The sequence below is a fragment of the Rhizobium sp. UBA1881 genome (genome assembly GCF_002338015.1).
Lineage (GTDB): Bacteria > Pseudomonadota > Alphaproteobacteria > Rhizobiales > Rhizobiaceae > Rhizobium.
On record NZ_DDHH01000041.1, the window covers coordinates 1 to 43,389 of the forward strand.

Sequence of the window (43,389 nt, forward strand, 5' to 3'; positions counted from 1 at the left end):
CGGTTCGCCGGGGCTTTTTTGTTTCTGCCCGCGATTGCGGAAAATCGCAAAGCGGCGCAAGATTGGATTCGACAACGACGATGGCGTCATGTACGCATTGGTTAAACGATTAACCCAATCCGTCGAAAATCATGCCCACAGCCCGACCGGGACCAAATCTGAGCAGGATCGCAACGTCGCTTGGCGTCTCCGTCGCGACGGTGTCGAACGCGCTCTCGGGAAAGGGCCGTGTGTCCGAACAGCTCGCCGAGCGGATCCGCGAACACGCGGCCGAAATGGGCTATGTTCCGAGCCAGGCGGCGCGCGCGCTGCGCACCGGACGCAGCGGCGTCATCGGCCTTGTCCTGCCTGATATCGCCAATCCACTCTTCCCGAAGCTCGCGCAGGCGATCGAATTCGCCGCCACATCGGCCGGCTACGGCGTCCTCATCGCCGACTCCCGCGGCAACATCACCGCACAGACGGAAGCCATCAACCGGCTGGTCGAGCGCGGCGTCGAGGGACTTGTCATCGTCCCGCGCCGCGCGACCCGCATCTCGGCCGCGAGCTGTCCCGTCGCCGTCATCGACACCGCCTCGACACCCGGCAACACGGTCGCCGCCGATCACTGGCAGGGCGGACGCGACATCGCGGACCACCTCGCCGAACTCGGCCACAAGCGCATCCTTGTGATCGGCAACAATCCCGAATCCAACGTCCAGAACGACCGCGTCGGCGGCATCCGCTCCGGATTGCGCCCCGACATGCAGTCCTCCACCCTTTGGGTCGAGCGCCTGGAACGCGAGAACGGCATGGGCTGCACGCTCGGCCTCGCCGAAAAGGTCCGCGAGGGCTACACAGCCTTCGCAGCGCTGTCCGACCTGCAGGCGCTGAGGGCGCTCACCGAACTGCAGCGCGACGGCATCGTCGTTCCCGACATGGCAAGCGTCACCGGCTTCGACGACCTGATCTTCTCCCCCGTCATCACACCGAGCCTGACGACGGTGGCAATGGACATGGCGACGATCGCCGATGTCGCCATCTCCTCGCTCCTGAAAACCATACAGGCAAGCGGCAGCCGCGAAGGCGTGCTCGTCGCTTCCGAAACCGATCGGGTGCCCATGCAGCTGATCGTTCGCCAATCATCGGGTCCCGCCGATCCAGCCAGGATCGACCCAAGCAAAGTGGACCTAGCCTCTCAGAAGGAGAACTCCTGACATGAAGCATGCCCTCATCGCCTCGGCGGCCCTTCTGGCCCTCACGCCCGTCGCCGCAAGCGCTCAGGAAAAGACGCTCACCATCTCCGTCTACGCCTTCGCGCAGGATGACTTCAAATCGATCGTCTACGACCCCTTCGAAGCCAAGTGCGGCTGCAAGCTGGTGGTCGAGACCGGCAACAGCGTCGAGCGCCTGGCGAAAATGGAGGCCAACAAGGCCAACCCCGTTATCGACATGGCCGTCGTCTCCATGGCCGACGCGCTGTCGGCCACTCGCAAGGGCCTGATCGACAAGATCGACACCGCAAAGCTCACCAATTTCGGCAAGCTCTACGACCTCGCCAAGGATCCGAACGGCGATGGCATGAGCGTCGGCTACACTTTCTACGCCACCTCGATCGCCTACCGCTCCGACAAGATGAAGATCGAGAGCTGGGCCGATCTGCTGAAGCCTGAATATGTCGGCCACGTCGCCTTCCCGAATGTCACCACCAACCAGGGCCCGCCGGCACTCTACATGCTCGGCCTGGCGCTCGGCAGCGACAACCCGGACCTGAAAGCGCCGATCGCAGCCGTCGGCGAAAAGAAGGACGACATCGTCACCTTCTACGAGAAGTCCTCGCAGCTCGTGCAGCTGATGCAGCAGGAAGAAATCTGGGCCGCCCCGATCGGTCGCTTCTCCTGGGCAGGTTTCACCAAGCTCGACGTCCCCGTCTCCTGGGCAACCCCCAAGGAAGGCCAGACCGGCGGCATGAACGTCATGGTCATGACCAAGGGCTCGAAGAACCAGGACCTCGCGCTGCAGTTCATGGATTTCTGGCTCTCCACAGAGATCCAGACCAAGCTTGCCGAAAAGCTGGTGGACAGCCCGGCCAACAAGGAGGTGAAGGTCTCCGACGAAGCCGCCAACAACCTCACCTACGGCGAGGACACGGTGAAGAACCTGAAACTCATCCCCTCGGCCGCAGCCCTCGATAACCGCGCCGGCTGGCTGAAGGATTGGAACGACACGGTCGGCCAGTAACGGCCAGTCACCAACAGGACGGCTCCGGCACCGCTGGAGCCGCACCATGCGATTGCTCTGAAAGACGCCTCATGTTTCAAAACCGCACGGAAGCCCTGGCGCTCGCCCTGCCCGCGGCCCTGTTCGCCGCGCTGGTCTTCCTGCTGCCCGTCGTCATCCTTCTCTCGGAAGGATTTCACATCGACGGCAGCTGGACGCTCAGCGCCTATACCGGCTTCTTCTCGCAATCGCTGAACCGCACGGTCTTCCTGCGCACCTTCAAGCTCGGCCTCGAAGTCACCGCCGTCTCCGCCGTCATCGGCTATGCGGCGGCCTTTGCCATCGTCAACCTGCCGCCGAAGGGCAAGGGCCGGATGATCGGCCTCGTGACGCTGCCGCTGATGATCTCGCCGGTTGCCCGCACCTATGCCTGGATCGTCATCCTCGGCCGCACGGGGATCGTGAACCAGGCGATCCAGGGCCTCGGCCTCAGCGACAGCCCGCTGCGCCTGCTCTTCACCGAGACCGCCGTCTTCATCGGCCTGCTGCAGCTATTCCTGCCGCTGATGATCCTGTCCCTTATCAGCGCGCTCGAAAACATGCCGAAGGACGCCATTCCGGCCGCCCGCGTGCTTGGCGCCAACTGGTTCCAGGTATTCTGGAAGGTGATCCTGCCTCTCACCCGCGAAGGCCTCGTCGTCGGCGGCACGCTCGTCTTCACCGGCTCGCTCACCGCCTACATCACCCCCGCCGTCCTCGGCGGCTCAAAAGTGCTGATGCTGGAAACGCTGCTCTACCAGCAGGTCTCCGTCGCCAACGACTTCGTTGCCGCCAGCGTCATCGCCTTCATGCTGATCGTCATGAGCTTCGCCGCCAACATCCTGCTCAAGCGTCTAGCAACAGCGAGGAACAAGCGATGACACCACGCATCCTCTCGCCGCTGGTGCTCGGCCTGCTCTTGATCTTCCTGATCGGCCCCTTCTTCATCATCATCGCCGCCTCGCTCTCTGCCGGCGATACGCTGGCCTTCCCGCCGCAGGGCCTGTCGCTGCGCTGGGTCTTCAAGGTCTTCACCATCGACAGTTTCCGCGACAGTTTCGCCATGTCGATGCTGCTTGCCGTGGGCGGCACGCTGGCGGCTCTTGTCCTCGGCATCCCCGCCGCCTACGCGCTTTCACGCTACAAGCTGCCGGGCGCGGAAACCATCCGCACCATCGTCTCGCTGCCGATCATCGTGCCGGGCATCATCGTCGGCCTGGCGCTGCTGCGCTATCTGGTCGTGCCCTTCGGCTTCAACATCACGCTGGCGCTGTTCTTCGCGCACACCGCACTGGTGTTGCCCTATGCCGTGCGCGTCGTCTCCGCCAGCCTCAACAACCTGCGCTCCGATATCGAGGAAGCCGCGGTGCTGCTCGGCTCGTCGCGCGCAGGCGCCTTCTTTCGCGTGGTGATGCCGAACATCCGCGGCGGCATTCTCGCCGCCTTCATCCTCGGCTTCGTCACCAGCTTCAACCAGGTGCCCGTCTCGCTCTTCCTGTCAGGTCCCGGCGTCCGCACGCTGCCGATCGACATGCTGGGTTACATGGAAACCACCTACGACCCGTCGATCGCTGCGCTCTCTGCGCTGCTCGCCTTCCTGTCCATCGGCATCGTCTTCCTTGCCGAACGCTTCCTGGGGTTCTCTCGCTATGTCTGACACCTATCTGCAACTCGACAAGCTGACGCTTGCCTACGGCGATACGGTCGCGGTGAAGGATCTAGATCTCTCGATCAAGAAGGGTGAGCTCGTAGCACTCCTCGGCCCCTCCGGTTGCGGCAAGACCACGACGATGCGCTCGATCGCCGGCCTGCTCAACCCCGCATCCGGCCGCATCACGCTGGATGGCGCCGATATCACCCGCGTCTCTGCCAACAAGCGCAATGTCGGCCTGGTCTTCCAGTCCTACGCGCTGTTCCCGCATCTGACCGTCTATGAAAACGTCGCCTTCGGCCTGCGCCTCAAGGGCGTCAGCGGCCAGGATCTCGATGCAAAGGTAAGCGCGAGCATCAAGTCCGTCGGCCTCGCCAGTTTCGCATCGCGCAAGCCGGGCGAACTCTCCGGCGGCCAGCAGCAGCGCGTCGCCATCGCGCGCGCCATCGTCACCCAGCCATCGCTGCTTCTTGCCGATGAACCGACGGGCAATCTCGACACCAAGACCAGCATCGAAATCATGGACCTGATGACGCGGTTGAACCGCGAGCAGGGAATCACCATCGTCATGGTCACGCACGAGCCTGACATCGCTGCCTATGCGCAGCGGCTGCTGCGCTTTGTCGATGGAAAGCTGGAAGCGGAAACGGTGCATCAGGGAAGGGCGGGTCATCATGTTTCTTGAGACGGTCAAGCTCGCGCTGCGCGCCATCAGCCGCAACATGCTGCGGTCGTTCCTGACCGTGCTTGGCGTCGTCATCGGCGTCGCCGCCGTCATCGCGCTGGTCACGATCGGCAACGGCACCACCGCGCAGGTTACCTCCGAGTTGTCGCGTCTCGGCACCAACATGCTGTTTGCCCGCCCCGGCCAGTTCGGCCCCGGCCGCGCAAGCTCCGAGGCACGCCGCTTCACCGTGGCTGACGTGGATGCCATCAGCGAGCAGGTCAGCGGGCTGCGGGCCGTGGCGCCGCTCAACCAGACGACCGCGACGGTCATCTATGGCGGGCAGAGCCACTCGACGACGGTGATGGGCACGACCAACGACTATTTCACCGCACAGGACTGGGACATCGCCTCCGGCCGCACCTTCGAGGCAGCCGAAGAGCGCGGCCGTGCTCGCTGCATTCTCGGCGAGACCGTCCGTTCGCAGCTCTTCGGGTCCGCCGATCCGATCGGCCAGCAGGTGCGCGTCGGCAAGGTCTCCTGCGGCGTCATCGGCGTTCTGGCCAAACGCGGGCAATCCGGCATGGGCACCGACCAGGACGATGTCGTCATCGTGCCGATCAAGGTCTACCAGCGCCGCATCGGCGGCAAGGCCAACGCCAATGTCTCGATGATCCTCATCTCGGCGCGCGATGGCGTTGCCACATCGAAGGTCCAGTCGGACACGGAAAACCTGCTGCGCGAACGCCGCAAGATCATTCCCGGCCGCGAAGACGATTTCAACGTCAACGACATGACCCAGATAGCAGCCGCGATGACGGGAACGACGACACTGCTCACCAGCCTGCTTGGCGCGGTGGCCGCGATCAGTCTGCTCGTGGGCGGCATAGGCATCATGAACATCATGCTGGTCTCGGTTACCGAGCGCACACGTGAAATCGGTATCCGTCTGGCGATTGGCGCGCTGGAGCGACAGGTGTTGATGCAGTTCCTTGTCGAGGCGGTGGCGCTGTCGATATTCGGTGGCATGAGCGGCATTCTGCTGGGGCTGGGCCTCGGCTTCGGCGCCGTATCGCTACTCAAGGTGCCGTTCGTGGTAAGCCCGACGATGATCATCGTCGCCTTCGCCTTTTCCGCCGCGATCGGCATGATCTTCGGCTATTTCCCGGCAAGGCGGGCCGCCCAGCTCAATCCGATCGATGCGCTGCGGCACGAGTAAGCCGCTGTAAAATAACGGCTCTCGCTGCCGCCTAATATATCATGGCAACCTGCCATTGAATCCGTTAACGCGGGGCTTATGATATATCAGGTCGAATCACGGATCCGCGATGCCGAACTCCTCACAGAGCCATCTTGCCTATCTGGCGCTGGAACATGCCATCGTGACCTTGGCGTTGACGCCTGGTGCGCTCGTCAATGAAAAGCAGCTGATCGATCTCTCCGGACACGGCCGCACGCCAGTGCGCGAGGCGATCCAGAAGCTGGCATGGCAGGGATTGATCGTGGTGAAGCCGCGCGTCGGCCTGCAGATCGCCGAGATCAAGCCGACCGACCACGCCCATGTCATGCAGGTTCGCCGCGAGCTCGAGCCGATCGCAGCCGCACTCGTTGCCGAACAGGCGACCGACGGGCAGCGCAACCAACTGGTGGAATGCGCGCGTGCCATGAACGATTGCGCCGTCAGCGGCGATCTCGCGGGATTCTTCGCGGCCGACAAGGCATTCGACGAAATTCTCGAAGAGTCTTGTCCCAATGCCTTCATCACTTCGGCGCTCGGCCCGGTGCAGACCCATTCGCGTCGCCTCTGGTATTCGAAGGCAAGCCCCGAGCGGATGGATCGCTCGATTTCGCTGCACGTTGCCGTGATCCGCGCGATCCAGCAGGGCAAGGCGACTGAAGCACGCAAGGCGATGACGACGCTGATCGATTATCTCGGCCAGAAATGAAAACGGCCCCGTTTCCGGAGCCGCTGTTATAGGCATTTGAGAGAGGCAATCAGCCGACGAAGGCGCGTTCGATGACGAACTGCGCCGGCTTGCTGTTGGCGCCTTCCTCGAGGCCAGCCTTCTCAAGCAGTTCCTTGGTGTCCTTCAGCATCGCCGAAGAGCCGCAGATCATACCGCGGTCGATCTCGGGATCGAGCTTGGGAACGCCGAGATCGGTGAACAGCTTGCCTGAGGAGATCAGGTCGGTGATGCGACCGCGATACTCGAAGTCCTCGCGCGTTACCGTTGCGTAGTGCAGCAGCTTGTCACCGACCACTTCTTGCAGAAGCTCGTCGTTCTGGATTTCGTGAACCAGGTCGAAGCCGTATTTCAGCTCGGCTATGTTGCGCGTGGTGTGGGTGAGGATGACCTGGTCGAACTTTTCGTAGGTCTCCGGATCGCGGATCAGGCTGGCGAATGGCGCGATGCCGGTGCCGGTCGAAAACATGTAGAGACGACGGCCGGGCGTCAGCGCGTCGAGCACCAGCGTGCCCGTCGGCTTCTTGCGCATCAGCACCTGGTCGCCGGGCTTGATGGCCTGCAGATGCGAGGTGAGCGGACCATCGGGAACCTTGATGGAGAAGAATTCGAGTTCTTCGGCCCAGGCGGGGCTGGCGATCGAGTAGGCGCGGAAGATCGGTTTGCCGTCTACCATGAGGCCGATCATCGCGAATTCGCCAGAGCGGAAGCGGAAACCTTCAGGACGCGTCATCGTGAAGCGGAACAGGTTGTCCGTATAGTGCGTGACGCTGAGAACGGTTTCGGCGAATACGCCGGCAGGGATTGGGGCTGCGAATTCTTCGGTCTTTGCAGGGGCGTTCATTGCGGTATCGGATCCCGTAGTTCGTCGATCATCAATTCGATGCGAGCGAGATATTACAAATAGGCGGCGGATTAAAGGTATTCCATTCCCTCTGTGGCGAGTTGCATGAAATATGCATGTTATCGTCAGGTTTGGGAAACCCGATGTGCATCATTCGCTTTTGCTCTGGCGAAGCCCGACAAAGGATGCATATTAGGCCGAAATCGCGCCTCGGGGGTGCGGATTGCTTATGGCAACTCGGGGAAACATGAAGATTTTCAATTACAAGCGCGTACCCTACGCGGAAATGCGGGCATTTTCCGTCCATATTTTGACGGCCTCCGGTTCCTTTCTTGCTTTCCTCGGCGTCGTGGCCGCCGCCGAGCATCGTTTCGTCGACATGTTCTGGTGGCTGGGGCTGGCGCTTCTGGTCGATGGTATCGATGGACCGATCGCGCGCAAGGTCAAGGTCAAGGAAGTCCTGCCGAACTGGTCGGGCGATACGCTCGACAATATCATCGATTACGTCACCTACGTGCTACTGCCGGCATTCGCGCTCTATCAGAGCGGCATGATCGGCGAGCCCTGGTCGTTCGTGGCCGCCGGCATGATCGTCGTGTCGAGCGCCATCTATTATGCCGACATGGGCATGAAGACCGAAGAGTATTTCTTCTCAGGATTCCCCGTTGTCTGGAACATGATCGTCTTCACGCTGTTCGTCATGGATGCCAGCGCCACGACCGCGCTCGCCGTCGTCACTGTCTCGGTGATCCTGACCTTCCTGCCGATCAACTTCCTGCATCCGGTCCGCGTCCAGCGCCTGCGTCCGTTCAATCTCGGCATCTTCTTCCTGTGGTCGGCACTCGGCATCTATGCGCTGCTGATGCATTTCGTCGTGCCGCAATGGGCGCTCGTTCTTTTCGTTCTGAGCGGTATCTATCTCTATTGCATCGGTGCGGTGCTGCAGTTCCTGCCGGCGCTTGGACGTCGTGCATAGGAGAATTGGCATAGGAGAATTGGAATGACGAAGACACAGGCCGTCGTGCTGAACGGGACCGGCGGTCCCGAAGTTCTCGATTATGTCGATATCGACCTGCCGCCGCCCGGCGCCGGCGAAGTGCAGATACGGCACGCCGCGATCGGCCTGAATTTCATCGACGTCTATTTCCGCACCGGCCTCTACAAGGCGCCGTATATGCCCTTCGTTCCGGGCAAGGAAGCCGCCGGCACGGTGACTGCGGTCGGCCCCGGCGTCTCGGATTTCAAGGTCGGCGACCGCGTCGCCTATGCTGGCTCCGACGGCGCCTACAGCATCGAGCGCAACATCGAGACCAGGCATCTGGTAACCGTGCCCGATGGCATAGGGCTCGATACAGCCGCGGCGATGATGCTGAAGGGCATGACGGCGCAGTATCTGCTGAACCGCACCTTCAAGGTCGGCCCTGACACCACGCTGCTCTTCCACGCCGCCGCCGGCGGTGTCGGCCTGATCGCCGGCCAGTGGGCCAAGGCGCTCGGCGCGACTGTCATCGGCACGGTCGGATCGGACGCCAAGGCTGAACTGGCACGCGAACATGGCTACGACCGCGTCATCAACTACAACAGCGAGGATTTCGTCGCGCGCGTCTCGGAGATCACAGGCGGCAAGGGCGTCGATGTCGTCTACGATTCCATCGGTCGCGACACCTTCCCGCAATCGCTCGACTGCCTCAAGCGCTTGGGCATGTTCGTGTCCTTTGGCCAGTCATCCGGCCCAATAGAGGATTTCACCCTGGCGTTGCTGGCGCAGAAGGGCTCGCTCTTTGCGACCCGTCCGACGCTTTTCACCTACATCGCCACCCGCGATGAGCTAACTGATTGTGCAAACGCATTATTTGATGTTGTTTTGAGCAACAAAGTGCGTATCAATGTCAATCAGACCTATCCGTTGCGCGAGGTTGGGCGAGCCCACACGGAACTGGAAGCTAGAAAAACGACCGGAACGACGCTGCTGATCCCAGAATGATCCTGAAGGGGCAGGTCGGCAGTGGGAAATGAGGGGAAAGTGTCGTCATCGACTGTGCCGGCATCAGGCGCGTTATTGTCGGTCCAGAAGCTGACAAAGCTATTCGGCAGCTTTGCTGCCTGTAACCACATAGACCTCGATATCGCTCCCGGCGAAATCCATGCATTGCTCGGCGAAAACGGCGCGGGAAAATCCACGCTGGTGAAGATGCTGTTCGGCGTCTTGGAGCCGAGCGAGGGCGAGATCGTCTGGGAAGGCCGTCCGGTCGCGATCAACTCGCCCGGTGCTGCGCGCAAGCTTGGCATCGGCATGGTGTTCCAGCATTTCTCGCTGTTCGAAGCGCTCACCGTTGCCGAAAACATCGCGCTCTCTCTCGATGACAGCATCCCGATCGGCAAGATTGCCGAGGAGGCGAGGGCGCTGTCGCAGGCCTATGGCCTTCCGCTCGACCCACACGCCCATGTGGCCGATCTCTCCGTCGGCGAGCGCCAGCGCATCGAGATCGTCCGCGTGCTGTTGCAAAACCCGAAGCTGATCATTCTCGACGAGCCGACCTCGGTGCTGACGCCGCAGGAAGCGGACAAGCTGTTCGAGACATTGTTCAAACTCAAGGCCGAGGGCCGCTCGGTGCTCTATATCAGCCACCGCCTGGAAGAGGTGCAGCGCATCTGCGACCGCGCCACGGTGCTACGCCACGGCAAGGTGACCGGCGCCTGCGTGCCGGCAGATGAAACGCCGGCCTCGCTTGCGCGCATGATGGTCGGCAACGACGTCGCATCCGTCACGCACCCCGATCGCGGCGCCAAGGGTCCGGTCCAGCTTGCCGTCTCAGGCCTCTCCGTCGCCCCGCGCACCCCCTTCGCCATGCCGCTGAAGGACGTGTCGATGACCGTCTGTTCCGGCCAGATCCTTGCGATCGCAGGCGTTGCCGGAAACGGGCAGGGCGAGTTGTTCGATGCGCTCTCGGGCGAATATCCGGTGTCAAAGCCGGAAGCGGTCGTCATCCGCAACAAGCCTGTCGGAAACCAAGGGATCACCGCCCGCCGCCTGCTCGGAGCCGGCTTCGTGCCCGAGGAGCGCCACGGCCACGCCGCCGTGTCGGCGATGAAGCTCTCCGACAACCTCGTGCTTGCCCGCAGCAAATCCGACCGCAAGGCCTTCCTTTCAGGCGGTTTCCTCAAGATCATCCGCCGTAGCGCCGTGAAGAACGCGACGAAGCGCATTTCCGAGGAAATGGACGTGCGCAAGAGCGGCGAGGATCCGGCAGCCGGCTCGCTCTCGGGTGGAAACCTGCAGAAATTCATCGTCGGCCGCGAGCTCGACCGCCAGCCGGCCGTCCTCGTCGTCAATCAGCCGACCTGGGGCGTGGACGCGGGCGCGGCAAGCCGCATCCGCCAGGCGCTCGTCGACCTCGCCCGCAACGGTTCGGCTGTCGTCGTCATTAGCCAGGATCTGGACGAAATCTTCGAGGTCGCAACCGAGATCGCCGTCATTTCCGAGGGACGCCTGTCGTCGCCATTCCCTGCGGGCGAGCTGACGCGCGAGAAGATCGGCCTGCTGATGGGCGGCCTGCATGAAAGCAAGACCGCGCCGGAGACCACGCATGCGCATTGAACTCGAAAAGCGCCCGCAGGCGTCGAAGCTCTACGGCCTCGTCTCGCCGCTGCTGGCGCTGATTTTGACGCTGGTTGCCGGCGCGATCATGTTCGAGATCTTGGGCAAGGATCCGATCGAGGCGCTCGACGCCTTCTTCCTGGAGCCACTGCTCGAAGTCTGGTCGCTGCACGAACTGGCGATCAAGGCCGCACCTTTGATCATGATCGCCGTCGGCCTCGCCGTCTGTTATCGCTCGAACAACTGGAACATCGGCGCCGAGGGCCAGTTCACCATGGGCGCGATCACCGGCTCGATCCTGCCCATCCTGTTCACCGAATGGCACTCGCCCCTCGTGTTGCCACTGATGCTGATTATGGGTGCGCTCGGCGGAGCGCTGTTCGCCGGCATCCCGGCGCTGCTCAAGGCGCATTTCAACACCAATGAAATCCTGACCAGCCTGATGCTGGTCTATATTGCCCAGCTCTTTCTCGATTGGCTGATCCGCGGCGCTTGGCGCAATCCCGCCGGCTTCAATTTCCCTGAGAGCGTCTCCTTTCCGCCCGAAGCGGTGCTGCCGGCGATCTGGGAAGAGTCCGGCCGCGCCCACTGGGCCTTCATCTTCGCGATCATCGCCGCGATCCTCGTCTGGTTCATGCTGAAATACACGCTGAAGGGCTTCGAGATCGTCGTCCTCGGCCAGTCGGAACGGGCAGGGCGCTTCGCCGGTTTCTCATCGAAGAAGATGATCTGGTTCAGCTTCCTGTTCTCCGGCGCGCTGGCCGGTCTCGCCGGCATCTCGGAAGTCTCGGGCTCGATCGGCCACCTGCAGCCGGCGATCTCACCGGGCTACGGCTTCACCGCGATCATCGTCGCCTTCCTCGGACGCCTCAACCCGCTCGGCATCATTGCTTCCGGCCTGGTGCTGGCGCTGACCTATCTGGGTGGCGAGGCCGCGCAGCTGTCGATCGGCGTCTCCGATAAGGTTACCCGCGTTTTCCAGGGGCTGCTGTTGTTCTTCGTCCTGTCCTGCGACACGCTGATCGCCTACAAGATCCGCATCGTCTGGTCGCGTGTCCGGGGAGGCGTCGCATGAGCATTTTCGAAGCCATCCTTCTGACAGTCATCACCGCCTCGACGCCGCTCGTCATCGCCGCACTCGGCGAACTGGTGACAGAACGCTCGGGCGTGCTGAACCTCGGCGTCGAGGGAATGATGATCATGGGTGCCGTCGCGGCCTTCGCCGGGGCGCAGATGTCTGGCTCGCCCTATATCGGCCTTCTCGCCGGCATCGCGATGGGCGCTATCTTCTCGCTACTCTTCGCCTTCCTGACGCTGACGCTGGTTGCGAACCAGGTGGCAACAGGTCTTGCGCTCACCATCCTCGGCCTTGGCCTGTCGGGCATGCTTGGCGAGGGCTATGTCAGTGTTCCCGGCGTCCGGCTTGCGCCGATCGTCGTGCCCTACCTCTCCGACCTTCCCTTCGTCGGCTCGGTGCTGTTCAAGCAGGATCTGACCTTCTACCTGTCGCTGGCGCTGCTCTTCGGCGTCAGCTGGTTCCTGTTCCGCAGCCGCGCCGGCCTCAAGCTACGCGCCATCGGCGACAGTCACGGCTCAGCGCATGCGCTCGGCATCAGCGTCATCCGCACCCGGTATCTCGCGGTGATGTTCGGGGGCGCCTGCGCGGGGCTCGCCGGCGCGCAGCTGTCGCTGGTCTATACGCCGCAATGGGTGGAGAACATGTCATCAGGCCGCGGCTGGATCACGCTGGCACTGGTGGTCTTCGCTTCATGGCGTCCGTGGCGGGTCTTCGCCGGCGGTTATCTCTTCGGCGCGGTCACGATCCTGCAGCTGCATGCCCAGGCTTTCGGCATCGGTATTCCGGCGCAGTTCCTGTCGATGCTGCCTTACGCGGCCACTATTGTGGTTCTCGTCATCATTTCTCATAATCGGCGCACGACGCTGATCAACACGCCGGCGTCTCTGGGAAAACCATTCGTCCCGGAACGATAGAACAAGAACAAACGAACTCAGAGATTCCAAACCACAGGGGTTATCATGAAAAGACTAGCATTCGCATTTGCCGCTTCGGCAGCTGCCATTTTGAGCGTCGGCTCGTCCGCACAGGCCGCCGACAAGACCAAGGTCTGCTTCGTCTACGTCGGCTCGCATACCGACGGCGGCTACTCGCAGGCGCACGACCTCGGCCGCCAGCAGATCCAGAAGGAATTCGGCGACAAGATCGACACGCCGTACCTCGAAAACGTTCCCGAAGGCCCGGATGCAGAGCGCGCCATCGAGCGTCTCGCCCGCTCCGGCTGCAAGCTGATCTTCACCACCTCTTTCGGCTTCATGGACGCCACCGTCAAGGTTGCCGCCAAGTTCCCGGATGTGAAGTTCGAGCACGGCACCGGCTACAAGTCCGGCCCGAACCTTGCGACCTACAACTCGCGCTTCTACGAAGGTCGCTACATTCTCGGCCAGATCGCCGCCAAGACCTCGAAGAACCACGGCGCTGCCTACATCGCCTCCTTCCCGATTCCGGAAGTGGTCATGGGCATCAACTCCTTCGAGCAGGGCGCGAAGTCGATCGATCCTGATTTCAAGCTCAAGGTCATCTGGGTGAACACCTGGTTCGACCCGGGCAAGGAAGCCGACGCCGCCAAGGCCATGGTTGACCAGGGCGTCGACGTGCTGACGCAGCACACCGACACGACGGCCCCGATGCAGGTTGCCGAAGAGCGCGGCATCCACGCATTCGGCCAGGCTTCCGACATGATCGCTGCCGGCCCGAAGGCGCAGCTGACGGCCATCGTCGACACCTGGGGTAACTACTACTCCAAGCGCGTTCACGCGCTGCTCGACGGCACCTGGAAGTCCGAGCAGAGCTGGGACGGCCTGAAGGACGGCATCCTCAAGATGGCCGACTACACCAACATGCCTGACGACGTGAAGAAGATGGCGCAGGATACCGAAGCCAAGATCAAGTCGGGCGAGATTCACCCTTTCACCGGCCCGATCAACAAGCAGGACGGCACGCCGTGGCTGAAGGCTGGCGAGAAGGCTGATGATGCCACGCTGCTCGGCATGAACTTCTACGTCGAAGGCGTGGATGACAAGCTGCCGAAGTGAGCATTTCTCACTGTTAGCACATGCGAAAGGGCGCTCGTTTCGGGCGCCCTTTTTTGCTGCGTTGCATACCAGAAAGTGCATTTACAAAAGTAATACTATATGATTTTCCTAGTGCGTGCCGCGGGAGGCGGCTTTTGGAGGAAATCATGAAATTCAAGACAGCACTCATGAGTGCCACGGTTTTTGCTGCCTGCATGTTCGGCTCTGCACAGGCCGCCGAACTGGTTGTCGGCTTCTCGCAGATCGGCTCGGAATCGGGCTGGCGCGCTGCTGAGACGACCGTCACCAAGGAAGAGGCCAAGAAGCGCGGCATCGACCTGAAGTTCGCCGATGCCCAGCAGAAGCAGGAAAACCAGATCAAGGCAATCCGCTCCTTCATCGCCCAGGGCGTCAACGCCATCCTGCTCGCCCCGGTTGTTGAAACCGGCTGGGATGCGGTTTTGAAGGAAGCCAAGGAAGCCAACATCCCGGTCATCCTGCTCGACCGTACGATCAAGGCGCCTGAGGATCTCTACCTGACGGCCGTGACCTCCGACCAGGTTCACGAAGGCAAGGTTGCCGGTGACTGGCTCGTGAAGACCGTTGCCGACAAGAAGTGCAACATCGTCGAGCTCCAGGGCACCACCGGCTCCTCGCCGGCCATCGCTCGCAAGAAGGGCTTCGAGGAAGCCATTGCCGGCAAGTCGAACTTCAAGATCGTTCGCAGCCAGACCGGCGACTTTACCCGCACCAAGGGTAAGGAAGTCATGGAAAGCTTCCTGAAGGCTGAGAACGGCGGCAAGGACATCTGCGCCCTCTACGCCCATAACGACGACATGGCTGTCGGCGGTATCCAGGCGATCAAGGAAGCCGGCCTGAAGCCGGGCAAGGACATCCTCGTCGTCTCGATCGACTCCGTTCCTGATATCTTCAAGGCAATGGAAGCCGGCGAAGCCAACGCGACCGTCGAGTTGACGCCGAACATGGCAGGCCCGGCATTCGACGCGCTCGACGCCTACCTCAAGGACAAGAAGGCTCCGGCCAAGTGGATCCAGACCGAATCGAAGCTCTACACCCAGGCTGACGATCCGAAGAAGGTCTACGAGTCCAAGAAGGGCCTCGGCTACTGATCTGACACATGAACCGCACCGGTCCATCATGGACCGGTGCGGAACTGCCGCGAACGCTGCCAGACATCATGTCGGGTTGCTATCAGGCCATGTCGGTCAATATCAGGAAAAGCCCACTTGATGATTCACAATTTCGAGAACGTCCTTGCCGCATCAGGCATATCGAAATTCTTCCCCGGAGCCGTCGCTCTCGACAAGGTCGATTTCACCCTTCGCAAGGGCGAAGTGCACGCGCTGCTGGGTGAAAACGGCGCCGGAAAATCGACGCTGATCAAGTGCATTACCGGTGCTTATCGCCGCGACGAAGGCAGCCTCACGCTTGATGGCGCCGAGATCGATCCGGCTGATACCCTTGCTGCGCAGCGGCTTGGCATCGGAACCGTGTATCAGGAGGTCAATCTCCTTTCCAATTTGAGCGTTGCAGAAAACCTGTTTCTCGGGCGTCAGCCGAAGCGCTTCGGCATGATCGACGTTTCCGCCATGAACCGCCAGGCGCGCGAGTTGCTGCGACAATATGGCATGGAGATAGACGTCACCGCGCAGCTCGATCGCTTCTCCGTCGCCGTCCAGCAGGTCGTGGCCATCGCTCGCGCCGTCGATCTCTCCGGCAAGGTGCTGATCCTCGACGAACCGACGGCAAGCCTCGACGCGCAGGAAGTGGCGATGCTCTTCGGCATCATGCGTGACCTGAAGAAACGCGGGCTAGGCATTGTTTTTATTACTCACTTCCTTGAGCAGGTCTACGACATCAGCGACCGCATCACGGTGCTGCGCAACGGCAAGCTGGTCGGCACACGCGAGAAGGCCGAGCTGCCGCGCCAGGGCCTGATCTCGATGATGCTTGGCCACGAGTTGGCACATGCCGAAGCCGCCGTGAAGGAACGCAGCGTGGCGGCCGGTCCCGTCAAATACAGTTTCGAGGGATACGGCAAGCGCGGCAAGGTGAAGCCGTTTGACCTGAACGTGCGCGTCGGCGAGGTCGTCGGCGTCGCCGGTCTTCTCGGCTCCGGGCGCACGGAAACGGCCGAGCTTCTCTTCGGTATCGAGAATGCCGATAGCGGCACCGCCAAGATCGACGGCAAGCCGGTGGCGCTTTCCAACCCGCGAGCGGCGATCCGCGCCGGTTTCGGCTTCTGCCCGGAGGATCGCAAGACCGATGGCATCATCGGCGATCTCTCGATCCGCGAAAACATCGCGCTGGCGCTGCAGGCGCGCCGAGGATGGGCGCGGCCGCTGTCTCGCGGCGAGCAGAACACGCTTGCCGACCAGTACATCAAGGCGCTCGACATCCGCACCACCGACCGCGAAAAGCCGATCCGTCTGCTGTCAGGCGGCAATCAGCAGAAGGCGATCCTCGCCCGCTGGCTGGCCACCAATCCCGACTTCCTGATCCTCGACGAGCCGACCCGCGGCATCGATGTCGGCGCCCATGCCGAGATCATAAAGCTGATCGAGGAGCTCTGCGAAAGGGGCATGTCTCTGATCGTTATTTCGTCGGAATTAGAAGAGCTTATCGCCTATAGTTCACGTATTTTGGTATTGCGGGACCGCGAGCATGTGGCGGAGTTGACGGGTGAAAACGTCAGCACGTCGCGCATCGTCCAGGCAATCGCCGCCGTGCAGAAAAAGACGGAGGACGCATGACGTCGTCACAGAAGGCGCTGCTCATCCGCCTGGCACCGCAATTGATCGCGCTAGCAGTCATATTGCTGTTGAACTTCATTATGTTCCCGCAGTTTTTTAATGTCACTATTCAAAACGGCCGGCTCTACGGCAGCTTGATCGACGTCTTGAACCGCGGCGCGCCGGTCGCGCTTCTGGCGATCGGCATGACGCTCGTGATCGCCACCAAGGGCATCGACCTCTCCGTCGGCGCGGTCATCGCCATCTGCGGCGCCGTCGCAGCGTCGTCGATCGTCTCAGGCAACTCGCTCGCCTGGACGCTGGTGCTGACGCTGCTGATCGGTCTGGCATGCGGTGTCTGGAACGGCTTCCTCGTGGCGGTGCTCAACATCCAGCCGATCATCGCCACGCTGGTGCTGATGGTTGCCGGTCGCGGCATCGCGCAGCTGATCACCGAGGGCGTGATCATGACCTTCAACGATGACGGTCTGATCTTCTTCGGCAGCGGCTCCTTCGCCTTCATGCCGATGCCCGTTGTCATCTGGCTGGTGGTCGGCGTTCTCGTCACGCTGCTCGTTCGCCGCACCGCGCTCGGCATGCTCGTCGAGGCAACCGGCATCAATCGCCGCGCAAGCACGCTGTCCGGCGTCCGCACGCCGGTGCTCCTGATGGCTGTCTACATGCTGAGCGGGCTGTGCGCCGCGATCGCCGGCATCATCGTCGCCGCCGACATCAAGGGTGCCGACGCCAACAATGCCGGGCTCTGGCTCGAGCTCGACGCGATCCTCGCGGTCGTCGTCGGCGGCAACTCGCTGCTCGGCGGTCGCTTCAGCATCGTCGGCTCGCTGATCGGCGCGATGATCATCCAGGCAGTCAACACCGGCATCCTGCTCTCGGGCTTCCCGCCGGAGTTCAACCTGATCATCAAGGCGTTGATTGTTCTGGTCATCCTGGTGATCCAGTCGCCGGCCGTGCAATCGGCAGCCGTCTTTATGGGGCGTCGCTCCGGCCCGAGAGGGGAACTGCAGAAATGAATTCGAAATACCTGCCGCTTCTCGCGACAATCGTGATCTTCATCCTCTCCTATGCTGTCTGCGCCATGCAGTATCCGAGCATGCTGTCGACGCGCGTGGTCGGCAACCTCTTGACCGACAACGCCTTCCTCGGCATTGCCGCCGTCGGCATGACCTTCGTGATCATCTCGGGTGGTATCGACCTCTCGATCGGCTCGGTCATCGCCTTCACCGGCGTGTTTCTCGCCGTCATTCTGCAGAACACCGGCATCCATCCGCTGGTCGCCTTCGCGCTGGTGCTTGTCATCACCACCGCTTTCGGGGCGGCGATGGGCGCCGTGATCCATTATCTGCAGATGCCGGCCTTCATCGTTACGCTTGCTGGCATGTTCCTCGCGCGGGGCATGGCCTTCGTGCTCTCCATCGACAGCATCCCGATCGGCCACGATTATTACAACACGCTGTCAGGCCTCTATTACAAGCTGCCGGGCGGCGGCCGACTCACTTTGATCGGCGCCGTGATGCTCCTGGTCTTCGCCGTCGGCATCTTCATCGCCCACCGCACCCGCTTCGGCACCAACGTTTACGCGCTTGGCGGCGGGGCGCACACGGCGCAGTTGATGGGTGTGCCGGTTGGTCGCACCACAATTCAGATTTATGCGCTTTCCGGCTTCCTTGCCGGCCTGTCCGGAATCGTTTTTTCCCTTTATACGTCCGCCGGCTACTCGTTGGCGGCCGTCGGTGTCGAGCTCGATGCCATCGCGGCGGTTGTCATTGGGGGCACTTTGCTGACGGGTGGAGCGGGATTTGTAGCGGGGACCTTTATCGGGCTCCTGATACAAGGGTTGATTCAGACCTACATCACCTTCGATGGAACACTCTCCAGTTGGTGGACGAAGATACTGATCGGCCTGCTGCTTTTTGCATTCATCCTGATGCAGAAGGCCATCCTGTTCCTCTCGAGTTTGAACAAGAGGTATGCCTGACGGGGGTCGTGGCTTGCGCAATAGAATTCTGGACACCGGGAAGACACAACGCCGATCTCGCACCAGCCACGCACAGGTGGTGGACGAACTCGGCCGCTCCATCGTCGCCGGCACCTATCCTGTCGGGAGCATTCTCCCCGGCGATATCGAGCTTGCGCAGCGCTTCAAGGTGTCCCGCACAGTTCTTCGCGAAACGATGAAGACGCTGGCCGCCAAGGGCATGATCGTCGCCAAGGCGCGCGTCGGCACCCGGGTCACCGAAAAGAGCCAGTGGAACATGTTCGACAGCGAGGTGATCGCCTGGCACTTCGATGACGACGTGACCGAGGAGTTCCTGCTGCAGCTTTACGATATCCGGCTGGCCGTCGAACCCTTCGCGGCTGGTCTGGCGGCCGAGCGGGCAACACCTGAGGAGATCGCGCTTTTGACCGATCTCGCCAAGGAGATGGCGGCGCCCGATCATACGACCGAGAGCCTCGCGATGGCCGATCTCGAATTCCACCTCGCCGTCGCTGACGCCGCGCACAATCCTTTCATGCATACGCTCGGAAGCCTGATAGAGGCCGCACTCGTCGGCATGTTCCGCATCAGCACGCCGCCCTCACAGAACGGCTTCTCGAACATCGCCGAAACACACATGCGCATCGTCAAGGCGATCGCGGCGGGCGATGTGCCGGCGGCGCGTTCAGCGATGGAGGCGGTCATCGTCGAGGGCCGCGATCATGTGCATGACGCCTATGCCGGAATGACCAGGGTATCGGCCTAATCCTTTTTTGATCTTTGTTCCGTTATCGAGTTGCTGCTATGAGGCGGCAACGCGCCTGTAACGGATTCTTGGGAGCAGACCATGGAACGCACTTGTCTTGCCGTCATTCTCGCCGCGGGTGACAGCACGCGCATGAAATCGTCGAAGTCGAAGGTTCTCCACCCGGTGGCCAACCGCCCGATGATCGCCCATGTCGTCGAAGCCGTGGCGAAGACCGATATCGGCGCCGTGGCACTCGTGGTCGGCCGCGATGCGGATGAGGTCGCCAAGGCTGCTGCTGTCGGCGGTGTCGAGATCGAGGCCTATCTCCAGAAGGAACGCCTCGGCACCGGCCATGCGGTGCTTGCAGCACGCGAAGCCATTGCGCGCGGCTATGACGACGTCATCGTCACCTACGGCGACGTTCCCTTGCAGACGGAAGCGCCGCTGAAGGCCGCACGCCAGGCGCTGGCAGATGGCAGCGATATCGTCGTCATCGGCTTCCACACCGAAAAGCCGACCGGCTACGGCCGTCTGCTGGTCAAGGACGGGGAGCTGATCGCCATCCGCGAAGAGAAGGACGCGACCGACGCCGAGCGCGCCGTCACCTGGTGCAACAGCGGTCTGATGGCCATCAACGGTCGCAAGGCGCTGGAGCTTCTGGCTCTGATCGGCAACAATAATGCCAAGGGCGAGTATTATCTGACCGATCTCGTCGAGATCGCCCGCTCGCAGGGCGGTCGCGTCACTGCGGTCGATGCCCCCGAGGTCGAAATGACCGGCACCAACAACCGCGCCGAGCTCGCCGTCATCGAGCGGCTGTGGCAGGAGCGCCGTCGCCACGAGTTGATGATCTCGGGCGTCACCATGATCGCTCCCGAAACCGTCTTCCTATCCTTTGACACCGTCATCGGCCAGGATGCGTTGATCGAACCGAACGTCGTCTTCGGCCCCGGCGTGGTGATTGATGGCGGCGCCATCATCCATGCCTTCTCGCATATCGAGGGCGCGCATGTCAGCGCCGGTGCCACGGTCGGTCCGTTTGCCCGCCTGCGGCCGGGTGCGGATCTCGCCGAGGGATCGAAAGTCGGCAATTTTTGCGAGCTGAAGAACGGCAAGGTCGGCGAGGGCGCCAAGGTCAACCATCTGACCTATATCGGCGACGCCCGCATTGGCGCCGGCGCCAATATCGGCGCGGGCACGATCACCTGCAATTACGACGGCGTCAACAAGAGCGAAACGATCATCGGCGCAAACGCTTTCGTCGGATCGAACTCCTCGCTCGTGGCACCCGTCAGCATCGGCGACAACGCCTACATCGCCTCAGGCAGCGTCATCACCAATGACGTTCCGGCCGACGCGCTTGCCTTCGGACGCGCGCGCCAGGAGATCAAGCCCGGCCGCGCCAAGATCCTGCGCGAACTGGCGCTTGCGAAGAAGGCCGCCAAGAAGGCGAAGGGCTGATTGTCTTCGTAACGCGCGGTCACCGAAAGTGACCGCCGGGCCGATTGAGTAAAAAGTGAAAATTGTTACGACTGCCTGCAATTGATTGCTGGCTCTGGGGATTTCTTTATGTGTGGTATTGTTGGTATCGTTGGTAACAGCCCTGTGGCGGTGCGTCTGGTCGATGCGCTGAAGCGGCTTGAATATCGCGGTTATGATTCGGCCGGCGTTGCCACCATCCACGATGGCGCCATGGACCGCCGCCGCGCCGAAGGCAAACTCTTCAATCTCGAAAAGCGCCTCGATGCCGAGCCGCTGCCCGGCACGACTGGCATCGCCCACACCCGCTGGGCAACGCATGGCGTCCCCAATGAGACCAACGCCCACCCGCATTTCGTCAAGGGCGTTGCCGTCGTTCACAACGGCATCATCGAGAACTTCTCCGAACTGCGCGACGAACTGACCGCCGAAGGCGCCGTCTTCGAAACGCAGACCGACACCGAAGTCGTGGCCCATCTGGTCGCCAAGTATCTCGGTGAGGGCCTCGAGCCGCGCGCAGCGATGATGAAGATGCTGAACCGCGTCACCGGCGCCTATGCGCTGGCAGTCATGCTGCAGAAGGACCCCGACACGATCATGGCGGCCCGCTCCGGTCCGCCGCTCGCTGTCGGCTACGGCAAGGGCGAGATGTTCCTGGGCTCCGACGCCATCGCGCTGTCGCCCTTTACCAGCGAGATCACCTATCTCGTCGACGGCGACTGGGCGGTTCTGACCAAGGACGGCGCGACCATCCTCGATTTCGACGGCAACGAAGTCTCGCGCCCGCGCCAGATCTCGCAGACGACGGCTTACGTGGTCGACAAGGGTAACCACCGCCACTTCATGGAAAAGGAAATCTACGAGCAGCCGGAGGTCATCTCCCACGCGCTCAGCCAGTATGTGGATTTTGCCAGCAACACGATCAGCGCCAACGCGGCGGCGATCGATTTCAAGTCGGTGACCGGTCTCGCCATCTCCGCCTGCGGCACCGCCTATCTCGCCGGTCTCGTCGGCAAATACTGGTTCGAGCGCTATGCGCGTCTGCCAGTCGAGATCGACGTCGCCTCCGAGTTCCGCTACCGCGAAATGCCGCTGTCGCCGACGCAGGCAGCACTCTTCATCTCGCAGTCGGGCGAGACCGCCGATACGCTGGCTTCGCTGCGTTACTGCAAGGACAACGGCCTGAAAATCGGCGCCGTCGTCAATGTCAAGGAATCGACGATCGCCCGTGAATCGGATGCGATCTTCCCGATCATGGCAGGCCCTGAAATCGGCGTCGCCTCCACCAAGGCCTTCACCTGCCAGCTCGCCGTCCTGGCATCGCTGGCATTGGGCGCCGGCAAGGCGAGGGGCACGATCGGCCCGGATCAGGAAAAGGAGTTGGTGCGCCATCTCGCCGAGATGCCGCGCATCATGAGTCGCGTGCTCAACGCCATCCAGCCGCAGATGGAAACCCTGTCGCGCGAGCTGTCGAAGTGCAAGGACGTGCTCTATCTCGGCCGCGGCACCAGCTATCCGCTCGCCATGGAAGGCGCGCTGAAGCTCAAGGAAATCTCCTATATCCACGCCGAAGGATATGCGGCCGGCGAGTTGAAGCACGGCCCGATCGCGCTGATCGATGAAAACATGCCCGTCATCGTCATCGCGCCCTACGACCGCTTCTTCGAAAAGACCGTGTCGAACATGCAGGAAGTGGCAGCCCGCGGCGGTCGTATCATCTTCATCACCGATGAAGCGGGTGTCGCCCACTCCAAGCTGCCGACCATGGCGACGATCGTTCTTCCCAACGTCGACGAGATCATCGCGCCGATGATCTTCTCGCTGCCGATCCAGCTTCTGGCCTATCACACGGCGGTCTTTATGGGCACCGATGTGGATCAACCGCGCAATCTTGCCAAGTCGGTCACGGTCGAGTGAGTCCGGCCGACCGAGGCTTGTGCGGGGCGGCGAATTCTGGCAGTTTTTGGCACGGAAAGCACGGGGGCACTGATTTCCGATCGCAGCTAAACTCAACGGAGTTCGTCGGCATACGATGACGGAAAAACTGCCCCGATTGTCGGTCGCATCGCGCATCAGAAATAACTTTCTGGCGGGCATTATCATCTGCGCGCCGATCGCCATCACGCTGTGGCTGACATGGTCAGTGGTGCGCTGGGCCGATAGCTGGGTGAAGCCCTATCTTCCGGCGCGCTACGACCCCGACAACTACCTGAATTTCGCCGTTCCGGGCTCCGGCCTGCTGATTGGCCTGATCATCATCACCATCATCGGCTTTCTCGGCAAGAACCTGATCGGCCAGCAGATCGTGATGTTCAGCGAGTCGCTCGTGCGCCGCGTGCCGCTGGTGCGTGTCATCTACAAGAGCGTCAAGCAGATCTTCGAGACGGTGCTGAAGGAGCGCAGCAACTCCTTCAAGAAGGTCGGGCTGATCGAGTATCCGAGCCAGGGCCTCTGGGCGATGGTCTTCATCGCGACGGATGCGAAGGGCGAGATTGCCTCGAAGTTCAACGCCATGGGCCACGACATGGTCAGCGTCTTCCTGCCGCCGACCCCGGTGCCGACGGCTGGTTTCCTGATTTTCGTGCCACGCGAGAAGATCGTGCTGCTCGACATGTCGCCGGAAGACGCCGCGAAGCTTCTGATCTCGGGTGGTCTCGTGACGCCGGAAGAACTGGCCTCGCAGATCGCCGCGCCTGAGCCAGCACGTAAGCCGCTGCCGGCACCGGTCGAGATGTAATTCAGCCGGCTCAGCCGCCGTCCTTCTCCCACTTCTTCACCAATCGGTCGCGCTTCAGCTTCGACAGTCGCTGCAGCCAGAAAATCCCGCCGAGCTGGTCGATCTCATGCTGGATGCAGATGGCAAGAAAGCCCTCCGCGTCCTCCTCGTGCGTGTGTCCATCGACATCCTGATAGCGAAACCGGATCGCGTTCGGACGGATCACCTCGTCGGTCGATCCAGGCATCGAGACGCTGCCCTCGGTATTGCGGCTGGTGTCCTGGGATGCGCTGATGATCTCGGGATTGACGTAAACCCGCACCCCATCCTCGCGGCTAAGCTCAATGACGGTCACGCGCTCGAACACGCCGATATGCGCAGCGGTGATCCCAACGCCTGGGGCCGCACGCATCGTGTCGAGCAGATCGGCGACAAGCGTGCGCAGGGTGTCGTCGAAGGCTGTCACCGGTGCGCAAGGCGTTTTCAGGCCGGGGTGAGGGAAGCGTAGAATGGCGCGGACGGTCACGAAAACCTCTCCTGATTTCAGATGCGCCGAAACTATCTTCCGACTGGCGAATTGTCATCCGTATGAACGGTTTAACGCTGGACGTTCCCATGTCTTTCGGCTAGCACGGGTTGAATTCCGGCGTATCGAAGCGTTCTAAACTTCGAAAGAGATGCGAGGGCGGCAAAGATGACGAACGACGCAGAAGAGCTCGTCCGCACGCGTCCGGAGGACAGCGAAGCCGACCTCTACGACGAGAACGGAAACGTCCGCAGCGACTTCCTGGCTCTTGTCGGTGCGGCCATCGCCGATCGCGATACGATCTTCCTCAGACAGCACGTCGCGCGCCTCCACGAATCGGAATTGGGCGATCTGCTGGAATCGATCCAGCCCGATCAGCGCCTGGCGCTCGTTCGCCTGCTCGGCGACCAGTTCGACATGACGGCGCTGACGGAGGTCGACGAGGCGATCCGCCGCGAGATCGTCGACCAGATGCCGAACGAGCAGATCGCAGCCGCGATCGGCGAGCTCGATTCGGACGACGCCGTCTACATTCTGGAAGATCTCGACCAGGAAGACCGCGACGAGATCCTGGCGCAGCTGCCGTTCACCGAGCGCGTTCGCCTGCGCCGGGCGCTTGATTATCCCGAGAGCTCCGCCGGCCGCCGCATGCAGACGGAGTTCGTCGCCGTGCCGCCGTTTTGGACGGTCGGCCAGACGATCGACTACATGCGCGACGAGGAGAACCTGCCGGATTCCTTCTCGCAGATCTTCGTCATCGACCCGACGTTCAAGCTGCTCGGCGCCATCGATCTCGACAAGATCCTGCGCACCAAGCGGCAGAACAAGATCGAAACGATCATGCGCGAGACCAACCACCCGATCCCGGCCGAAATGGACCAGGAAGAGGCGGCGCAGCTCTTCGAGCAATACGACCTTCTCTCCGCCGCCGTCGTTGATGAGAACGACCGGTTGGTCGGTGTGCTCACCATCGACGACGTCGTCGACGTCATCCACGAAGAGGCCGATGAAGACATCAAGCGCCTCGGCGGTGTCGGCGATGAAGAGCTGTCGGACAACGTCTTCTCGACGGTGAAGTCCCGCTTCCTGTGGCTGGTGATCAATCTCGGCACAGCACTTCTATCGGCCAGCGTCATCGGCCTGTTCGATGGCTCGATCGAAAAGATGATCGCGCTCGCCGTGCTGATGCCGATCGTCGCCTCCATGGGCGGCAATGCCGGTACGCAGACGATGACCGTGACCGTGCGCGCTCTCGCGACCGGCGATCTCGATATATACAATGCCGGCCGCGTCATCCGAAGGGAAGTGGCGGTCGGCCTTGCCAATGGCGCCATGTTCTCGGTGATCATGGGCACCATCGCGGCCACTTGGTTTCATGACTACCAGCTTGGCTTCGTCATCGGCTCGGCGATGATCATCAATCTCTTCGCAGCCGCCGTCGCCGGCATTCTTTTGCCGTTGTTGCTCGATAAGGTCGGCGCCGATCCCGCCATCGCCTCGTCGGTTTTCGTGACCACGGTCACCGATTGCACCGGCTTCTTCGCTTTTCTGGGGATCGCCACCTGGTGGTTTGGCATATAGGCAACTCGCAACCGGGTTGCACAAATTGACTATTACGTAAAAGTCAATATTATGGGTTCCTGAATATCGAGGGATCCATGCCGGTTAGCAAATATTACAGCATCACGGAGTTGACGCGCGAATTCGGAGTTTCGACGCGCACGCTTCGCTTTTATGAAGACGAAGGCCTCATTCATCCGGAGCGTCGTGGCCGCACGCGGCTGTTTCGCCCGACCGATCGGCGTCTGATCCAGGAGATCCTGCGCGGTCGCCGCATCGGCTTCACCATCGCCGAAATTCGCGAGATCATTCAGGTCTACAAGGAGCCGCCGGGCGAGCTCGGACAGCTGAAGCTGTTGATGAAGCGCGTCGACGAGAAGCGCGAGGACCTGCGCCAGAAGCGCAAGGATATCGACGACACTCTGGCCGAACTCGACAATATCGAAGAATCCTGCCTCGGCCGCCTCGCAGAAATCGGCGTAGGTACGTGATCAGCCCAGGCGCCCCTTATTGGGGCGCTGCGCTGCATTCGCTGGCAAGGCTGAGGATGCGACCATCATCGGCCTTGACCTCGCCGGATTGAAACGGCGTGAACAGCTTCTGCTCCTGAAGTTTATCGAGCGTGCACTGGCAGAAGCTGCGGCACAGCGCTTCGCCTTCCTGCAGGCTGCAGGACGTGTTGCATTGCTGCAGGTAGGTCTGCACGGGATCGGGCTTGGCCGGCGGCACGATGTAAGCGAGCGCGAACGCGATCGAGATCAGCACCGGCTGGTGGATCAGATAGAAGGCGAGGCTGTGTCGGCCTAGCTTGGCGAGCAGGCTTGATCCAGTCCCTAGACCGGCGAGCTTGGCCGGAAGCCCCGTTCTGAGTGCGATGGCAGCACTCGTCAGCCCGAGCAGAAACGGCACCATCCACGGAAACAGCGGAACATAATCGTTGGAGCGCTGCGGCATTTCCGCAAAGCCGATCCAGGCCAGATAACGCGGATCGAAGAACGGCGAGCGCAGGATACCCGGCGATACCCACGTATCGGCGATCCAGCCGGCGACGGCCAACACGGTGACGGCGACGATCGCGGGCAGGGGCAGCCGCAACAGCAGCACGCCGACCACGCTCAGCACGGCGATGCAGTGCAGGATCCCGAAGAAGATCCATTCTCCCGGCATGAAGAAATAAGTAGCCACGGAGATGGCCACCGACGCGGCGGCGATCATCGCGAACCGCTTCCAGAACGAAGTCCAGCGCGTCTCCGGCGTATTGGCAAGCACCAGGCTGACGCCGACGATGAACAGGAAGGTTGAGGCGATGGCGCGGGCATAGAGCTTCAGCCAGCCGGTCTCGGCGGTGCCCGGCGTGAGATAGCCGACGAATTCCATGTCCCAGGTGAAATGATAGGTTGCCATCGCGACCAGCGCCGCGCCACGCAGCGTGTCGAGCAGGCCGATGCGCGGCGGCTTTGGCGCCGCTGCGGTCTCCGTCGCCGGAACAGTCATTCACAATCCCCCAGATGAGTCGTTTCCGTCGGCCGACGGATTGCTGCGGGGAATAGGAGAAAGGTGGAGATTTGATGACGGCTCGCGATCCATGATCGCCAGCCGCGCCTCCGAGAAGAACTGCCGCCGCGTCAGGACGACGATGACGATCGTGGTCGTCGCCATGAAGACGTAAGGGTTGATGAACCAGCCGAGATAGCCGATCGACAGGAAGATCGCCCTGAGCCCCTCGTTAAAGTGGCCGCCGGCGATGATGTTCATGCGGATGACGCGCTCGGCCGCCCGTTCCGCCGCCAGAACGTCGTTTTCGGTGTCGCGCATCATCGGGATGCCGCCGAACAGGATCGTGCAGTAGTTGAAGAGGCGATAGGACCAGCCGAACTTGAAGAAGGCATAGCCGAACAGTGCCGCCAGGCCGCCGACCTTCATCTCGAACACCGCATGCCCGCTATGCAGCACCAGCGGCAGATCTGCGAACACCGCATCGACCTTCTCCGTCGCGCCAAGCAGCGCGAAGCAGCTGCCGACGGCGAAGATCGAGGTGGAGGCGAAGAAGGCCGTGCCGTTCTGCAGGCCGGCCATGATCTGCGTATCGATCATCTTCAGGTCGCGGCGCAGGGAATTGTAGATCCATTCACGCCGCCGCTCGATCATGGCATGCGTGAGACTGGTGCGGCCGAAGAGGCTGGCGCTGCGCAACAGACGCGCATAACCGAACCACATGAGCGCGAAGAAGCACAGGGCGATGTAATCTGGTGTCGTCATCATTATATTGATTCAGTCCCTCTCCACGCGCCCACTCTATAGATAGAAGCGCTGACCGCAACAACGGGCGGACATGGAACCTTTCATAGGATGATGTCGCACGCGTGAAATGCTATGTCGGGGAACCGAACGGATCGCAGGCTGCGCTGGCGTAGCCTGAATTAGTAAAATCTCAACAGGACGCACACATGTTCCTTTCTGTTTTCGACGTATTCAAGATCGGCGTCGGCCCTTCCAGTTCCCACACGATGGGGCCGATGACAGCGGCGAACCGCTTTCTCGATCTGATTCTGTCGGATGAATGGCCGCGCCCGTCGTCGGGTGCCAATGTCGCGGCGATCAAGGTCAGCCTGCACGGCTCGCTCGCCCACACCGGTATCGGCCACGGGACGGGCAGGGCCGTCATCCTCGGCCTGATGGGCGAGCAGCCAGATAGCGTCGATCCAGACCAGATGGACGGCATCATCGACAAGGTCGAGCGCTCCGGCCGCATCACCCCGCCAGGGCATCCCGCCTATCAGTTCCAGCCGAAGACCGATCTGGTGTTCGACAAGAAGCAGCCGCTTCCGGGCCATGCCAACGGCATGTCCTTCTCCGCCTTCGACAAGGACGGCCGGATGCTCGTGCGCCGCATCTACTATTCCGTCGGCGGCGGCTTCGTCGTCACCGACACGGAACTGGAGACCATGCGTGCCAAGAAGAAGATGCCGTCGGATGGCGTCAAGGTGCCGTATCCCTTCTCCACCGCCAAGCAGATGCTCGACATGGCGGCGCGATCAGGCGTCTCGATCGCGCAGATGAAGCGCGCCAACGAGGAAAGCCAGCGCAGCCGCGAGGAACTCGACGAAGGCCTCGACCGGATCTGGGAAGCGATGCGCTCCTGCATCGAACGCGGCCTCAAGGTCGACGGCATCATGCCCGGTGGCCTCAATGTCCGCCGCCGCGCTCGCTCCATCCACGACAAGCTGCAGGAAGAGTGGCGCAGCAACCGCATCAATCCGCTGCTCGCCAACGACTGGCTGAGCGTCTACGCCATGGCCGTCAATGAGGAGAACGCGGCTGGCGGCCGCGTGGTCACCGCGCCGACCAATGGCGCGGCCGGCGTCATCCCGGCGACGATCCGCTACTACGAGCACTTCCACGATGATTGGGATCAGAACGGCATCCGCGACTACCTGCTGACGGCAGCAGCCGTCGGCGGCATCATCAAGCACAACGCCTCGATCTCGGGCGCCGAAGTCGGCTGTCAGGGCGAAGTCGGCTCGGCGGCTGCCATGGCCGCAGCCGGTCTCGCGGCCGTCATGGGCGGCACGCCGGAGCAGATCGAGAACGCAGCCGAGATCGCACTGGAACACCATCTCGGCATGAGCTGCGATCCCGTTGCCGGTCTCGTGCAGGTTCCCTGCATCGAGCGCAACGCGCTGGGCGCCGTGAAGGCCGTGACAGCCGCATCGCTCGCGATCAAGGGTGATGGCCGCCACTTCGTGCCGCTCGACGCCTGCATCGAGACCATGCGCCAGACCGGCTACGACATGAGCGAGAAATACAAGGAAACCTCGACCGGCGGCCTCGCGGTCAACGTCGTGGAGTGTTGATAGGCCGGGCCGCCTATCGCTGTCTGGACGGCGTATCACACTGTGATTGGAAAACCGGCGGCTATGGGCCGCCGGTGCGTTCAAGCCGCTTGACGCTGCCGCGCAAAAGGATTTGAACGGCGACATGGCATTGCATCTTATCAAACTCTGCGTCGGCGCCGACTCGATCGACGATCTGCGCGAATGGGTGGCCGAACGTTCCTTGAGGGCGATCGCCGCCGGCATGGAACCACACTCCGTCCATACGACCCGAATGGTCCCGAAGCGCGTTGAAGAGCTGCTCGACGGTGGTTCGCTGTATTGGGTGATCAAGGGCCAGGTTCAGGCGCGGCAAAAGCTGCTGGATATCCAGAGCTTTACCGATGGCGAGGGCATTGGCCGCTGCCATCTGGTACTCGGTCCCGAGGTCATCGAAACGGCGGTACAGCCGAAGCGTGCCTTTCAGGGGTGGCGTTATTATCCGGAAGAGGATCGCCCGCGCGATCTCGATACGCTCGGCGAAGGCGTTGCCGAGATGCCCGCAGACCTGCGCCGCGAACTCTCCGAACTCGGCCTTCTCTGACGAACGCATCACGTCAGAGAAAGGCCTGTTCGTTTCGGCTCAGCGGAGCCGCATCGTCACCGGCGCCCGGCCTTCCGGGTTGGTGACGTGAAGATGGATACTTGCTTCGGGCTGCGAGTAGCGCCAGGCACGTGCGCCATGCGACAAGAGCAGATTGATCAGATCCTTGGTCTTGGCCGTCTTAGCCTTAGGCCGCGGCATGCCAATCTCGGCAAGTCGCATTGCCGCTTCGTGAAGCGGATGCAGAACCGAGCGCGGATTCTTGCCAGTCAACCGACCTTCGGCCGGAAATTCCGGAACATTCTCGTTGATCGCCATAATTATCCCCGTACGCAATACAAATCAGGTCTAGGAAGGCCGGCCCTGTCGCGAACACCGATCAAGGCCGAATTCCGGGCCGCCGCCTGAACTTGAGTAGGCGGCGGTCGTCTTCATCACTGGGCGGAGGCCCAGCACTTCACGCCGGCACGCTTCAGCGAGTTGCAGGCGTTGACAGCTTGCTTCTGGTCGTCGAAGCCACCGAAACGTGCGCGATAGCTGCCGGCATAGGCGACGGCGAAGGGCTTCGCGGAACGCAGTGCCTTGCCGCCCTTGTTCTTGGCGCCGTCGAGCAGGTCCATGGCTGCTTCGCGGCTGGCCGAGACGCCGATCTGCACGACCCAGCCTTCCGGCTGCGCCTGCTTGGTCGATGCGGTCGTGACGTTGTCGACCGAGGTATCACCCTGCTCCGGCGGAACGTAGGCGGTGGTCGGCGTGGGAACCGGAGCGGCAGCGGCCTGCTTGATCGGCTGCGTCTTCACCTTCGTCGGCTGCGGCATTTCCTGCAGAAGCGGATTGTCTGACTTGGACAACGGCGTGCCGGCATAAGCGACCTGCGCCGAGGCAACCTCGGTGCGGCTGACCGGCAGCGGATGCGTCGGCGGCAGTTCCGCGACTTCCTGCTTGGCAACGGTCACCGGAATGACGGTTTCGGACGAAATCTTCGGTGCCTGGGCAACCAGTGCGGATCCGCCGCGGGTCGAAGCCTTGGGCAGGTAGGACGCAATCAGGTTGCGCATCTGGGTGTCGCGGGCAGGCGTGGAAGCACCACCGAGAACGACGCCGACGATCGACTTGCCATCGACCTGAACCGAGCTGACGAGATTGAAGCCGGCAGCGCGGGTGTAGCCGGTCTTGATGCCGTCAACGCCGCGCACCGAACCGACGAGGCGGTTATGGCTGCGGATGATGCGGTTGCCGAACTTGAAGCTCTGCGTGGAGAAATAGCCGTAATACTGCGGGAAATGCTGGCGCAGCGCGATGCCGAGACGGGCTTGGTCGCGTGCCGTGGTCATCTGCGCGGTGTTCGGCAGGCCGTTGGCATTGCGGTAGGTGGTGCGCGTCATGCCGAGCGCATGCGCTTTCGCAGTCATGATCTGCGCGAAGCGGTCTTCCGAACCGCCGAGCAGTTCGCCAAGCGCGGTCGAGGCGTCGTTGGCGGAAAGTGTCACGAGGCCGAGAATGGCCTGCTCGACCGAAATCGTGGCGCCCGGGCGAACGCCGAGCTTGGTCGGGGCCTGGCCGGATGCGTGAGCAGAGAAGGGAACGGCGCTATCGAGACGGATGCGGCCCTGTTCGAGCGCTTCGAACGTCAGATAGAGCGTCATCATCTTGGTCAGCGAAGCCGGATACTGCAAGCGATCGGCGTTTTCGCTGTAGAGGACATTGCCGGTATTGGCGTCGACGACGATGCCGGCATACTTCGAATTGGCAGCTTCCGCGTCGGAATTGACCGTATCCAGACCGAGCAAACCGACTGCCATGGACAGCGCAACGATCGCCTTGATCAGGAAATTGCTGGAGCGGGACGGGGAAGCGGAAGAAGCTGACCTTGACACTATTTCACTCTTTGCTTGGCTTGCAGTTTAGAAGAATCGGGACCGCGCTTCGCCCGCACGATCAACCTCATTGAAGGTAGCTCTTCGGGGTTACCAATCCGTTTATGATTAATCGTTTGTTTCACCGTTTCGGACCATTCTACCTGGATGTCGCGGAACGGTTCACGAGGCGCGTTTCCACAAATTGGGCAATAGCGGCATCAATATGTTCCCACTCCACCAAATGACGGCTGGAGAAGCGGTAGAGCACACTTAAATCGCGCCCGACCTTGATATCGCGCTGGCAGTCGCCGCTGGTCGTCTGCTCGGGGCTCGCCGGCAGCAGGCATCGCACGACGTAATCGGGACCACCCTTGCGCGGCGCCGTCAGCAGCACTTCATCGCCATAGCCGGTATCGGCCCGAAGCTTGTGAAGCGTCATGCCGTTGGCGAACGGCTGCGGGGTCGGGTCGATCAGATGCGAGTAGATCGGCTCGAATCGGCCCGACATGTCGCGCGACATGGTCGCCTGCGTGACCTGCAGGAAAATCAGGTCCGGGGACTTTGCGATATCGTCGAAGCGATCGCGGTTTTCGCTCGAATAACCCTGCATTTGCGGCCAAGCGAGATAGAGGTCGGCGCGCTCGGTGGTGCCGCTGTGCCGCTGGCTGGGAAAGCGAATCGTGTTTTCCTGGAGCCGCAGCGTGTCCTGGCCGATCGTCAGCGTCACCGGCGCCGTGCTGTCGGTATTTCCGGCGAGCGAGACGCGCGCGCCAAACCATCGGCCGCCAACGCTGATAGCAACGGTAAGCACCGCCAGAAGCGCGATGACAATAGTTGTGCGGATGAGAAAGCCAGTCGACAGGAGAGGGGATTCCTCGACCTCTGTGGAGCTCTGAATGGCCTGGCGCATGACGGCTTTCGAATATCTGACCGTCGCAGGAAAAACGTGAGCCGCCGGTGTCGCTGATCTATGAGGAGATGATCGGACTTGCGTGGTTAATTAATCGTTAAGCGAAAGCGTCGAGCACATGCCGATGGCCCATAAAAAGCGAGCCGCTCCTGGGACAGCAGGAGCGGCTCTTGAGACGCCGGTCTGGACGTGCATGCGGGGACGGGACCAGGCGCCTTGCTTGCCCACCGGATTGCTCCGGCGGATGGAATTACTTGACGCTGCCGACAGCCACGGCGCGGCCGTCCTGAAGCTTGACCCAGCGGGTCGGATCGCTGGACGACTGGCGCTTCAGGTAGGTGTACTCGGTATCGGCCCAGAGCATGACCTTGTTGCGCATGTTGTCGAGAATGAAGTCGCCGCGATCGGTGCGAACGGTCAGCACGGCATGGCCATCGCCATTCGGCTGCAGCACGACGGTCATCAGGAGGTTCGATGGCGAGAAGCCAGCTTCGATCAGCATCTTGCGCTTCAGAAGCGCATAGTCTTCGCAGTCGCCTGCGGTCTTCGGATAGGCCCAGCGTTCTTCGACGCCGTAGATCTCCATGTCGGTCATCGGCGTGATCTCCGAGTTGACCTGGTAGTTGATCTTCAGGATCGTCTTCCAGCTGTCTTCGGTCAGCACCATCGTGCCCTGGTCGCCGGCTGCGTTCTTGCAGTCCTCAGGAATTTCCTTGCAGAACTGGTAGGCGCCGATCGGCGGGCTGGTGTTGCCGAGAACGGTCATGCTCTGGTAGCCGGCCTGTCCGACGCCTGCCATCGACATGAGCATCGCAGCAGCGGCGAGGCCGCCCTTGATGAAGTTTGTTATCGTCATTTGTATGTCCCCGTTTGTGAGGAGACATTGCCAGATGTGTTTTTACTCGACGCAAAATTCAGAAGCAAAATTAAAGGCTTAGTTGATTCAAAAGCGCGTCGAATTCGACTAAAATCAACATCGAATTTTACCGGAATTCGAAGAGAATCTTTACCAAGACTGTTTCAAATTTTATCTTTCTCAAAAAGCCCCGCCGCCAACGGATGGCTCGTTTCGAGGCAAAAGATTAACGCGGGCGGTCAGGTCGCCATTTCGGTAATATTGCGTTCATCGTGAGCCTTGGAGGGAATCGGTGCTCTTTCGGCCGTTGGAACGCCGGATTCGCCCGCAAATGACGCGTTTTGGGCCGCTTTTTAAGGTGATGCGTCGAAAATTATTTTTGAGAAATTTCGCGAAATCTGTCTGTCGCGGCGATAATTGCGCGCGCCATGCCGTCGTGATCGGGCGCATGGGCGGCGTTTTCGACGATGATGAGCTCGCTTCCCGGCCACGCCCGCGCCAATTCCCATGCCGTGGTCAATGGCGCCTCCAGGTCGAGCCGTCCCTGAACAAGAATGCCGGGGATCGAGGCAAGCTTTCCGGCGTCCCGCAACAGCGCACCTTCCTCGAGCCACGCCGCATGGCTGAAATAGTGGGTTATGATCCGCGCACGGGTGAGCAAATACTCCGGATTGCGCCAGCGTCGCGGATAGCCCTCGGGGTTGGCAAGCAGGATGGAGGCCGCCTCCCAATCGTGCCAGTCCCGCGCCGCCTTGAGGCGCGCGTCGAGATCGGGCCCATTGAGCAATTCTCGATAACTCTCAAGAACGCCCTTGACTCTCATGTCACCGGGAAGAGATGCGTTGAGTTGGTGCCATTCCGCGGGAAACAGTGCGGCCATGCCCTGCGTCAACCATTCGATTTCCGATCGGCGCGTTGTCGTCACGCCGGCAATAACCATGGCCGCGACGCGGGCCGGATGGGTCTGCGCATAGGCGAGTGCAAGCGTGGATCCCCATGAGGTCCCGAACAGGACCCAATCCGTCACCTTTAGGTGACAACGAAGTTTCTCGATGTCATCGATCAGGTGCCAGGTTGTGTTGGTTGAGAGATCCGTCTCCATGTCGGCGGCATTGGGAAGGCTGCGGCCGCAATTTCTCTGGTCGAACAGGATGATGCGATAGGCGGATGGGTCGAAATAGCGTGCCGCCGAGGGCGATGCGCCGGAGCCCGGCCCGCCATGCAGATAGAGCGCCGGCCGTCCATGCGGATTGCCGTAGCTTTCCCAATGGATCAGATGGCCGTCCCCGACATCGAGGAAACCGTGATCGTAAGCTTCAATCTCGGGATAAAGAATCGACATCGGGCGCGCCTCCTAAAGAGGCGCTTCAATCCATCAGCTTTGTGAAGCCGGGATGACGATGATCAGAGAAATTCGCGCAGCGTATCGCGCGACTGCAGCGACAGGAACTCGATCGCGACACCTTCGACGAAGTGACGCACCACGCGGCCGCGCATGTTGCCGAGGCGAAGCGCTGTGCCGATCGCCGGGCGAACCTCGACGTCGACGGCAGCACCCGACAGCGACAAGTCCATGATCCGGCACATATACTGGGTGCCATCCTCGAGCGTGATTTCCGTCTGCGTCTCGCGTGGCATCAGACGATCGTGGCGACGATCTTCCGGCAGGCCGAGTTCGTGCTTGTTGGCGAGCCACGTCAGCTGCGCGGCAAGCTTCTCGCGCTTGCGCTCGGTGGCGTGGATGGACATGTTGAAGCCGCGGCTGTCGATCGTCTGGACATAGCCTTCAACGCGACCGAGGTGATCGATATAGGCGACGACGCGTTCGTTGACGCGCGGGCGGCCCTGGCAGGTCACATACATGTCGCCGGGCGACATATCGATGACCAGGCACTCGAATTCCTCGTAATTTGCCAGCATCAGGCGGCCCTGCATATTGATGGGCACGCGCTGGAATGCACCTTGTTCAAGGCGAGGCGCAGTTTTTTGCGTCTGAGCTTGCTGGAAAGCGTGCATCAAAGGGCTTCTTTTAAAAATAGCTTGGCGCCAAGCTTTACTCGCAATCCATTAACAGAAGGTTGTTCAGGCGAGGGTGATTTACCGCTCAGCGGTAGTGCCGAAATGGTGCATCCTGTTTCACGGGTTCATCCATCAGGCTGGACATCAGACGACGCACCGTATCGGCGATCGACCGGCTGCCGCTGGTCGCTGCACGGGGCTCGTTCGCGCCGCTTTGCGTGCTCTCCGCCGGGTCGAGCTGCTCATGCAGCAAACGGCTGCGGTCGAGCGCCAGGAACTGCAGCGGAACGACTTCCAGCCAGCTCGCGGTCGTGGCCGGTGCGATTGCGCCAAGCAGCTTGTCGCATTCTCCCTCGGCATTGCGCAGCGGCAGAAGAATGATCTCGAAGGCCGCGCGATGGCCGGCGGTGCTGTATCCGGTGGCGTTCAAGAGCGCCGGGATGCCGTGCTCCATGACGCCGACGGCGGTTTTCTCGATGTCCTCGTGCCCGTGTGCCCAGAGCTCCGACAAACAGCTGCCGCCGAGGTCGTGGCCGAAGAGATCGCAGATGCGCGTACCGGCGAGACGGAAGGTGACACGGCCGGCGCCTGACGTCTCTAGCATGAAGAGGCTGGAGAGAAGCTGCCTGATATCGCGTGGCTCCACCTGCGTCCGCAGGGGAGCGATCTCGCTGCCGCGTAGCTTGTTCCAGTAGTCGAAGATCTGGATGGTGGTGTTGAGGCGCATGGGACTGCCGATCTGTTTCATTTCGGTTCAAACGGCGGCCATCATGGCCACCTTGCCCTATGCCATGCGGATTTCATGCCAGATCCGGGCAGTTAAGGTTAAGGAAGGGTTTCGATTGTCTGTGACGGCCCGTCGTGCCAGTATCTTTTCATTGCTTCCGGTATTGGAAGTTCAGCATAAATTGCTCGGGCGCGAGGTCATTCTCGGGGGACGCTCAGCAAGCCGTTCGGTAGATTGCCGGACGGCTTTTTTTTTGACCTGTCGTCCTGTAAGCCAGTGCACGCGAAGTGAACGAGGAATGCAATGGACGATACGAACGAGCCGCACCAGCCGACCGAGCCCGCCGCCAAGCCGCCGCGTACGCCCATTTTTAATCTTCCAGGCGTCATTGTCGCAACGATCGGTCTCCTGGCGGCGATCTATGCCGTGCAGGCGATTTTCCTGACCGAAAGCGGCGTCGACATGCTGTTCTTCGATTTCGGCTTCATCCCGCTACGCTACATCACGCCCTTGGCGGAGCAGGGCCCGCAATTGTTCTGGACGCCGCTCACCTATTCGCTGCTGCACGGCAATATCGAGCATATCCTGTTCAACGGGCTCTGGCTGATGGCGTTCGGCGCCCCCGTCGCCCGCCGCATTGGCTGGGTTCGCTACACGGTCTTTTGGGTGCTCGCCGCCGTCGCCTCGGCCGCGCTTCACGCCGTGCTGAATTGGGGGCAAGCGACCGTGCTGATCGGCGCATCCGGCGTCGTTTCGGCCCTGATGGGTGCTGCCTGCCGCTTTGCGTTCCCGTCGGAGCGCCGCGTCGCGCTTCCCGCCCATCTCAATCCGCGCCTCTCGATCGCGGAAACCTTCCGCAGCCGAACCGTCGTCATGTTCATGCTCTTCTGGTTCGTCGGCAACATCCTGATCGCCGTCGGCATTCCACTGATCGGTGACACCGGCGCGCCGATCGCCTGGGACGCCCATATCGGTGGCTTTCTCTTCGGCTTCGTGCTGTTTTCGCTCTTCGACCGTCCGCCGCCCGAACTTCCCTCTATTTCAGAGGATGCGGATATATTGCAATCCTGAGCGTTGAAGTGCACCATTCGAACTGATCCGCGTTGGGAGGAGAGACCGTCGCGGATGCCTGTGATCAGCTGAAGTGTCTCACTTTCGACATAGGAGGTTCAAATGTCCAATACAGTCAAAGCCATACTGGATGCCAAGGGCAGGGACGTCGTCACCGCCGGCCCGAACACGACCGTTTCCGAAGCAGCCGCGATTCTGAGCAAGAAGAAGATCGGCGCCATCGTCATCGTCGGCATGGAAAACAAGATCGCCGGGATCTTTACCGAGCGCGACGTGGTTCACGCCATCGCCAAGTCCGGCCCCGCCTGTCTTGATAGCTCCGTGGCATCGGTCATGACGGCGAAGGTCTATCGCTGCAACGAGGCAACGACGGTCAACGAGCTGATGGAACTGATGACCAGCCGGCGCTTCCGCCATGTGCCGGTCGAAACCGCTGGAAAGCTCGCCGGCATCATCTCGATCGGTGACGTGGTGAAGACCCGTATCGCCGAGGTCGAACGCGAGGCCGAGGACATTAAGGCCTATATCGCAGGCTGAATGAAGGCGCGCCGGCTTGCTCAGCTGGAGCCGGCGAACAACTCCTGCATGCGCCTCAACTCGGGAAGCCGCGCCGTGGCTTCCTGATAGCCGCGCTCGATCGCTTCGCCGGCGCGATGAAACTCCGAAAGACCGATGTCGCTCAATCTCGGTTGAAGCGAGATATCTGGCGGATCGCCGGCGAGACGTGCGCGTGCGATGCGGTCCTGGATGATATTGAACGCCTGCACCATCACACCGGTCATGCCGAGCTTGGCATAAGGCGCGTGCTCCTGCTTCTGCACCTCGGACGGCGTCAGGCTGGCGCTATGGCGCACCACCGCGGAGCGGCCATAGATGTCGTAGTTGAGGTTGACGGCGACGACCAGCGGCTGCTCATAGGCGCGACAGACCGAGACCGGAACGGGATTGACCAGTGCGCCATCGACCAGCGTTCGGTGATTGCTGCGAACCGGCTCGAAAATGCCGGGCAGGGCATAAGACGCCCTCAGTGCCGTGATCAGCGAGCCGTTGGCGATCCAGACCTCGTGGCCGCTATTGACTTCGGCCGACACAGCGACGAACGGGCGGTCGAGATCCTCGACATTCAGCCCTTCCAGATGTTCCTGCATGCGCTTGGTGAGCCGCATGCCGCCGAACAGGCCGCTGCCGCCGATGGTAAGATCAAGTAGGCTGGCGATCCGGCGCATGGTCAGCGACCGGGCGAAACCCTCGAGCTCGTCGAGTTTGCCCGCCAGATAGCAACCGCCGACCAGCGCGCCGATCGATGTGCCGGCAATCATGCCGATCTCGATGCCCGCTTCGTCAAGTGCACGCAGTACACCGATATGCGCCCAGCCGCGCGCAGCACCGCCGCCAAGGGCAAGCGCCAGCTTCGGCTTCTTCGGTGTGGGGGCGGGGAGCTTGATGTCGGAGGGCGAGGCGATGCCAGCGTCGGAACCGACGGCTTCGGAGCCTTGACGGATCAAACTCCAGCTCACCATGGCAAACCTCCCCCTGGCACGACGCGCAGGCAAATATTAGTGCGCCGCCACCCTTTCGAATTGGTATATGGCCGCCCCTCCTGACCCCAAAAGAGACGGTGTGCCGTTGTTACGGCTCCTTTCCGTAGACTTCGTGAGGATCGAACTGGCGCTCGTCGTCGGCGATCTCGAGCATCGGCTTGCCGTCTTCCAGGCTCACCGTCCGATAGAAGCAGGAACGGCGACCAGTGTGGCAGGTCGCATCGTGACCGGCAACTTCGACCTTTAGCCAAATTGCATCCTGGTCGCAGTCGGTGCGGATTTCCTTCACCGTCTGGATGTTGCCCGAGGTTTCGCCCTTCAGCCAGAGCTTGCCGCGCGAGCGGCTGAAATAGTGGGCCTGGCCGGTCTGGATGGTCAGCGCCAATGCCTTGGCGTTCATATGCGCCACCATGAGCAGTTCGCCGTCATTGGCGTCCGTCACGATAGCGGTGATCAGGCCGCGGTCATCGAACCGCGGCGTGAAATCACCGGCATCCTCGAGCTCGGACTTGTCTTCGGACGGCGCATTGAAGGCAAATGGCATCATCGCGGCTTTCTGAAATGAAGCCGGTCAGCGGCTCCGCACCATGGAAATAAACCGGGCTTGATCAGCCGGCTCAGTTTTAAATGTGCCGGTGAAGGTTGTCGTCAATGTGGTCGAGCCCTGTTTCTGAACACCGCGCATTGCCATGCACATATGTTCGGCCTCGATCATCACGGCGACGCCGCGGGGAGCGAGCGTTTCGTCGATCGAGCGGGCGATCTGGGCGGTCATGGTTTCCTGCGTTTGCAGGCGGCGGCCATAGATTTCGACGACGCGCGCGATCTTCGAAAGGCCGAGAACCTTACCGTCGGGCATATAGGCCACATGCGCCTTGCCGATGATCGGAACCATGTGGTGCTCACAGTGCGAGAAGAACGGAATGTCCTTCACCAGCACCATGTCGTCATAGCCGGCGACCTCTTCGAAGGTCCGGCCAAGCACCTCTTCGGCATCCATCTCATAGCCGGCGAAAAGCTCGCGATAGGCTTTCGCGACACGCGCCGGCGTATCCAGCAACCCTTCGCGCGAAGGGTCGTCGCCGGCCCAGCGGAGCAGCGTGCGCACCGCGTCTTCGGCTTCCTTCTGGCTTGGGCGATTGGCGTCTGGCGTGGTCTGCGGAAAGTTCTTTACGATGGCGTCCATCTGCAACTGTCTCCTGATCCGCAATGCGGACCGTATTTCGGACTAGCCACTGGCAATCCCACTCGGGAATAGTGCACCTTTGGCAGGCTCCGGGGCTTTCAGGGCTAAATTCTGCGGCCCATCCGGCACGGTTTCCCATTCAAACTTACCCGAGGCCATTGCATTTTTATGGCCTTCCAACGACATACATATAGGAAAACGGCATCGCTATGTAAGTCTTCCAGCGCGACACGGTGTGTTTTTGTTTGTGCTACAATAAACAATCAGCCGCCTATCCGCATGAAATATGGAGCGGAATACCCGATGGACGACATCTACAACAGTAAAATTCTCGAATTTGCCGGCAATATTCCGCTGATTGGCGCTATCGACGATCCCGACGCCAGCGCCCAGGCACACTCCAAGCTCTGTGGCTCGAAGGTCAGGATCTGGCTGAAGATGGACGGCGACACAGTCTCGGCCTTCGCCCACGACGTCAAGGCCTGCGCGCTCGGCCAGGCCTCGTCGTCGATCATGGCCCGCCATGTGGTCGGCGCGACGGCGCTGGAGTTGCGCCAGGCGCGCGCCGACATGCTTGCCATGCTGAAGGAAGACGGCGAAGGGCCATCGGGCCGCTTCGAGGACATGCGCTATCTGCGGCCGGTGCGCGAGTACAAGGCCCGCCACGCCTCCACCATGCTGACCTTCGACGCCGTGGTCGATGCGATCGGGCAGGTCGAGGCCAAGCGCGCCGAGACCGTGGAAGCCTGAGCGGATCGCCATGTGCCAGTTCTGCTCGCTGAACCATGATGACGACGAGGACGAAGGCGGCGCCGCCGCGTCCCCTAAGAGAAAACCGGTTCATCACTCGCGCAATTACACCGGCCCTTTCCGCAAGACACCGGACCGCCTGTTCGGCATGGGTCTGATCCGGCTCTACCAGCTGACCCTATCCGGCTTCATCGGCAATTCCTGCCGCCACATCCCGACATGTTCCGAGTACGGCTATGAGGCCATCGCCCGCCATGGCCTGTGGAGCGGCGGCTGGATGACGCTGTTTCGCGTCGGCCGCTGCGGCCCAGGCGGCACCAGCGGTCTCGACAGTGTGCCGGAGGTGCTGGGTGACCGTTTCCATTGGTGGACGCCGTGGCGCTATCTCGCGTTCGGCCGCAAGCCGACGTGACGGTTTACGTCGCACTCCTCCATAGCATCGTTCTGGCGCCGGGCCGCAGGGTGATCATGTCTGACCTGCGCGACATGGCCACGTCGCTCGGCTATCGCAATCCACGCACGCTGGTTTCAACAGGCAACATCGTCTTCGAAGCGCCGTCATCACCGAGTGGAGACATGGAGGCTCGGGTGGAGCAGGCGTTCCGCGCGCGCTTCGGAAAATCGGTCGATATCCTCGTCAGAACGGCCGAGGATTGGCGCAAGATCGCCGCCGCCAACCCGTTCCCTGACGGTAATGGCAGCCAGGTGATCCTGCGCGTCATGCGAAAACCTCTCGACCGCACCGTCATCGAGCGGCTGCAGCCTTACGCCCAGCCGAACCAACGCCTTGCCGTCATTGGCGGCGACCTCTGGATCGATTTTGCCGGCAAGCCCAGCGAATGGAAACTGCTCTCGGCCCTCACGACCAAGCGCATTGGCATCGGCACCGTGCGCAACTGGAACACCGTTCGCGGCCTTGCCGAAATGCTGGGCTAAACCCTCTTTTCCTTTACTGCGACGGCAAATCCCGGTATCAGGCGGCGGCGTATTCGTGATCTGAAACGCGTCATTGCAACCACCCGCATTCGTTGGCGGGACTGGACAAGGAGAAGTCTAAAATGTCCCAATCCGTTTCCCTGACATTCCCCGATGGTTCCGTGCGCAGCTACGACGCTGGCGCAACCGGCAAGGATGTCGCTGAATCCATTTCCAAGTCGCTTGCCAAGAAGGCCGTCGCCATCGCGATCGACGGCACCGTGCGCGACCTTTCCGATCCCGTCGTCGACGGCGCGATCGAGATCATCACCCGCACCGATCCCCGCGCGCTCGAGCTCATCCGCCACGACGCGGCCCACGTCATGGCCGAAGCCGTGCAGGAGCTCTGGCCCGGCACGCAGGTCACGATCGGCCCGGTGATCGAGAACGGCTTCTATTACGACTTCGCCAAGAACGAGCCCTTCACGCCTGACGATCTGCCGAAGATCGAAAAGAAGATGAAGGAAATCATTTCGCGCAACGCTGCCTTCACCAAGCAGATCTGGTCGCGCGAAAAGGCCAAGGAAGTCTTCGCCGCCAAGGGCGAAAGCTACAAGGTCGAGCTCGTCGACGCGATCCCTGAAGGACAGGATCTGAAGATCTACAATCAGGGCGAATGGTTCGACCTCTGCCGCGGCCCGCACATGGCCTCCACCGGCCAGATCGGTACGGCCTTCAAGCTGATGAAGGTTGCCGGCGCCTATTGGCGTGGCGACAGCAACAACGCGATGCTCTCGCGCATCTACGGCACGGCCTGGGCCGAGCAGGCGGATCTCGACAACTACCTGCACATGCTGGCGGAAGCCGAAAAGCGCGACCACCGCAAGCTTGGCCGCGAAATGGACCTGTTCCATTTCCAGGAAGAAGGCCCTGGTGTCGTCTTCTGGCACGGCAAGGGCTGGCGGATGTTCCAGGCGCTCACCTCCTACATGCGTCGCCGCCTTGCCGGCACCTATGAAGAGGTCAACGCCCCGCAGGTTCTCGATGCCTCGCTCTGGGAAACCTCCGGTCACTGGGGCTGGTACCAGGAGAACATGTTCGCGGTGAAGTCGGCCTATGCCTTCACGCACCCGGAAGACAAGGAAGCCGACAACCGCGTCTTCGCGCTGAAGCCGATGAACTGCCCGGGTCACGTGCAGATCTTCAAGCATGGCCTGAAGTCCTATCGCGAGCTGCCGATCCGTCTTGCCGAGTTCGGCACGGTGCACCGTTACGAAGCCTCCGGCGCGCTGCACGGCCTGATGCGCGT

The 43,389-nt window shown here is 61.6% G+C and carries 44 protein-coding genes and 1 pseudogene; 31 read left to right on the forward strand and 14 right to left on the reverse strand.

The genetic code is table 11. The annotated features are described in order from the left end of the window. The first annotated feature begins 131 nt into the window (after positions 1 to 131). The 7 genes and pseudogenes from B3605_RS03750 to B3605_RS03780 all read left to right on the forward strand — a co-directional run bounded on the left by B3605_RS03750 (position 132) and on the right by B3605_RS03780 (position 6,499). Positions 132 to 1,196, forward strand: coding sequence for a LacI family DNA-binding transcriptional regulator (locus B3605_RS03750; protein ID WP_296432346.1), 1,065 nt, complete (start codon positions 132 to 134; stop codon positions 1,194 to 1,196). Between the two features lies 1 nt (position 1,197). Beyond that, positions 1,198 to 2,220, forward strand: a complete 1,023-nt coding sequence (locus B3605_RS03755; RefSeq protein ID WP_112944415.1) for an ABC transporter substrate-binding protein — start codon at positions 1,198 to 1,200, stop codon at positions 2,218 to 2,220. Positions 2,221 to 2,291: 71 nt separating this feature from the next. Continuing rightward, positions 2,292 to 3,119 (forward strand): ABC transporter permease, encoded by an 828-nt coding sequence (locus B3605_RS03760; RefSeq protein ID WP_018902537.1) that lies wholly within the window; start codon positions 2,292 to 2,294, stop codon positions 3,117 to 3,119. After that, entirely contained in the window at positions 3,116 to 3,895 is a 780-nt protein-coding gene (locus B3605_RS03765; protein ID WP_112944414.1) for an ABC transporter permease, read from the forward strand. The genes B3605_RS03760 and B3605_RS03765 overlap by 4 nt, the downstream gene beginning before the upstream one ends. After that, positions 3,888 to 4,529, forward strand: a pseudogene (locus B3605_RS03770) (ABC transporter ATP-binding protein); the annotation flags it as partial. The gene B3605_RS03765 and the pseudogene B3605_RS03770, both read left to right, overlap by 8 nt. Positions 4,530 to 4,563: 34 nt before the next feature. After that, positions 4,564 to 5,772: an ABC transporter permease gene (locus tag B3605_RS03775; RefSeq protein WP_112945645.1), complete on the forward strand. Its 1,209-nt coding sequence runs from the start codon at positions 4,564 to 4,566 to the stop codon at positions 5,770 to 5,772. Between the two features lie 109 nt (positions 5,773 to 5,881). Continuing rightward, positions 5,882 to 6,499 (forward strand): GntR family transcriptional regulator, encoded by a 618-nt coding sequence (locus tag B3605_RS03780; RefSeq protein ID WP_018899948.1) that lies wholly within the window; start codon positions 5,882 to 5,884, stop codon positions 6,497 to 6,499. Positions 6,500 to 6,548: 49 nt separating this feature from the next. Here B3605_RS03780 and B3605_RS03785 read toward each other — a convergent pair whose 3' ends face one another. After that, the gene (locus B3605_RS03785; protein ID WP_112945644.1) at positions 6,549 to 7,361 is read right to left on the reverse strand and encodes a ferredoxin--NADP reductase; all 813 of its coding nucleotides are present in this window, start codon (positions 7,359 to 7,361) and stop codon (positions 6,549 to 6,551) included. Positions 7,362 to 7,608: 247 nt separating this feature from the next. Between B3605_RS03785 and pcsA the strand changes: the two genes are divergently transcribed. From pcsA to B3605_RS03855, 14 genes are all read left to right on the forward strand, one after another. Continuing rightward, a complete protein-coding gene (gene pcsA, locus B3605_RS03790; protein WP_112945643.1) occupies positions 7,609 to 8,337 on the forward strand; it encodes a phosphatidylcholine synthase in 729 nt (242 codons plus the stop codon). A gap of 24 nt (positions 8,338 to 8,361) precedes the next feature. Continuing rightward, the gene (locus B3605_RS03795) at positions 8,362 to 9,345 is read left to right on the forward strand and encodes a quinone oxidoreductase family protein (RefSeq protein ID WP_112973166.1); all 984 of its coding nucleotides are present in this window, start codon (positions 8,362 to 8,364) and stop codon (positions 9,343 to 9,345) included. Between the two features lie 39 nt (positions 9,346 to 9,384). Next, on the forward strand, positions 9,385 to 10,959 hold the full coding sequence (locus B3605_RS03800) for an ABC transporter ATP-binding protein (protein WP_112945641.1): 1,575 nt from the start codon (positions 9,385 to 9,387) through the stop codon (positions 10,957 to 10,959). Further along, complete coding sequence (locus B3605_RS03805; RefSeq protein ID WP_047510346.1) at positions 10,949 to 12,034, forward strand: ABC transporter permease; 1,086 nt, start codon at positions 10,949 to 10,951, stop codon at positions 12,032 to 12,034. The genes B3605_RS03800 and B3605_RS03805 overlap by 11 nt, the downstream gene beginning before the upstream one ends. Beyond that, positions 12,031 to 12,951 (forward strand): ABC transporter permease, encoded by a 921-nt coding sequence (locus B3605_RS03810; protein WP_047510348.1) that lies wholly within the window; start codon positions 12,031 to 12,033, stop codon positions 12,949 to 12,951. Before B3605_RS03805 ends, B3605_RS03810 begins: the two co-directional genes overlap by 4 nt. A 45-nt stretch (positions 12,952 to 12,996) precedes the next feature. Then, entirely contained in the window at positions 12,997 to 14,070 is a 1,074-nt protein-coding gene (locus B3605_RS03815) for a BMP family ABC transporter substrate-binding protein (RefSeq protein ID WP_047510350.1), read from the forward strand. Positions 14,071 to 14,216: 146 nt separating this feature from the next. Then, on the forward strand, positions 14,217 to 15,179 hold the full coding sequence (gene ytfQ, locus B3605_RS03820; protein ID WP_112945640.1) for a galactofuranose ABC transporter, galactofuranose-binding protein YtfQ: 963 nt from the start codon (positions 14,217 to 14,219) through the stop codon (positions 15,177 to 15,179). 120 nt (positions 15,180 to 15,299) lie between these two features. Beyond that, positions 15,300 to 16,823 (forward strand): galactofuranose ABC transporter, ATP-binding protein YtfR, encoded by a 1,524-nt coding sequence (ytfR, locus tag B3605_RS03825; protein ID WP_112945639.1) that lies wholly within the window; start codon positions 15,300 to 15,302, stop codon positions 16,821 to 16,823. Beyond that, entirely contained in the window at positions 16,820 to 17,836 is a 1,017-nt protein-coding gene (locus B3605_RS03830; RefSeq protein WP_112945638.1) for an ABC transporter permease, read from the forward strand. The genes ytfR and B3605_RS03830 overlap by 4 nt, the downstream gene beginning before the upstream one ends. After that, positions 17,833 to 18,801, forward strand: coding sequence for a galactofuranose ABC transporter, permease protein YjfF (gene yjfF, locus B3605_RS03835; protein WP_112945637.1), 969 nt, complete (start codon positions 17,833 to 17,835; stop codon positions 18,799 to 18,801). The genes B3605_RS03830 and yjfF overlap by 4 nt, the downstream gene beginning before the upstream one ends. Continuing rightward, positions 18,794 to 19,567 carry a FadR/GntR family transcriptional regulator gene (locus B3605_RS03840; protein WP_414706945.1) on the forward strand — a complete coding sequence of 258 codons (774 nt, stop codon included), beginning with the start codon at positions 18,794 to 18,796 and terminating at the stop codon, positions 19,565 to 19,567. Before yjfF ends, B3605_RS03840 begins: the two co-directional genes overlap by 8 nt. An 81-nt stretch (positions 19,568 to 19,648) precedes the next feature. Beyond that, positions 19,649 to 21,010, forward strand: a complete 1,362-nt coding sequence (glmU, locus tag B3605_RS03845) for a bifunctional UDP-N-acetylglucosamine diphosphorylase/glucosamine-1-phosphate N-acetyltransferase GlmU (protein ID WP_112945636.1) — start codon at positions 19,649 to 19,651, stop codon at positions 21,008 to 21,010. 108 nt (positions 21,011 to 21,118) lie between these two features. Beyond that, positions 21,119 to 22,945, forward strand: a complete 1,827-nt coding sequence (glmS, locus tag B3605_RS03850; protein WP_018899934.1) for a glutamine--fructose-6-phosphate transaminase (isomerizing) — start codon at positions 21,119 to 21,121, stop codon at positions 22,943 to 22,945. Between the two features lie 115 nt (positions 22,946 to 23,060). Further along, positions 23,061 to 23,765 (forward strand): DUF502 domain-containing protein, encoded by a 705-nt coding sequence (locus B3605_RS03855; protein ID WP_112945635.1) that lies wholly within the window; start codon positions 23,061 to 23,063, stop codon positions 23,763 to 23,765. A 10-nt stretch (positions 23,766 to 23,775) separates the two neighbouring features. On the opposite strand, the gene B3605_RS03860 is transcribed toward B3605_RS03855, so the two are convergent. Further along, complete coding sequence (locus tag B3605_RS03860; protein WP_112945634.1) at positions 23,776 to 24,270, reverse strand: peptide deformylase; 495 nt, start codon at positions 24,268 to 24,270, stop codon at positions 23,776 to 23,778. A 168-nt stretch (positions 24,271 to 24,438) separates the two neighbouring features. Here B3605_RS03860 and mgtE point away from each other — a divergent pair, with 168 nt between their 5' ends. Next, positions 24,439 to 25,851: a magnesium transporter gene (gene mgtE, locus B3605_RS03865; protein ID WP_018899931.1), complete on the forward strand. Its 1,413-nt coding sequence runs from the start codon at positions 24,439 to 24,441 to the stop codon at positions 25,849 to 25,851. A gap of 77 nt (positions 25,852 to 25,928) precedes the next feature. Continuing rightward, a complete protein-coding gene (locus tag B3605_RS03870; RefSeq protein WP_018899930.1) occupies positions 25,929 to 26,321 on the forward strand; it encodes a MerR family transcriptional regulator in 393 nt (130 codons plus the stop codon). Positions 26,322 to 26,337: 16 nt separating this feature from the next. Here the strand turns inward: B3605_RS03870 and B3605_RS03875 are convergent, their stop codons facing one another. Further along, positions 26,338 to 27,324: a heparan-alpha-glucosaminide N-acetyltransferase gene (locus B3605_RS03875; protein WP_112945633.1), complete on the reverse strand. Its 987-nt coding sequence runs from the start codon at positions 27,322 to 27,324 to the stop codon at positions 26,338 to 26,340. Beyond that, positions 27,325 to 28,089, reverse strand: a complete 765-nt coding sequence (locus B3605_RS03880) for a DUF599 domain-containing protein (protein WP_111561551.1) — start codon at positions 28,087 to 28,089, stop codon at positions 27,325 to 27,327. It lies immediately after the preceding gene. A 188-nt stretch (positions 28,090 to 28,277) separates the two neighbouring features. Between B3605_RS03880 and B3605_RS03885 the strand changes: the two genes are divergently transcribed. Next, positions 28,278 to 29,684 carry an L-serine ammonia-lyase gene (locus tag B3605_RS03885; RefSeq protein ID WP_112945632.1) on the forward strand — a complete coding sequence of 469 codons (1,407 nt, stop codon included), beginning with the start codon at positions 28,278 to 28,280 and terminating at the stop codon, positions 29,682 to 29,684. Positions 29,685 to 29,808: 124 nt separating this feature from the next. Then, the gene (locus B3605_RS03890) at positions 29,809 to 30,246 is read left to right on the forward strand and encodes a DUF1489 family protein (protein ID WP_026283272.1); all 438 of its coding nucleotides are present in this window, start codon (positions 29,809 to 29,811) and stop codon (positions 30,244 to 30,246) included. A 39-nt stretch (positions 30,247 to 30,285) separates the two neighbouring features. On the opposite strand, the gene B3605_RS03895 is transcribed toward B3605_RS03890, so the two are convergent. The 7 genes from B3605_RS03895 to B3605_RS03925 form a co-directional block, all read right to left on the reverse strand. Next, positions 30,286 to 30,564, reverse strand: a complete 279-nt coding sequence (locus B3605_RS03895; protein ID WP_018899925.1) for a hypothetical protein — start codon at positions 30,562 to 30,564, stop codon at positions 30,286 to 30,288. Between the two features lie 116 nt (positions 30,565 to 30,680). Further along, positions 30,681 to 32,123 (reverse strand): serine hydrolase, encoded by a 1,443-nt coding sequence (locus B3605_RS03900; protein WP_296432379.1) that lies wholly within the window; start codon positions 32,121 to 32,123, stop codon positions 30,681 to 30,683. A 139-nt stretch (positions 32,124 to 32,262) separates the two neighbouring features. After that, positions 32,263 to 33,015: a hypothetical protein gene (locus B3605_RS03905; RefSeq protein WP_112945630.1), complete on the reverse strand. Its 753-nt coding sequence runs from the start codon at positions 33,013 to 33,015 to the stop codon at positions 32,263 to 32,265. A 250-nt stretch (positions 33,016 to 33,265) separates the two neighbouring features. Then, the gene (locus B3605_RS03910; RefSeq protein WP_018899921.1) at positions 33,266 to 33,871 is read right to left on the reverse strand and encodes a transglutaminase-like cysteine peptidase; all 606 of its coding nucleotides are present in this window, start codon (positions 33,869 to 33,871) and stop codon (positions 33,266 to 33,268) included. A gap of 373 nt (positions 33,872 to 34,244) precedes the next feature. Further along, positions 34,245 to 35,213 carry a prolyl aminopeptidase gene (pip, locus tag B3605_RS03915; RefSeq protein WP_296432384.1) on the reverse strand — a complete coding sequence of 323 codons (969 nt, stop codon included), beginning with the start codon at positions 35,211 to 35,213 and terminating at the stop codon, positions 34,245 to 34,247. Positions 35,214 to 35,275: 62 nt separating this feature from the next. After that, positions 35,276 to 35,887 carry a PilZ domain-containing protein gene (locus tag B3605_RS03920; protein ID WP_026283270.1) on the reverse strand — a complete coding sequence of 204 codons (612 nt, stop codon included), beginning with the start codon at positions 35,885 to 35,887 and terminating at the stop codon, positions 35,276 to 35,278. Positions 35,888 to 35,975: 88 nt separating this feature from the next. Then, positions 35,976 to 36,617, reverse strand: a complete 642-nt coding sequence (locus B3605_RS03925) for a PAS domain-containing protein (protein WP_183794724.1) — start codon at positions 36,615 to 36,617, stop codon at positions 35,976 to 35,978. A gap of 303 nt (positions 36,618 to 36,920) precedes the next feature. Here B3605_RS03925 and B3605_RS03930 point away from each other — a divergent pair, with 303 nt between their 5' ends. Further along, entirely contained in the window at positions 36,921 to 37,688 is a 768-nt protein-coding gene (locus B3605_RS03930) for a rhomboid family intramembrane serine protease (RefSeq protein WP_112945626.1), read from the forward strand. Positions 37,689 to 37,790: 102 nt separating this feature from the next. Beyond that, the gene (locus tag B3605_RS03935; RefSeq protein WP_047510387.1) at positions 37,791 to 38,225 is read left to right on the forward strand and encodes a CBS domain-containing protein; all 435 of its coding nucleotides are present in this window, start codon (positions 37,791 to 37,793) and stop codon (positions 38,223 to 38,225) included. 20 nt (positions 38,226 to 38,245) lie between these two features. Here B3605_RS03935 and B3605_RS03940 read toward each other — a convergent pair whose 3' ends face one another. The 3 genes from B3605_RS03940 to folE form a co-directional block, all read right to left on the reverse strand. Then, the gene (locus tag B3605_RS03940; RefSeq protein ID WP_112945625.1) at positions 38,246 to 39,208 is read right to left on the reverse strand and encodes a patatin-like phospholipase family protein; all 963 of its coding nucleotides are present in this window, start codon (positions 39,206 to 39,208) and stop codon (positions 38,246 to 38,248) included. 109 nt (positions 39,209 to 39,317) lie between these two features. Further along, on the reverse strand, positions 39,318 to 39,776 hold the full coding sequence (gene hisI, locus B3605_RS03945; RefSeq protein WP_047510393.1) for a phosphoribosyl-AMP cyclohydrolase: 459 nt from the start codon (positions 39,774 to 39,776) through the stop codon (positions 39,318 to 39,320). 24 nt (positions 39,777 to 39,800) lie between these two features. After that, a complete protein-coding gene (gene folE, locus B3605_RS03950; protein WP_112945624.1) occupies positions 39,801 to 40,415 on the reverse strand; it encodes a GTP cyclohydrolase I FolE in 615 nt (204 codons plus the stop codon). A 303-nt stretch (positions 40,416 to 40,718) separates the two neighbouring features. On the opposite strand from folE, the gene B3605_RS03955 reads away from it, so the two are divergent. The 4 genes from B3605_RS03955 to B3605_RS03970 form a co-directional block, all read left to right on the forward strand. After that, positions 40,719 to 41,165 carry an iron-sulfur cluster assembly scaffold protein gene (locus B3605_RS03955; protein WP_296432394.1) on the forward strand — a complete coding sequence of 149 codons (447 nt, stop codon included), beginning with the start codon at positions 40,719 to 40,721 and terminating at the stop codon, positions 41,163 to 41,165. Positions 41,166 to 41,175: 10 nt separating this feature from the next. After that, the gene (yidD, locus tag B3605_RS03960; protein ID WP_112945622.1) at positions 41,176 to 41,577 is read left to right on the forward strand and encodes a membrane protein insertion efficiency factor YidD; all 402 of its coding nucleotides are present in this window, start codon (positions 41,176 to 41,178) and stop codon (positions 41,575 to 41,577) included. Then, positions 41,574 to 42,101, forward strand: a complete 528-nt coding sequence (locus B3605_RS03965) for a DUF1697 domain-containing protein (RefSeq protein WP_112945621.1) — start codon at positions 41,574 to 41,576, stop codon at positions 42,099 to 42,101. The genes yidD and B3605_RS03965 overlap by 4 nt, the downstream gene beginning before the upstream one ends. A 122-nt stretch (positions 42,102 to 42,223) precedes the next feature. Beyond that, on the forward strand, positions 42,224 to 43,389 hold a 1,166-nt coding region (locus tag B3605_RS03970; RefSeq protein WP_296432397.1), incomplete at its 3' end, for a threonine--tRNA ligase.

Coding starts and splice junctions, on each gene's coding strand:
- B3605_RS03955 (WP_296432394.1), top strand. CDS start 40,719: ATGGACGACATCTACAACAGTAAAATTCTCGAATTTGCCGGCAATATT.
- B3605_RS03870 (WP_018899930.1), top strand. CDS start 25,929: ATGCCGGTTAGCAAATATTACAGCATCACGGAGTTGACGCGCGAATTC.
- B3605_RS03760 (WP_018902537.1), top strand. CDS start 2,292: ATGTTTCAAAACCGCACGGAAGCCCTGGCGCTCGCCCTGCCCGCGGCC.
- B3605_RS03795 (WP_112973166.1), top strand. CDS start 8,362: ATGACGAAGACACAGGCCGTCGTGCTGAACGGGACCGGCGGTCCCGAA.
- B3605_RS03930 (WP_112945626.1), top strand. CDS start 36,921: ATGGACGATACGAACGAGCCGCACCAGCCGACCGAGCCCGCCGCCAAG.
- B3605_RS03875 (WP_112945633.1), bottom strand. CDS start 27,324: ATGACTGTTCCGGCGACGGAGACCGCAGCGGCGCCAAAGCCGCCGCGC.
- B3605_RS03910 (WP_018899921.1), bottom strand. CDS start 33,871: ATGACGATAACAAACTTCATCAAGGGCGGCCTCGCCGCTGCTGCGATG.
- folE (WP_112945624.1), bottom strand. CDS start 40,415: ATGGACGCCATCGTAAAGAACTTTCCGCAGACCACGCCAGACGCCAAT.
- B3605_RS03750 (WP_296432346.1), top strand. CDS start 132: ATGCCCACAGCCCGACCGGGACCAAATCTGAGCAGGATCGCAACGTCG.
- glmS (WP_018899934.1), top strand. CDS start 21,119: ATGTGTGGTATTGTTGGTATCGTTGGTAACAGCCCTGTGGCGGTGCGT.
- B3605_RS03920 (WP_026283270.1), bottom strand. CDS start 35,887: ATGCACGCTTTCCAGCAAGCTCAGACGCAAAAAACTGCGCCTCGCCTT.
- B3605_RS03780 (WP_018899948.1), top strand. CDS start 5,882: ATGCCGAACTCCTCACAGAGCCATCTTGCCTATCTGGCGCTGGAACAT.
- ytfQ (WP_112945640.1), top strand. CDS start 14,217: ATGAAATTCAAGACAGCACTCATGAGTGCCACGGTTTTTGCTGCCTGC.
- B3605_RS03815 (WP_047510350.1), top strand. CDS start 12,997: ATGAAAAGACTAGCATTCGCATTTGCCGCTTCGGCAGCTGCCATTTTG.
- B3605_RS03755 (WP_112944415.1), top strand. CDS start 1,198: ATGAAGCATGCCCTCATCGCCTCGGCGGCCCTTCTGGCCCTCACGCCC.
- B3605_RS03810 (WP_047510348.1), top strand. CDS start 12,031: ATGAGCATTTTCGAAGCCATCCTTCTGACAGTCATCACCGCCTCGACG.
- B3605_RS03905 (WP_112945630.1), bottom strand. CDS start 33,015: ATGCGCCAGGCCATTCAGAGCTCCACAGAGGTCGAGGAATCCCCTCTC.
- B3605_RS03935 (WP_047510387.1), top strand. CDS start 37,791: ATGTCCAATACAGTCAAAGCCATACTGGATGCCAAGGGCAGGGACGTC.
- ytfR (WP_112945639.1), top strand. CDS start 15,300: ATGATTCACAATTTCGAGAACGTCCTTGCCGCATCAGGCATATCGAAA.
- B3605_RS03880 (WP_111561551.1), bottom strand. CDS start 28,089: ATGACGACACCAGATTACATCGCCCTGTGCTTCTTCGCGCTCATGTGG.
- B3605_RS03855 (WP_112945635.1), top strand. CDS start 23,061: ATGACGGAAAAACTGCCCCGATTGTCGGTCGCATCGCGCATCAGAAAT.
- B3605_RS03885 (WP_112945632.1), top strand. CDS start 28,278: ATGTTCCTTTCTGTTTTCGACGTATTCAAGATCGGCGTCGGCCCTTCC.
- mgtE (WP_018899931.1), top strand. CDS start 24,439: ATGACGAACGACGCAGAAGAGCTCGTCCGCACGCGTCCGGAGGACAGC.
- B3605_RS03925 (WP_183794724.1), bottom strand. CDS start 36,617: ATGCGCCTCAACACCACCATCCAGATCTTCGACTACTGGAACAAGCTA.
- B3605_RS03890 (WP_026283272.1), top strand. CDS start 29,809: ATGGCATTGCATCTTATCAAACTCTGCGTCGGCGCCGACTCGATCGAC.
- B3605_RS03830 (WP_112945638.1), top strand. CDS start 16,820: ATGACGTCGTCACAGAAGGCGCTGCTCATCCGCCTGGCACCGCAATTG.
- B3605_RS03840 (WP_414706945.1), top strand. CDS start 18,794: ATGCCTGACGGGGGTCGTGGCTTGCGCAATAGAATTCTGGACACCGGG.
- B3605_RS03775 (WP_112945645.1), top strand. CDS start 4,564: ATGTTTCTTGAGACGGTCAAGCTCGCGCTGCGCGCCATCAGCCGCAAC.
- B3605_RS03895 (WP_018899925.1), bottom strand. CDS start 30,564: ATGGCGATCAACGAGAATGTTCCGGAATTTCCGGCCGAAGGTCGGTTG.
- pip (WP_296432384.1), bottom strand. CDS start 35,213: ATGTCGATTCTTTATCCCGAGATTGAAGCTTACGATCACGGTTTCCTC.
- yidD (WP_112945622.1), top strand. CDS start 41,176: ATGTGCCAGTTCTGCTCGCTGAACCATGATGACGACGAGGACGAAGGC.
- B3605_RS03765 (WP_112944414.1), top strand. CDS start 3,116: ATGACACCACGCATCCTCTCGCCGCTGGTGCTCGGCCTGCTCTTGATC.
- pcsA (WP_112945643.1), top strand. CDS start 7,609: ATGAAGATTTTCAATTACAAGCGCGTACCCTACGCGGAAATGCGGGCA.
- yjfF (WP_112945637.1), top strand. CDS start 17,833: ATGAATTCGAAATACCTGCCGCTTCTCGCGACAATCGTGATCTTCATC.
- B3605_RS03785 (WP_112945644.1), bottom strand. CDS start 7,361: ATGAACGCCCCTGCAAAGACCGAAGAATTCGCAGCCCCAATCCCTGCC.
- glmU (WP_112945636.1), top strand. CDS start 19,649: ATGGAACGCACTTGTCTTGCCGTCATTCTCGCCGCGGGTGACAGCACG.
- hisI (WP_047510393.1), bottom strand. CDS start 39,776: ATGATGCCATTTGCCTTCAATGCGCCGTCCGAAGACAAGTCCGAGCTC.
- B3605_RS03940 (WP_112945625.1), bottom strand. CDS start 39,208: ATGGTGAGCTGGAGTTTGATCCGTCAAGGCTCCGAAGCCGTCGGTTCC.
- B3605_RS03805 (WP_047510346.1), top strand. CDS start 10,949: ATGCGCATTGAACTCGAAAAGCGCCCGCAGGCGTCGAAGCTCTACGGC.